Below are 55058 nucleotides of genomic sequence, written 5' to 3'. Positions count from 1 at the left end.
GAGCGGGTTGACCAGGCCCGCGGCGTCGCCGACGAGCATCACCCGCCCCGTCGGGGGACGCCAGCGCGCGCCCGACAGCGGCAGGTGGTGGCCGACCCAGTCATGGCCGCCGCGGGTGGCGCCGGGCAGCAGCTCCTCGAGGTGCTCGAGCAGGTCGGCCCGGTGGGGCGCCGGCCGGTGGCCCAGCACCTCGCCGTAGCCGACGTTGGCCAGGCCGTCGCCGCGGTCGAAGGACCAGGCGTACGCCGGCTGCCGGGTCGTGCCGAACACGATGACCTGCGCGTCGGTGCGCTCGGGCGCGACCGGGGCGTAGCCGCGCAGCGCGAGCGCCATCGGGCCGGGGGCGTGGCCCAGGCCGCGGCGCACCACCGACCGTGCGCCGTCGGCGCCCACCACCAGCGCGGCCCGGAGGTCGCCGTCGAGGCACACCCCGTCGGGTCCCACGTCGACGGTGCGCACCCGGCGGCGCAGCAGCACGGCGCCGGCCGCGCAGGCGGCGTCGACCAGCCGGGCGTCGAGCACCCGGCGCGGCACGACGTACGACGGGCGGGCGGTGACCCGGTCGACCTCGTGGCCGTCGCGCAGCAGTCGCAGCCGCGACACCGGCACGCGGTCGTCGAGCAGGCCGGTGACGCCCACCTCGGCGAGGCGGTCGAGCACCTGGGGGGCGACGCCGTCGCCGCAGGCCTTGTCGCGGGGGAAGTCGGCGCGGTCGATCAGCGCGACGCGCAGCGTGGGGTCGGCGTGCAGCGCGCCGAGGGCCGCCGCCGCGCCGGCGGGACCGGCCCCGACCACGGCGAGGTCGACGTCGACGCCGTCGCCGCTCACGAGCCGCCGGCCACGAGCAGCACGACGTCGAGCAGGGCCACGGCGACAGCCGCGCGGAACGGCACCGCGCCCCGACCGCGCAGCGCCACCACTGCCAGCGCGAGCACCACGACGAGCGCGGCCAGCACCCACACCTGCGCCCGGCCGGCCGGGCCGAGCGCGGCGAGCAGCGAGGCCACCACGAGCAGGAGGGCGGCCAGCGCGCGGGCCCGCGCCTCACCGAGGCGGTGCGGCAGCCCGCGCACGCCGGTGCTCAGGTCGTCGGCGAGGTCGGGCAGCGCGTTGAGCAGGTGGGCGCCCACGCCGAGGGTCGCCCCGGCGGCGAGCAGCCACCAGGCCGGCCACCCGGCGTCGGAGGCACCTCCGGGGCCGGCCAGGCTCGCCACGGCCGGCAGCGTGCCGAACGTGACGGCGTACGGCAGCCACGACCAGGCCGTGGCCTTCAGGCCGAGGTTGTAGGCGTGGGCCGAAGCGATCCCGAGACCGAGGTGCACCAGTCCGCTGCGCCACCCCAGCGCGAGCGACAGCACCACGCAGGCCGCGCCCGCCAGCGCGGTGGCCGTGGCGACCACCTTGCCACCGACCTCGCCGGTGGCCAGGGGCTTGTCGGTGCGGCCCACCGCGCGGTCGCGCGGGGCGTCGACGAGGTCGTTGACCCACCCCACGGTCAGGTGGCCCGCGGCCACGGCGAGGGCCACGACCGCCACCGTCGTCGCCGGCAGGCCGGCGTCGACGGCCAGCAGCCCCGCGAGCGCCGTCACGGCGACCGCGGGACCGGGGTGGGAGGTGCGCACGAGCCCGGCGACCTGTGCCGCCGCGCCCCCGCCGCCTCCCGTGGTCGCCCCGCCGCCCGGCGAGGCCGTGGTGGTCACGGACGCGGCCGTCGGTGCACCGGGCCGTTCCGCAGGGCGGAGCCGACGGCCCCGACGACGGTGCGCGGGCGCAGCACCGCGGTGGGGCCCGAGGCCCGCGAGCGCATGCCGTCGACGACCTCGCGCAGCACCGAGACGGCGTCGTGCGACGGCGTCCAGCCCAGCTCGGTGCGGGCCTTCGTGGTGTCGAGCAGCGGCAGGGCGAAGGCCATGTCGAACCAGCCGGTGTCGAGCTGCTGCAGGCGCAGGTGCCAGCCCGCGGAGACCGCCGGCCGCATCAGCTGGGAGGGCACGTGCACGAGGCGCGCACCCAGCACGTGGGCGATGTCGGCGGCCGTCAGCGGGGCCTCGGCGGCGAGGTTGAACGCCCCGCCGGCCTCCTGGTCGAGCACCCGCGCGATGGCGTCGGCGACGTCGTCGGTGTGCACCACCGGGATGGCCAGACGACGGTCGAGCGGCAGCACCGGCAGCCAGTCGATCGCGCGCGAGGGCACCAGGCCGGGCAGGCCGTAGCGCAGCAGGGCGCTGCCGGCGGAGCGTTGGCCGACGATGCCGGGACGCAGCCGGGTGACGGTGGGCGCACCGGGGGCGGCCTCGAGCTCGTCGAGGATCCGCTCGCCGGCCGACTTGTGGCGGCTGTAGCGGGCGCTCGGCACGCCGTCGGTGGGCCACGACTCGTCGACGGGGCGGTCGTCGCTGCGCGGGGAGTAGGCCCCCACCGACGACATGTGCACGAGGTGCGGCACCCCGGCGGCCACGACCGCCTCGGTGACCCGGCGGGTGCCGCCCACCCCGAGCTCGGCGAGGTAGTCGAGGTCGTGGGAGGGCTGGAACCCCCAGGCGAGGTGGACGACCGCGTCGGCCCCCGCGAAGAGGCGGGCCAGCTCGTCGGGCGCCACCTGCGTCAGGTCGACCGAGTGCCACTCGGGCCGCTCGCCGACGACGGGTCCGTCCGGCACCCGCCGGGCGAGCCCGACCACGTCGTGGCCGTCGGTGGAGAGACGGCGCAGCAGCGCCGTCCCGATGTTGCCCGTGGCGCCGGTGACGACGACCTTCATGCTGCCTCCCAAGGCTGTGGTGCGTGCTGGTCGAGCGTGGCACGGTTGCCGCCGCGGCGCCTCACCCCGACGGCAGCCGGGCGGCGCCGCGGGTCAACGGTGGAGCAGGGCGAACGTCGCGACGGCGTGCACCAGGGCCTTGCCGTCCTGCGCGACCTCGGCCTCGCAGACCGTGATGTCGTCGCCGCGCTTGCGCACCTCGGCGGTGGCCACCAGGGTGCCCGGCTTCCCGGGGCGCAGGTAGGTGACGGTGAGCTGGCTGGTGGCCGGCACGTCGTCGTCGCCGGTGCTGCTGCGCACGGCCTGCCCCATCGCGGTGTCGACCATCGTGGCCAGCACGCCGCCGTGCACCGTGCCGGCCGGGTTGAGGTGGCGCGCGCCGGCGTCGAGCTCGAGGCGGGCGTGCCCGTCGTCCGCGGTGCGCGCGTGCACGCCGATCACGTCGGTGAAGGTCTGCCCGTCAGGGCTCTCGGGGTCGGTCATGCCTGCCGGGTACCCGCCCGGCGCCGGGTCAACGGCCGGGCCGCGACCCGGCGGGGTCGAGCACCACGAGCCGCTGGGTGGCGCGGGTCATCGCGACGTAGCGGTCGACCGCCCCCGCCACGCCGACGCCGAACCCGTCGGGGTCGACCAGCACGACCAGGTCGAACTCCAGGCCCTTGGCCAGCTGCGGGGTGAGCCACCGCACCCGCGACGACCGCCCCACGAGCCGTGCGGTCGGCGGGTCCGGCTCACCGGTCGCGATGACGCAGGCAGTGCCCTCGGCGTGCGCGGCCAGCCACGCGTCGACGACCTGGGGCAGGTCGTCGACGTGGCCATGCCCCACCGGCACCCCGGTACGTCGTACCGCCGTCGGCACCTGCGCGTCGGGCAGGAGGGCCCGCACCAGCGGTGCGGCGTGGTCCATCACCTCCTGCGGCGTGCGGTAGTTCACGCCGAGGGTGGCGACCCGCGCCGCGCCGAGGCCGACCCGGTCGAGGCGCTGCTCCCACGACTCCGCGAACTCCCGGCGCGACTGGGCGCGGTCGCCGACGACGGTCAGGCTGCGCGACGGGCACCGGCGCACGACCATCGCCCACTCCGCGTCGGTGAGCTCCTGGGCCTCGTCGACGACGACGTGGGCGAACGGCCCCAGCAGCAGGTCGGCCGCCTCGCCGGGCACCACCTCGTCGTCGACCAGCCCGTCACGCAGGTCGTCGCCGCGCAGCATCGACATCACCTGCATGTCGGAGTCGTCGGTGGCCACCAGGTCGTCGACGACCTGGTCCATCCGGGCCCGCTCCGCGGCGTCCGCGGCCGCCCTGCGCCGACGCCGTCGTGCCGCCCCGGGGTCACCCAGCCGGTGGCGTGCCGCGTCGAGCAGCGGCAGGTCGGCGGTGGTCCACGCCGCCGGGTCGGCGCGCTGCAGCAGGCGGACCTCCTCGGGCGACAGGCCCGGGGCGCACCGGCGCAGGTACGCCGGCACCGTCCACAGGTCGCCCACCACGTCGGTGGCCTCCAGCAGCGGCCAGGCCCGGTCGAACGCCTCGACCAGCTCGGCGTTCGTGCCCAGTGCCCGACGCACCAGGTCGGGGGTGACCGCGGCGCCGGCGCCCTCCGACCACGGGTCCTCGTCGGGGTCCCGGCCAGCGTCGAGGTCGTCCGGGCCGTCGTCGAGGTCGTGCTGGTCGACCAGCAGCGTGACCAGCGCCTCCCACACCTGCTCGCGCGCCTCGTTGTGGGGGGTGCCGGGGTCGGGGGCGGTGACCACCTCGGCCCACTCCCGCGGGCTGACCCGCACCTGCGCCCACGGGGTCTCCACCACCAGCGGCTCGGTCGGCGGCTCCTCGTAGAGCGCCACGGCGGGCTCGATCGCCGCCACGAGGTCGAGGCCGGCCTTCAGCGCGGCGACCCGCGGGTCGGCCTCGGGGCCGGCCGAGGCCCCCTCCGGCACCAGGTCGCGCACCGTGCAGGTCTGCACGCCCTCCTCGCCGAGGCGGGGCAGCACGTCGGCGACGTAGGACAGGTAGGGCCGGCTCGGACCCACGACCAGCACCCCGCCCCGGCGGTGACCCAGCCGCGGGTCGGCGTACAGCAGGTAGGCCGTGCGGTGCAGCGCCACCACGGTCTTGCCCGTGCCGGGGCCACCGTCGACGACCAGCACGCCGCGCGAGCCCGCGCGGATGATCGCGTCCTGGTCGGCCTGGATGGTGGCGAGCACGTCGCGCATCCGCGGCGTGCGGCTCGCGCCCAGGCTGGCCACGAACGCCGACTGGTCGTCGAGCGCGGCGTGCCCCTCGAGCCCGTCGGCGGTGAACACCTCGTCCCAGTAGTCGGTGACACGCGCCCCGGTCCACCGGTAGCGCCGACGGCTCGCCAGGCCCATCGGGTCGGCGTGGGTGGCGCCGAAGAACGGCGCCGCCGCCGGCGAGCGCCAGTCGACGAGCAGCCGCTGCCCGTCGTGGTCGGCGAGACCGGTGCGACCGACGTACGTCGGCTGCCCGGCGTCCTGGTCCTCGCCCGGGCTGGTGGCGGCCACCATGCGCCCCAGGCACGCGGCGACGTCGAGGCGACGCAGCCCGCGCAGGCGTGCGGTGAGCCGGTGCACCTCCTGGTCGCGGTCGAGCGCCCGCTGCCCGCTGCCCCCAGCGCCGCGGCGCGCGACCGCCAGCCGCTCGGACACCTCGGCGACGGCGTCCGCCAGGGCGGTGCCCACGGCGCCCAGGTGTCGCTCGTCGTCGCCCACCAGCCGCGGGTCGGCCTTCGCGGCCAGCCGGTCGGGCAGGGCGAAGACCGCCGCCCGCTCGTCCTTCGTCCTGCTCCCCATCACGTGCTCCCCCGTCGCTCCCCGGCCGCCTCGTCGCGGCCACGGCCGGCGATTCTGGGACGCGACAGGGGTCTTGCCGCAAGACCCCTGGTGCGCTATACGTTGAGAACGGAGGGAGACGTCGTCCCTCCCGCACCTCCCGGCGTGAGCCCGCCGCCGGTCGAGGAGCGACCTCGGCACGCACTCCCCGGTCGCGGAACCGACGTCCGGCCGTTGCCGCCCGGGCACGATGCGTCGTCAGTGTTCGCGTGCCCGCCAGACCAGTGCCGCCACCAGCGCGGTGGACGCACAGGCCGCCGCGCCGACGAACCCCCACGTCTGCGCCTGCCCGGAGTCGCCGGCCGCTGCCGTCGTGACGGCCACGACGGCTGCGAACAGCAGGCCCGCGGCGACCACGAACACCGGCCAGGGCGAGTGGCGGTGCCGTCCGCCGTTCGCGGCACGGCCTCCCGCGATCGTCAGCCGGGCGGCAGCGACGGCCAGCAGCACGGCCGCGACGACCACGAGGAGGTACCCCAGCCCGCTGAAGGCGCTGCCCGGGGCGAGGCAGCTCGGCTGGTCGTAGCGGTCCGGGCACCTCACCCCGGGGTCCGCCACCGCCGTGACGGCGAAGGCGACGGCACCTGAGACCACGGTGACGACCGCCAGCAGCTCAGCGTCGACCCGCCCCGACGCGTGCCGGGCGGTCGGCTTCGTCGTGGTCACCACCTCGCCACGTCGTGCGATCTCACGCGTCCTCCACATCGCAGGTGCAGACCTGTGCCGAACGTAGCGAACCCCTGCGGCGAGCCGCCCGGCCGTCGCGACGGTGGGCGGGTGTCTGGGGTCAGCCGTTCACGGCCACGTCGACGGCCACGAAGAACACGATCAGGACGAAGAGCACGCCGAAGAACAGCAGGAAGGCCAGCGCCGCGCCCGCCTCGACGTTCCACGGGGTGCCGTCGTTGTCCGACCAGTCCCGTGACGCCTCGAGCGTGTCGGGGTCGCCGGCGTCCAGACCCGCCTCGTACTCGTCCCACAGCCGCTGCCTGGCCGCGTCGTGCTGCTCCTGCTGCTCCTGACGCTGGCGCCACCAGTTCCGCATGCGCCGATGCTAGGCCCCACCTCCGGGGCGGGAGCCGACACCAGCCGCGCCGCTAGTTCGCGGGGACGACGGGCACGCGCAGCACCCTCCCGAACTCGGTGGCGAGCGCTCTGCGCGGGTGTGGCTCGACGCCACTGGTACGACGGCACTACAAGGGCACGCCGCCTCGACCACACCGCGCAGGCGGTACGCCGGGCACGATGGCAGTCATGGACCGGACCGACGCCACGAGCACGACCCGGCAGGCGCCGGCCCGCGTCGACGGCCCGGTCCTCGTGAGCAACCTCGTGGCTGGGGCCGTCCCTCTCGTGGTCGTCGCCTTCCTGAGCTGGCCGTTGTCGTCGGCAGGTGCTGCCTACGTCGTTGCCGTGAGCGTGTTCTTCGCCGCGGTGTACGCGAGGCCGGCGCTCACCAGACGCCACGAGGCGGCCGCGTGGGTCGTGCCGTGGCTGACAGCGGTCGCCCTGTGGGCCGGGGTGGGCGCGAGCATCGAAGGCGGCACGTCGACGTGGCTCCTGAACGTGTGGTTCGGCTTGGTCGTCGCGACGCCGTGCTACCTGGGGTGGCAGGCACTGGCGCTCGCCGTCCGGCAGCTGCTGTCCCTGGGCGTGCAGCCGCCCTCCGCCTGACGCGCACCGGCGGCGGCCCGTTGTCAGAGCACGCCCCGCCTCGGTGCCGCCTCGGTCGCCGTCGCCTCTTCTCGGGCCACCGTCCGCACGAGCCACGACGCGACCACCGCGGTGAGGGAGCTGACGAGTCCGAGGCCGACGACCATGAGCACCACGGCGATGAGCCGTCCGGCGGTGGTGACGGGGTACAGGTCGCCGTACCCGACGGTCGTGACGGTGGTGGTGGCCCACCACAGGGCGTCGCCGGCGGTCACGATGGTGGCCCCCTCGGCGTCCCGTTCCGCGTCGAGCACCGCGAGGGCACCGAGGCAGACCGCGGCGACGGCGGAGCCGGCGACGTAGAGCGACACCCGGCCCGCCAGGCCGTTGACCGCGGTGCGGTTCAGGATGCGGGCGAACGCCAGCAGCCGGAGCAGCCGGAGCGGACGCAGCATCGGCACGACGATGAGCGCGACGTCGTACCAGTGCCGCAGCGCGTAGGTCCCTCGATCGCCCGCCAGCGCGAGCCGGACGACGAAGTCCGCCGTGAACGCGCCCCACACCGCCCACGACACGGCGGTGAGGACGTCCGAGAGCGTGCGGTCGAGGTCCGGTTGCAGGACGGGCCAGGCGTAGGCGACCAGGAACGCGACGGCCAGCAGCAGGAGGGGGACCTCGGACCGGTCCTCCCACTGCTCGACGCGGGTGCGGGCAGCTCGGTCGTCACTCACGGGCGTGAAGGTACGGGTGCGGACGGTCCGAGGCCCATCCGGCGACGCTTCGTGAGCGCTGCGGTCGGGCCGCGGTGGTCTCGAGACGCTCGCCGGCGCTCGCTCCCGACCGCCGAGCCCGGCGCTCGCTCTCGACCACCGACGGAGCGCCAGGGACGCAGAGAGGGCCCGGCACGCGAGGTGTCTCGCGGGCCGGGCCCTCGTCTCTGCTCCCCCGGTTGGACTCGAACCAACAACCCTCCGGTTAACAGCCGAATGCTCTGCCAGTTGAGCTACAGGGGATCGGGTGCAGCGGGCACACATTAGCAAGGCGCCGGACCCCGGTGAAATCGGGCACCCCCGGCGGCGGGCGCGCCGGCCGGCGAGGTCAGCGGACGCCGACGGCGTCCTGCGCCGAGGCCAGCGCCTCGGCGGCGGCCGCCCGCACGGCGGGGTCGGTGGCGTCGACGCCCTCGTCGTACTGGAAGGACCACAGCACCGCTCCGGCGCCGCCCGGGGCCCGGCGGGCGACCACCCGCACCCCGCGGCGACCGGCCACCGGCACGTGGCGCTGCAGCAGCACCGAGGCGGTGACCCGCTCGCGCACCAGCTCGAGCAGCCGCCCCTCCTCGACGAGCACGAAGTGGTGGGTGGGGCGCGGTCCTGGGCCGTCGGAGGCCTCGGCCACGGTGAGGGTTGTGGTGTCGGCGTCCCAGTCGGCCGCCTCCACCCGCTCCCACGGCACCCGCGCGGCGCCGCGGCCGTCGACGGAGACGTAGAGGGCGTCGCGGGTGCCGCCGACCACACGCCCGTCGTCGGTGCGGCTCCAGGCCAGCAGCCGCTCGCCACGACCGACGTCGAGATCGGGGCGCTCCGACCTCGGGGAGCGCGCCCAGGGCAGCCGGCTCACGGCGTGCCGATGATGCGGTCGCGCAGGGCCCGGCGGTGCTGCTCGAGGGCGGCGAGCTCGCCGAACATGCGGTTGTAGGACTCCGCCTCCTCGACCGGGTTGGTGCGCTGCAGGCGCGACTTCACCGCGGCGATGCGGCGCAGGGTCGTGAGCTCGAGCAGGCGGAACACGTGGTGACCGACGTAGGCGGCGTCGGGGGCGCGGTCGGTGGGCAGCGGCTCCACCCCCAGCGCGGAGACCGCGGAGGCGGTCTCCGGGTCGACGGCCAGGTCGCGCAGGCGGCCCATCCAGGCGGGGTCGCCGGCCCCGGTGGCGGGCCCGCCGGCCTTCTCCACCAGCTCCCAGACCCCGCGGTAGGTGGGATGGGTGAAGTCGTTGGTGCCGATGTCGGCGGTGGTGCGCCCGATCGCCATCGGGTGCTGGACGACGAGCTTGAGCGTCTCGCGCTCGATGGTGAACCGCGGGTCACGCAGGTCGGGGACCGGACGCCGCGGGGCCGCAACGGGTGCGTCGGCCCCGTCGCCGGCCCCGGACGCGCCGGCGCCTGCGGCCCGGTCGCGGCCCTGGCCCGCGCCCCCGCCGGAGCGCCCGTCGCGGGCGTCGGGGCGCGCGGCGGGCCGGTTGGCGGCCCGGCGCACCTCGGCGCGGGCCTCGTCGGGGTCGATCCCGATCATCTGCGACAGCTCGCGGGAGAACGCGTCGACCTTCGACTTGTCGCGCACGCTGGTGACCAGCCGCGCCGCCTCGCGCAGCGCGTCGACGCGGCCGTCGGCGCGGTCGAGGTCGTACTTGCCGACGACGTTGGCCAGCACGAAGCGGTACAGCGGCACCCGGCGGGCCACCAGCTCGCGCACGGCGGCGTCGCCGGAGTCGACCCGCAGGTCGCACGGGTCCTTGCCGCTGGGCTCGACCGCGACGTAGGTCTGCGACACGAAGTTCTGGTCGCCGCCGAAGGCCCGCAGCGCCGCCTTCTGCCCGGCGGCGTCACCGTCGAAGGTGAAGATCACCTCGCCGCGGAACTCCTCGTGGTCGTTGAGGAACCGGCGCAGGATGCGGGAGTGCTCGTCGCCGAACGCCGTGCCGCAGGTGGCCACGGCCGTGCCGACGCCCGCGAGGTGGCAGGCCATCACGTCGGTGTAGCCCTCCACGATGACGGCCTGGGAGGACCGGGCGATCTCGCGGCGGGCCAGGTCGAGGCCGTAGAGCACCTGGCTCTTCTTGTAGATCGGCGTCTCGGAGGTGTTGAGGTACTTGGCGTCGATGCGGTCGTCGTCGAGCACCCGCCGGGCGCCGAAGCCGATGGTGTCGCCGCTGGCGTCGCGGATGGGCCACATCAGCCGGCCGCGGAAGCGGTCGTACGCCGAGCGGCCCACGGCCACCAACCCGCCGGTGACGAGCTCCTCCTGGCTGAACGCCTTGGCGCGCAGGTGGCGGAACAGGTCGTCGCCGCCGCGCGGGGAGAACCCGATGCCGAACTGCTCGGCCGCGGCCTGGTCGAAGCCCCGCTCCGCGAGGAACTGCCGCGCCACCAGGGCGTCGGGGGTGGCCAGCTGCTCGGCGTAGAACTCCTGGGCCTCGCGGTGGGCCTCCACCAGCCGGCTGCGCGACGGCCCGCGCGGACGGTCGTCGCGGGCGTCGCCCTCCTCGCGTCGCAGCTGCACGCCGAACTTGTCGGCCAGCCGCTCCACGGCCTCGGCGAACGACAGCCCGTCGACCTCCATCAGGAAGTTGATGACGTCGCCGCCCTTCTGGCAGCCGAAGCAGTGGTAGAAGCCGCGGCTGGGCGTCACGTGGAACGACGGCGACTTCTCGTCGTGGAACGGGCACAGGCCCTTCTGCGAGCCACCGCCGGCGTTGCGCAGCGTCACGTACTGCGAGACGACCTCGTCGATCCGGGCCTTCTCACGCACCTCGGCGATGCTGTCGTCCTTGATCAGGCCTACCACGGGGCGATCCTACGCACCGGCTCAGTAGTCGCCGGACATCACGTTGCCCAGCTCTTCGCCGGCGGCGAAGCGGGTGAGCTGCTCGCGCACGAGGCGGTGGGCGCGCGGCCACATCGCGCTGCTCGCGCCCCCGACGTGGGGCGACACCAGCAGGCCGGGCGCCGACCACAGCGGGTGGCCCGGCGGCAGCGGCTCGGGGTCGACGACGTCGACCGCGGCGCGCAGCCGGCCCGAGACCAGCTCGGCCAGCAGCGCGTCGGTGTCGACGACCGGTCCGCGGGCGAGGTTGACCAGCAGGGCGTCGTCCTTCATCGAGGCCAGCAGCGTCGCGTCGACCATCCCGCGGGTCTCGTCGGTGAGCGGCACGACGAGCACGACCACGTCGGCGCGGGGCACCAGGTCGGGCAGCTCGGCGAACCCGTGCACGCCGTCGCGGGCGGTGCGGGCCACCCGCACGACCTCGCACTCGAAGGGCAGCAGCCGCGCCTCGATCGCCTGCCCGATCGCGCCGTGGCCCACCAGCAGCACGGTCGTGTCGGCCAGCGACGGGCGCCAGGACGGCGCCCACTCCCCGCGGTCCTGGGCGCGCACGAACCCGGGCACGCCGCGCTGCGCGGCCAGCACCAGCGTGAGCGCGAGCTCGGCGGTGGAGGTGTCGTGGATGCCGCGGCCGTTGCACAGGGTGACCCCGTCGGGCACCACGGCGCGCACGTTGTCGACGCCCGCGGTGAGCAGCTGGAGCACCTCGAGGGAGGTCATCTGCTCGAGCGCGTCGGCCACCTCCGGGCCCACGGAGTAGGGGGCGACGAGGAAGCGGACGTCGCCGACGCTGCCGGGCAGGCCGCGGGCGGGGTCGACCACCTCGTAGCGCAGCCCCTCGGGCACCTCCCCCAGGTCGGCGGGGTCGAACGGCAGCCACACCAGGGGCAGGTCGGACCCGCTGCCCGGTGCGGGCTCGGTGGGGGCGGTCATCGGCGTCCTCTCAGTCGGGTGTGCCAGGCCACGGCGCTGGCGTCGGTCAGCGAGGCCACCTGGTCGACGACCACCCGCAGCCGCGCGGGGTCGTCGGGAGCCGCGGCCCAGTCGTCGGCGAAGGCCCGCTCGAGGGCCTCGGGACCGCGGTGAGACAGCAGCGCCACGAGCTCGGCGACCAGCTCGCGCTGCCGTGACATCGTGGCGAGGCGGTCGTCGGTCTGCATGACGTAGTGGGCGGCGATCCCCTTGAGCACGGCGATCTCGAGCCGGGTGTCCTCGGGCACGACGACGTCGGCGCCGTGGCGCACGAACGGGCCGTCGCCGGCGGCGAAGGTGGCCGCCTGCACGGCACCGCAGAAGCGGCCGACGAGGTCGCTGGTGAGGTTCTTCAGCGCGGCCAGGCTGCGCCGCGACGCGTCGTACGGCGCGGTCGGCCAGCTGCCCTGGGCGGCGAGGCGAGCCAGCACGTCGTCGAGGACGTCGTCGTCGGCCTCGGGCACGTACCAGGCGCGCACGGTGCTCCAGACCGCTGCGGTGTCGAGGCGGGTGAGCTCGACGTGGCCCACCACGATGCCGTCCTCGACGTCGTGCACGGAGTAGGCGACGTCGTCGGCGAGGTCCATCACCTGCGCCTCGACGCAGGCCCGCGGGCCGGTGGTGCCGGCGCGCAGCCACGAGAAGACGGGGGCGTCGTCGGCGTAGACGCCGTACTTGCCGGGCTCTCGGCCCGGCGGCTCCTGCCCGCGCGCCCACGGGTACTTGGTGCAGGCGTCGAGGGTGGCGCGGGTCAGGTTGAGGCCCACCGAGCGGCCCTCGGCGTCCACCGACTTGGCCTCGAGCCGGGTCAGCAGCCGCAGGGTCTGCGCGTTGCCCTCGAAGCCGCCGCACGACGCCGCGAGGTCGGCCAGCACCCGCTCGCCGTTGTGGCCGAACGGCGGGTGACCCAGGTCGTGGGCCAGCGCCGCGGTCTCCGCGACGTCGGGGGCGCTGCCCAGGGCCTTGGACAGGTCGCGCGCCACCTGGGCGACCTCGAGGCTGTGGGTGAGCCGGTTGCGCACGAAGTCGTCGGTGTGGGGCCCCACCACCTGCGTCTTGGCCGCCAGGCGACGCGACGCGGCGGCGTGCACGACCCGGGCGCGGTCGCGCTCGAACGGGGTGCGCTCGGGGGCGTCGACCCGCTTCGGCGGCTCGGGCACGAGTCGCTCGCGGGCGGCGGCGTCGTAGCGCTCCAGGGTGTCCATCGGGCCCGACTCTAGGCGGGAGCGCCGACGACCCCCGGGCTCGGGCCTCGGGGGTCGTCGGTGGTCGCGGGCGGCGCCGTGGGCGCCGGCGGGATCGGCCAGGGTCAGTACGTCGTGACGTGCACGTGGTCGAAGTGGTTCGCGGTGACCGACCCGCGGTCCTCCATCGCCCGCCAGCCCTCGCCGGCGCGGTCGACCGACCAGATCTGCTGGGAGTAGATGATGTAGTTCACCCCGAACTCCTGGTACCTGGACTGCACGAAGTCGCGCACCTGGTAGCCCAGGTCGCCGCTGACCATGATGTCGACCGCGATGCCCTGGGCGTGCTCACCGTCGCTGCGGAAGGTGCCGTAGGTGGTGATCGTCGGGAACGCCGCACACACCGCGGCGTGGATCGCCGCGATGTTCGGGCTGACCCCGCTCGGCACCGAGGTGCCGTTGCTGCAGGTGGCGTCGGCGACCTCCACCGACTCCGGCTCGCCGGCCGTGGCCTCCTCCGGCTCGGGCTCCGGCTCGGGCTCGACGGGCTTCTCGGTGACGAGGTAGCCGGCGCTCACCCAGCGGGCGCGCCCGTCGGTGACGAGCTCGACGCGGTCGGCGAAGGCTCGGCCGGTGACCAGCACCCGCTGGCCCTCCTCGACGAGGCCGAGCTGCTCGGCCGCGCCGGCGGGGGCCGACCACAGGTTGAGGTCGGCGGTGGTCCAGCGTCGCTCGTCGGCAGCGGCGACCGCGGCACGGACGGCGGCCGGGGCCATCAGCAGCTCGAGCCGGCTCGGCTCGCGCTCGAGGGTGAGCCCGGGGCGCACGGCGACGTCGGTGCGGTCGATGTTGCGCGAGACCGTGCTGCGCTCCGGCACGCCGGCGAGGGCGGCCAGGTCGTCGGCGGCGACACCGGCGCCGACGGCGGAGGTGAGCGAGGCCCCGGTCTGCGCCTGCGGCAGGCGGACGTCGGAGGACTCGGCGGTGACGACCCCGAGGGTCACCACGGAGGCCGTCGCGAAGAGGGCCAGGGGTCCGGCGAGGACGACGGCACGGGGCCGGGTCACCCGGTCGAGACCGAGGAGGCGGGTGGTGCGGCGGGCATTGGTGTCCCGCTTGTGGCGATGCTCTGCCACAGCGCTGATCCTTTGCTGTTGCGGGCGACTGCGCGGCTGCTGCCGGCATGAGGACGCCGCCCAGGGACCGGGCGGCGGAGTCACCGAGTGAAGCACAGTCCCGGGGTCGTCACGAACTCGGCGCGGGTAAAACTTGACGTGTCACCCGTCACCGGGGCTCACCCGCCGGTGGTGGCGTCGGCGTCCTCCGCCAGGCCGCTGCCGGTGCCGTCGGTGTCGTCGAGCCAGCCCTCGGGCAGCGCCACCCGCGCCCGCGGGGAGCCCTGGCGGCCCCGCGGCGTGCCCAGCGCGTCCACCGGGAACGGCTCGGCCGGGTCGAGCTCGCCGAGGAGCGCCTCGAGCCCGTCGAGGGTCTCGACGAGCCCGAGGCTGCGCCGCAGGTCGCCACCGACGGCGAAGCCCTTGAGGTACCAGGACACGTGCTTGCGGAACTCCTTGCAGCCCCGCTCCTCCCCCATGTGGCGGCACAGCAGCTCGGCGTGGCGGCGCATCACGTCGACGACCTCGCCGAGGACGGGCAGCGTGGCGACCTCCTCGCCCGCGAACGCCGCGGCGAGGTCGCGGAACAGCCACGGCCGACCGAGGCAGCCCCGGCCGACCACCACGCCGGCCGCGCCGGTCTGCTCCACCATCCGCAGCGCGTCGGCGGCCTCCCAGACGTCGCCGTTGCCGAGCACCGGGATGTCGACGTGGTCGACCAGGGCGGCGATGGCGTCCCAGTCGGCCGCACCCGAGTAGGCCTGGGCCACGGTGCGCCCGTGCAGCGCGATCGCGGCGCAGCCGCTCTCCTGGGCGATGCGCCCGGCGTCGAGGTAGGTGAGGTGGTCGTCGTCGATGCCCTTGCGGGTCTTCATCGTCACCGGCACGCCGTACGGCGCGGCCGCGGCCACCGCCTGCTCCAGGATCTCGCCGAGCAGCCCGCGCTTCCAGGGCAGCGCGCCGCCGCCGCCCTTGCGGGTCACCTTCGGCACCGGACAGCCGAAGTTGAGGTCGATGTGGGCGACGCCGTGGTCGGCGCAGAGGATCTCCGCGGCACGGGCGACGTAGCCGGGGTCGGTGCCGTAGAGCTGCACGGAGCGCGTGGTCTCGAGCTCGTCGAAGACCAGCATGTCGAGGGTGTGCCGGTCGCCCTCGACGAGCCCACGGCTGGTGATCATCTCGCACACGTAGAGCCCGGCGCCCTGCTCGGCGCACAGGCGGCGGTAGGCGGCGTTGGTGATGCCGGCCATCGGGGCCAGCACCACCGGGGTGGCGACGTGCAGCGACCCCAGCGTCAGCCCCGGGTGGGGCCGCGCCGCCCGGGTCGGCAGGTCGGTGGTCGCAGCGGTCACCGCGACATCCTCCGCCGACCGCCCACGGCCGCCCAAATCAGGCCGCGGGGCTCAGCCCTGGCGACCGGTGCGGTCCTGCGGGCGGCCGTCGCCGTCGGCGGCAGCGCCGCCGTTCCCGCCATCGCCGCCGTTCGCGCCGCGCGGGCGATCGTCGCCGAGCCGCTCGACCGGCCCGGTCCAGGTGATGGGGTCGAAGTCGGGGGTGGGCCGGAAGCTCACCTGCTCGAGGCTCCCGCCGTCGGGCACGAGGTAGACCAGGCACACCTGTGTGGTGTCCCCGGGTCGGAACGCCCGGGGGAAGGGCGTGGAGGCGCACGGCCGGAAGGTGCTGACGAACGACGTCGACTCGACCAGCACGTCCTCGTCGTCGACGGCGTAGAGCGGGACGCGACGTCCCCCGAGGTCGCTGCCGCCGACGTTCTCGACGCGTGCACGCACGAAGTAGGGCGACGAGCGGCGCACCGCCTTGGTCAGCTCCCAGCCCTCGAACGACTCCGCGAACGACGTCTCGACGAGCCCCGTGACCCGCACCGACAGTGCGCCGACACGGGCCTGGTCGGGGCGGTAGGCCACGACCGCCTGCTGACCCACGTCCAGCGCGGAGCCCTGGTCGGTCAGCTCGACGCCGTCGGGGACGGGCAGGTACGGCTCCTCGTCAGCGGCCGAGGAGCTGCCCGACGGGTCGTCGGACGCGCTGCCCGACGCGCCCGCGCTGCTGCTGGAGGCGTCCCCCGACGGCTCGGCCCCACCGCCCCCGCTGCAGGCCGCGAGGGCGGTGGCGAGGCTCGTGGTGGCGAGCAGGGCCCCGAGACGGGCTCGGCGGGACGTCATCGGGCCATTGTGCACAGCGCGCGGCTCAGCAACCGACGAATCGCTGCGCGAAGTAGGACGTGATGCCCTCCAGGCTGATCCGCTCCTGGCGCATGCTGTCGCGCTCGCGCACGGTGACGGCGCCGTCCTCGAGGGTGTCGAAGTCGACGGTCACGCAGTACGGCGTGCCGATCTCGTCCTGGCGCCGGTAGCGGCGCCCGATGGCCCCGGAGTCGTCGAAGTCGACGTTCCAGCTGCGGCGCAGCTCGGCAGCCAGCGCCTTGGCCTTCGGCGACAGGTCGGCGTTGCGGCTCAGTGGCAGCACCGCCACCTTGACCGGCGCCAGGCGCGGGTCGAGGCGCAGCACGGTGCGCTTGTCGACGCCGCCCTTGGTGTTGGGCGCCTCGTCCTCGACGTAGGCGTCGACCAGGAACGTCATCAGGCTGCGCGAGAGCCCGGCCGCGGGCTCGATCACGTACGGCATGTAGCGCTCGCCACCGGCCTGGTCGAAGTACGACAGGTCCTGGCCGGAGTGCTCGGAGTGGGTGGTGAGGTCGAAGTCGGTGCGGTTGGCGATGCCCTCGAGCTCGCCCCACTCCGACCCGGCGAAGCCGAAGCGGTACTCGATGTCGACCGTGCGCTTGGAGTAGTGGCTCAGCTTCTCCGGCGCGTGCTCGTAGTGGCGCAGGTTGTCGGGGTCGATGCCGAGGTCGACGTACCACTTGGTGCGCTCGTCGATCCAGTGCTGGTGCCACTCCTCGTCCTCGCCGGGCTTGACGAAGAACTCCATCTCCATCTGCTCGAACTCGCGGGTGCGGAAGATGAAGTTCCCGGGCGTGATCTCGTTGCGGAAGCTCTTGCCGATCTGCGCGATGCCGAACGGCGGCTTCATCCGCTGGCTGGTGACGACGTTGGCGAAGTTCAGGAAGATGCCCTGGGCGGTCTCGGGGCGCAGGTAGTGCAGCCCCGACTCGTCCTCGACCACGCCGAGGTAGGTCTTGAGGAGCCCGGAGAACTGGCGCGGCTCGGTCCAGGCGCCGCGGGTGCCGCAGTTGGGGCAGGCCAGCGTGGCCAGGTCGATCGTGTCGGGGTCGACCTCGGCGCCGCTCTTCTTCGCCGCCTTCTCGGCCGCCTCCTCCTGGAGGTGGTCGGCGCGGAAGCGCTTGTGGCACGACTGGCACTCGGTGAGCGGGTCGGAGAAGGTCGCGACGTGGCCGCTGGCCTCCCACGTGCGCCGCGGCAGGATCACGCTGGAGTCGAGGCCGACGACGTCGTCGCGCATCCGCACCATCGAGGCCCACCACTGGCGCTTGATGTTGTCCTTGAGCTCGACGCCGAGCGGGCCGTAGTCCCACGCCGACCGGGTGCCGCCGTAGATCTCGCCGCACGGGTAGACGAACCCCCGGCGCTTGGCGAGCGAGACGACGTTGTCGACGACGGACGGGGGCGGCTTGGCCACTTCAGCTCCTGCTGTCGGCGGACCGGCTGGCTGTCGGTCCCTGCGAAGCGCTCACCCTAACGAGCGCGGGGCCACCACGTTCAGGTCGGTCCCCGGCTCCACGACCTCGTAGGCGCTGGGCTCGTCGACCGCCCGGTAGAGCACCGGCACGGCGCGCATCTTCACGTCGTGCGCCGACAGCGCGCGGCGGTAGGCGCCGACGTGCTCCCAGCGCGTGGTGAGCACCCACAGGGTCGGGTCGTCCACGTTGCGCCCGATGGTGGAGGCGAGGTGACCGGGGCGGGCGGCGAGCGCGTCGCGGGCGTCCTCCAGGGCGAGGCGGAAGGCCGGCTGGTCGCCGGGCTCGACGCGGAAGCGGTTGACCACGATCACGGCCCGAGCCTAGGGCCCCCGGGCGCCCCACCGAATTGACAACCGTTCTCAGCGCGACCGAGAATCGTTCTCATGCAGATCTCGCCCCGTCCCCGTGCCGCCGCCCTGGCCGCCACCGCTGTCGCCGCCTCCCTGGTCCTCAGCTCCTGCGGCGCCCTGTCCAACGACGCCGCAGCCGGCGACGACGGCGAGCTCGTGGTCACCGCGGCGTTCTACCCGCTGCAGTTCGTCACGCAGCGCGTCGTCGGCGACCGCGCCGAGGTCGGCAACCTGACCAAGCCCGGCGGCGAGCCGCACGACCTCGAGCTGTCGGTGGGCCAGACCGCGGAGGTCAGCGCAGCCGACCTCGTGGTCTACGAGGCCGACTTCCAGCCTGCCGTCGACGCGGCGGTCGCCGAGGCGGGCGGCACCACGCTCGACGCCGCCGAGGTCGTCGACCTGGTGGCCTTCGACGAGCACGAGGCGCACGCCGAGGACGAGCACGAGCACGCGGGCGAGACCGAGGAGGAGCACGCCGAGCACGCCGAGGGCGAGGACGAGCACGCGGGCGAGACCGAGGAGGAGCACGCCGCGCACGAGGGCGAGGAGGAGCACGACCACGGCGAGCACGACCCGCACTTCTGGCTCGACCCCGAGCGCCTGGCCGTGCTCGGCGACGAGGTGGCCGAGCAGCTGGCCGAGGTCGACCCCGACGGCGCCGACACCTACGCCGCCAACGCCGCCGCCCTGCGCGACGACCTGGAGACCCTCGACGGCGAGCTCGCCGACGGCCTCGCCGACTGCGAGCGCTCGACCATCGTGGTCTCCCACGACGCCTTCGGCTACCTCGACAAGTACGGCGTGGAGATCGAGCCGATCGCCGGGCTCTCCCCCGACGCCGAGCCCACGCCGGCCGACCTCGCGCGCCTGCAGGAGGTCATCGACGCCGACGGCATCACGACGGTGTTCTCGGAGCGGCTGGTCTCCCCCGCGCTGAGCGAGTCGCTGGCCAGCGACATGGGCATCGAGACCGCCGTGCTCGACCCGATCGAGGGCCTCAGTGACGACACCGCCGACCAGGACTACCTTTCCCTGATGCGCGACAACCTCACGGCCCTGCAGGCCGCCAACGGGTGCCGGTGACCGGCACACCCCCCGCACCCGGCCCAGGGCCCGGCACCGACCACGAGGTCGGCGCCGGGCCCGAGGTCGTGGTGCGCCTGCGCGACGGCGCCGTGGCCATCGGCGGACGCCCCGTGCTGCGCGGCATCGACCTCACCGTGCACCGCGGTGACTTCGTCGCGCTGATGGGTGCCAACGGCTCCGGCAAGTCGACACTGGTGCGCGCCCTCACCGGCCTGCGACCCCTCACCACGGGGCGCCTCGAGCTCTTCGGCACCCCCATCGGCGAGGTGGGCGACTGGCGGCGCGTGGGCTACGTGCCGCAGCGCACCGGCGCGTCGTCGGGCGTGCCGGCCTCGGTGTGGGAGGTCGTCGCCTCCGGCCGGCTCACCCACCGCCGGCTGCTGCGTCCGCTCGGGCGCGCCGACCGCCGCGCGATCGCCGACGCACTGGACGTCGTGGGCCTGGCCGACCGGGCCCGCGACGGCGTCTCGCAGCTCTCGGGCGGCCAGCAGCAGCGGGTGCTGATCGCCCGGGCGCTGGCCGGGCAGCCCGAGCTGTTCTTCCTCGACGAGCCCACCGCCGGCGTCGACCTGCCCCACCAGCAGGCGCTCGCCGACTCGCTGCAGCGGCTCGCGGAGCGGGGGGCCACCATCGTGCTGGTCGCCCACGAGCTGGGCCCCCTCGCCCCGCTGGTCGACCGCGCCGTGGTGATGCGCGACGGCCGGGTCGTCCACGACGGCCGCCCGCTGGCCGACCACGAGGTGCACCAGCCGTGGTGGGGCGAGACGCACTCCCACCACCACGCCGCCCACCGTGACCGCGCCCGCCACGACCACGTGCCCCACGTCGCCTCCCCGCTCGAGGCCCGACCCGACGGAGACCACCCGTGAGCTTCCTCGAGCTCTTCTCGCTGGACTTCATGCAGCGCGCGCTGATCGCGGCGGTGTTCGTCGGCCTGGCCGCCCCCGCCGTCGGCACCTACCTCGTGCAGCGCCGCCTGGCCCTGATGGGCGACGGCATCGGCCACGTCGCGGTCACCGGCGTGGCCCTCGGCCTGCTGACCGGCACCTCGCCGACCTGGACCGCGGTGGTGGTGGCCGTGCTCGGCGCGGTGTTGATCGAGGTGATCCGCGAGCGCGGGCACACCAACGGCGACGTCGCCCTGGCGCTGCTGTTCTACGGCGGCCTGGCCGGCGGCGTGCTGCTCACCGGCCTGGGCGGGCAGAGCGCGGCCCGGTTGCAGACCTACCTCTTCGGCTCGATCCTCACCATCTCCGTGGCCGACGTGCTCACCACGATGGTGCTGGCCGCGGTGGTGGTGGTGCTCGGCGTCGGCCTGGCGCCCCAGCTGTTCGCCGTGGCCCAGGACCAGGAGTTCGCCCGGGTGGCCGGGCTCAACGTGCGCGCCTACAACCTGCTGGTCGCGGTGATGGCGGCGGTCAGCGTGACCGTGGCGATGCGCACCGTCGGCCTGCTGCTGGTCTCGGCGCTGATGGTGGTGCCGGTGGCGACCTCGCAGCAGCTCACCCGGTCGTTCCGCACGACCCTGGTGGCGGCGATGGCGCTCGGCACGGTGTCGTCGCTGGGCGGCCTGGTGATCGCGGCGCTGGTGCCGGCCGGGGTGTCGGTGTCGTCGGGGCCGACCATCGTGCTGCTGTCGCTGGCGTTCTTCCTCCTGACCTGGCCGGTGGGGGTGTGGCTGCGGCACCGCCAGGCGCTGCGGGCGCCGTTCCCCACCGACCCCGACGCCTCCGGCCCGCCCGACGTCGCCGGGGCCGGCACCGCCGGCGCCGCGTCGTGCTCCGCCGACGACCCGGAGCACCGCGACCACGCCCACGGCCCGGCCTGCGGTCACGTCGCCGTGCCCCACGGCGACCACGTCGACTACGTTCACGACGGACACCGCCACGCCCCGCACGGGAGGCACTATGACGAGCACTGAGCCCACCGCCGGGCCCGGCACCGAACCCGCCGACGACCGCGGCACCGGCGCGAGCGCCGAGGTCCCGGCCGCCGACGGCCCCGCGCCGCTGCGCCCCACCCGGCAGCGGCGCGCGGTGGGCGAGGTGTTGACGTCGTTCCGCGACTTCCGCTCCGCGCAGGACATCCACGAGCTGCTGCGCTCCCGCGGCGAGGCCGTGGGCCTGGCCACGGTCTACCGCACCCTGCAGCGTCTCGCCGACGCCGGCGAGATCGACATGCTGCGCAGCGAGGACGGCGAGGCCATCTACCGCGCCTGCTCGACCACGCACCACCACCACCTGGTGTGCCGCTCCTGCGGGCGCACCGTGGAGGTGGAGGGTCCCGCCGTGGAGCGGTGGACGAGCGCCATCGCCGACGAGCACGGCTACGGCGACGTCAGCCACACCCTCGAGATCTTCGGCACCTGCCCCGCCTGCCGCGGCGCGTAGGCTGGGCGCACGTCGACCGGAGGTGCCCATGACCGAGCCGCAGAGCCAGCCCGTGCCGCAGCATGACGCCCACCCGGACGCCCGCGCGCGCTACCGCCACCTGCCCGACCCGGTGCGGCTCGCCGACACCCTGCCCGCGCACGACGTGCGCCGTCACCCCGAGGACGGCGACGACGCCGCCCGCGAGACCACCCGGTCGCTGCACACGGCCGCCGGGTGAGCCCGGTGGCGGCGACGCCCCTGCAGGTCGTGGTGATGGGGGTCTCCGCGACCGGCAAGACGTCGGTGGCCGTGCGGCTCGCCGCCGCGCTGGGGTGGGAGATGGTGGAGGGTGACGACCTGCACCCCGCGGCCAACGTCGCCAGGATGGCGGCCGGCACCCCGTTGACCGACGACGACCGACGCCCGTGGCTCGACCGGGTGGCCGCCGAGATGGCCGCCGACGCCGCCGCCGGGCGTCCCGGCGTGGTCACCTGCTCCGCGCTGCGCCGCACCTACCGCGACCGCCTGCGGGTGGGCGGCGCGGCGGTGTTCTTCCTCCACCTCGCCGCCGACTACGACGTGCTCGAGGCGCGGATGGCCCGCCGCGAGCGGCACTTCATGCCGACCTCGCTGCTGCGCAGCCAGTTCGCCACCCTCGAGCCGCTGGAGCCCGACGAGGACGGCGCGGTCGTCGACGTCGGCCCGCCGCTCGACGACGTGGTCGCCGCGGCCACCCGGGTCGTGCGCGAGCGCCTGGCGCGCTAGCCCGGGTCGGGCCGTGCGCCGCCGTAGCGGCGGTCGCGGCTGGCGTAGGTCTCGATCGCCGACCACAGCGCACGCCGGTCGACGTCGGGCCACAGCACGTCGGTGAACACCATCTCGGCGTACGCCGCCTGCCACAGCATGAAGTTCGACAGCCGCTGCTCCCCCGAGGTGCGCCAGACCAGGTCGGCGTCGGCCAGGTCGGGCAGGTAGAGGTGGCGCGCGAAGGTCCTCTCGGTGATCCGCTCCGGGTCGAGCCTGCCGGCGGCGACCTCCCGGGCGATCGAGCGCGCGGTGTCGGCGAGCTCGGCGCGCCCGCCGTAGTTGACGCACATCGTCAGCGTCAGCACGTCGTTGTCGCGGGTGAGCTCCTCGGCGACCTGCAGCTCCCGGATCACCGAGCGCCACAGCCGCGGGGTGCGTCCGGCCCAGCGCACCCGCACCCCCAGCTCGTGCATCTCGTCGCGGCGGCGGCGGATGACGTCGCGGTTGAAGCCCATCAGGAACTTGACCTCGTCGGGCGAGCGCGACCAGTTCTCGGTGGAGAAGGCGTACGCCGAGATGGCCTTGACCCCGATCTCGATGGCGCCCTCGACGACGTCGAACAGCGACGACTCCCCCGCCTCGTGCCCACGGGTGCGGGGCAGCCCGCGGTCCTTGGCCCAGCGACCGTTGCCGTCCATCACGATCGCGACGTGGCCCGGCACGAGCTCGTGGGGCAGCTGGGGCGGGCGGGCACCGGAGGGGTGCGGCGTGGGGGGACGGACGGCGCGCTTCACCGGGCCGACTCTAGTGGCGCGGCTCAGCGCTCGACGTGCTCCATCGAGCGCAGCCCGCGCTCGAGGTGCCAGTGCAGGTACGCCGCCACCAGGCCGCTGGCCTCCTTGCGGGTGCGGGCGTCGGCGGCGGCCACCGCGGGCCAGTCACCGGCCAGCAGCGAGCCGAGCAGCTCGAGGGTGACCGCGGCCGGGCTGGCCGAGCCGGGCACCCGGCAGGTCGCGCAGAGCACCCCGCCCATCGAGTGGTTGAACCAGCGGTGGGGGCCCTCCACGCCGCAGCGGGCGCAGTGGTCGAACGACGGGGCGTACCCGGCCACCGCCAGCGAGCGCAGCAGGTAGGAGTCGAGGACCTGGCTGGGCCCCTTGTCGCCGGCCACCATCGCGCGCAGGCCGCCCACGAGCAGCAGGAACTGCTGCAGCGACGGCTCGCGCTCCTCGGTGACCAGCCGCTCGGCGGTCTCCAGCATCACGGTGCCGGCGGTGTAGCGCTCGTAGTCGAGCCCCACCCCGGCCGCGAACGGGTCGAGGGTCACGGCCTGGGTGACCACGTCGAGGTTGCGGCCCTCGGCGAGCTGGAGGTCGACGTGGGTGAACGGCTCGAGCCGGGAGCCGAACTTCGAGGTGGTGCGACGCACCCCCTTGGCGACCGCGCGCACCCGGCCGTGGTGGCGGGTGAGGAGGGTGATGATGCGGTCGGCCTCCCCCAGCTTGTGGGTGCGCAGCACGATCGCCTCGTCGCGGTAGAGAGGCACCCGGCCATTCTGCCTGCCCGCCGGTCGGGTCAGCCGCTCGAGCGGGACCCGGCGCGCCGGGAGCGGCGCGGGGTGCGCCAGCAGGCGGTGCAGAAGTCGGCCGCGGCGCGGTCGAGCCGCGCCGGGGAGACGCGCCACTCCAGGATGCTGCGGGCGCGCACGAACGTGGCGTTCGGCATCTCCTCGGCCAGCATCGCGGCGTCGGCGGCCGGGTGCACCGGGTCGGCGGGGTGGCCCACCACCAGCGCGGGCGCCGTGATGGCCCGGCGCTGCCGCGACGACGGCGCGAGGCGCCCGAAGAACATCCCGTGCACCACGGCGGCGACGCTGTCGGCGCGCTGGTCGAGGGTGTCGAGCAGGATCCCGGCCCAGAACGGCACCAGCCCGCGCGGCACCGGCCGGGTGAGCCGGCGCACGACGGTGACGCTCAGCGGCAGGAAGCGCGCGGCGAGCAGCAGCGGGGCGTAGGTGACGATCCCGGCCTCGACGGCGTTGTCGAGCACCGGCATCTCCAGCAGCAGCCCGCGCACCCGCTCGGGGGCCAGCACCGCCACCTCGAGCGAGACGTTGGCGCCCATCGAGGTGCCCCCGATCACGGCCTGCGCCGCACCGAGGTGGTCGAGCAGCGCCACGACCTGCTCGGCGAACGCCGTCGTCGAGTACGACATCGGGTCGGCCGGGCGGTCGGAGCGGCCGTGCCCGAGCAGGTCGACGGTGACCACGTGCAGCCCGTCGGCGGCCAGGGCACGCGCCAGCGGCTGGTGCATGCGCCGCGGCATCAGCTGGCCGTGCACCAGCACCACCCAGGCGTCGCCGCCGCCGTACTCGGTGAACTCGACGCGGTCGCGCCCCGCCTCGCTCTCCAGGAAGAACTGGCCGATGCGCTCGGAGACCAACATGCGGCGAATGTATGCGGGCCGGGCCCGCGCCCGCCGATGATGACCACATGTCGACGCAGGGCCGCCCCCACCTGAGCCGGCCGGTCGTCGCCGCCCTGCTGCTCGCGACGTACGGCGCCGGTGTCGTGGCGGTGCGCCTGGCCTCCGGCGACCGGCCGGTCGCGGCCTGGTGGCCCGCGGCGGGCCTCGCGGTGGTGCTGGTGGCGATGGCGCCGCGGGGACGGGCCGTGCTGGGGGGCCTGGGCGCCGCGCTGGCCACGGTGACCGCCCTGGCCAACTGGACCGCCGGGCGCGACCTCGACCTCGCGGTGGCCTTCGGCGTCGCCAACGCCGCCGAGGCGGTGGTGGCCGGGCTGGTGCTGCGCGGGGGCGTGCGCAGCGGCGCGCCCGTGCTCGCCGGGATCGAGGACTTCCTGCGCCTGGTGGTGGCCGCCGCCCTCGGCGGGCTGGTGGCCTCGACGGGGGTGGCCCTCAGCGTCGTCGCGCTGGTGCCGGGAGCCGACCCGCTGCGCACGGCCGTGCCGGTCCTGGCCGCCCACGCCGCGGCCGTGCTGGTGATCGCCCCGGTCGCCCTCGCCCGGCCCGTGGCCCGGGCGCCCGGCGGCCTCGGCGAGCGGGTGCTGCAGGCCGCCGCGCTGGCGGTGGGCCTGCTCCTGGTCTTCGGACCCGGGCAGACCCTGCCGCTGACGTTCGCCCCGTTCCTGCTGCTGGTGTGGGCGGCGCTGCGCTTCGACCTGCGGTTCGTGGCGCTGGAGCTGGCCGGCTTCGCCGTCGTCACCACCTACCTCACCCACCGCGGCTGGGGGCCGCTGGGCGGCGCGACGGAGACCCGCGACCTCGGCGGCCTGGCGGCGGCCACCCTCACCCAGGGCTACCTCGTCAGCGCCGTGCTGATCACCGTGCCGCTCGCGGTGGTGGTGGGCCAGCGCGCCGGCCTGCTGGAGCACATCCGCTCCGACGCGCTGCTCTTCCGGCGCAACTTCTCCGAGTCGCTGGTGGGCCAGGCGCTGGTGCACCTCGAGGGCGACCGGCTGCGGGTCGACGACATCAACGCCGCGGCCGCGGAGGCGCTCGACCGCCCCCGCGGGTCGCTGCTGGGCGCCGACCTGGCCACGCTGGTCGTCCTCGACCCGCCGCTCGTGCAGCTCGCCGCCGACCAGCGCGACGGTCGCCGTGGCAGCTGGCGCGGCACCGCCGGTCTCACCGGGCGCGACGACGCGCGGGTGGCCGTCGCGCTGGGGCTCATCGACGAGACGCCCGAGGGGACCCCGGTGTTCTCGGTGCAGCTGCTCGACATGACCCGGGAGCACACCGCCCGGCGCGCGCTCGAGGCGGCGCAGCAGCTCACCGACGCCACCCTCGACACCACCGACGCGCTGATCCTGGTCACCGACCTCGACGGCCGCGTCCTGCGCGCCAACGCCGCGACCACCCGCACCACCGGCTACCCCGAGGAGGAGCTGCTCGGCCGCCCGGTCGCCGAGACGTCCTTCGCGCCCGACCCGGCCGACGGCGACGGCCCCGACGGCAGCAGCGCCGGCAACAGCGCCGGCGGCGGCGGGTCGACCGTGGCCCGCCCGGAGCACGCCGGCGCCCCGGTGGTGCACGAGCGGGAGGCCCGCACCCGCGACGGCGGCCTGCGCCGCATCGTGTGGACCAGCAACCTCGTGCCCGACGAGCACGGCCGGCCCGCCTTCCGGGTGATGACCGGCATCGACGTCACCCGCGAGCGCGCCAGCACCGGGCTGGTCACCCACCTCATGCAGGCCGCGATCACCACCGCGCTCGTCGGCATGGACACCACCGGGGTGGTCACGGTGTTCAGCTCGGGCGCCCAGCGGATGCTCGGCCTCCAGGAGCAGGACGTCGTGGGGCGTCGCTTCGTCGACCTGCTCGACCCCGCCCAGCTGCGCGCCCGCACCGGGGCCGCCGACCCCGACGCCGCGTTCGCCCGGCTGGTCGCCGACCTGGGCGAGAAGGGCGAGAGCCGGGCCCGCGACTGGCTCTTCGTCGGCGCCGACGGCGCCCGCCACGTCGTCGCGGTGACGCTGAGCGCCACCGACCCGCTGCTCTCGGCACAGGTGGGCTTCCTCTGCGTGGGGCGTGACGTGACCGAGCAGCGCCGCAGCCAGGACCTGGTGGCCGCGGCGCTGGAGAAGGAGCGCACCGCGGTCGAGCGGCTGCGCGCCCTCGACGAGGCCAAGACCGAGTTCGTCTCGACGGTCTCCCACGAGCTGCGCACCCCGGTCACCAGCATCATCGGCTACACCGAGATGCTCCAGGACGGCACGGTGGTGGAGGCCCGACCCGAGCAGCACCGGCTGCTCGACACCATCGCACGCAACGGCAGGCGCCTGGTGTCGCTGTGCGACGACCTGCTCCAGCTCAGCGGCCTCGACGCCGGCGACGTGACCTGGCGCCGCGACGAGGTCGACCTCGTGGAGTGCCTGCGCCTGGTCGAGGACTCGGTGCAGCCGCTGCTGCTGGGTCGCGACCTGGTCGTCGGCTTCGAGGCCGCCACCGAGCCGCTGCCGGTGGTCGGCGACCGGACCCAGCTGGAGCGGGTCATCACCAACCTGGTGACCAACGCGGTCAAGTTCACCGAGGACGGCGGGGTCGTGCGGGTGCGGCTCGAGGCCGACGGCGGGCAGGCGGTGCTCACCGTGACCGACACCGGCCTCGGCATCCCGCTGGAGGAGCAGGGCGGGGTGTTCACCCGCTTCTTCCGCAGCACCACCGCCCACAGCGAGGCGATCCAGGGCACCGGGCTCGGCCTGTCCATCGTGGCGGCCGTGGTGGAGGCGCACGGCGGGAGCGTGCGGCTGCGCTCCGCGCACCTCGAGGGCGCCACGTTCGAGGTGCGCCTGCCGCTGTCGACGGCGGGTGTCGTCCCGGCACCGGCACCGGCACCGGCCCCGGCCGCCGCGGTCGACGCCCCGGCGACCGGCCGCTGAGGGCCGGTCGCCGGGCCGGCTGGCCCGGGCTCAGGCGCCGCGGTTGACGGCGCTGGTGACCGCCTTGAGCGAGGCGGTGACGATGTTGGCGTCCACCCCGACGCCCCAGAAGATGCGGTCGCGCACCGAGCACTCCACGTAGGCCGCCGCGAGCGAGTCGCCGCCCGCGGTGAGGGCGTGCTCGGCGTAGTCGAGGATCCGCACGTCGAGGTCGTGCGGCAGCTCGTTGATCGCGGCGCAGAAGGCCGACAGCGGGCCGTTGCCGGTGCCGGTCAGCGACCGCAGCTCGCCGTCGACGTGCACGCCGACGGTGAGGGCGTCCTTCTCCCCGGCCGCCGAGCTGGTGTGCACCGAGTCGAGCTGCAGCGGGGTGGTGCGGTCGAGGTACTCGGCGCGGAAGACCGACCAGATCTGGTCGGGGGTGATCTCGCCGCCGACGGCGTCGGTGTGCTGCTGGACGACCCGGCTGAACTCGATCTGGGCACGACGCGGCAGGTCGAGCTTGTGCTCGGCCTTGAGCACGTAGGCCACCCCGCCCTTGCCCGACTGGCTGTTGACCCGGATGACCGCCTCGTAGGTGCGTCCGACGTCCTTGGGGTCGATCGGCAGGTATGGCGCCTCCCAGCGCACCTCGCCCACCGGCACGCCCTGCTCCGCGGCGACGCGGTCGAGGTCCTCGAGGCCCTTCTTGATGGCGTCCTGGTGGGAGCCGGAGAAGGCGGTGTAGACGAGGTCGCCGGCGTAGGGGTGGCGCGGGTGCACCGGCAGCTGCGTGCAGTACTCGACGGTGCGTCGGACGTCGTCGATGTCGGAGAAGTCGACCTGCGGGTCGATGCCCTGGCTGAAGAGGTTCATCCCCAGCGTCACCAGGCAGACGTTGCCGGTGCGCTCGCCGTGGCCGAACAGACAGCCCTCCACGCGGTCGGCCCCGGCCATCAGGCCGAGCTCGGTGGCGGCCACGGCGGTGCCGCGGTCGTTGTGGGGGTGCAGCGAGATCGCGCTGACGTCGCGGCGGGTCAGGCCGCGGCTGAAGTACTCGATCTGGTCGGCGTAGGTGTTGGGCGTCGACATCTCGACGGTGGCCGGCAGGTTCAGCACGATCTCGCGGCCCGGCTCGGGCTGCCACACGTCGGAGACGGCCTCGCAGACCGAGAGCGCGAAGTCGGTCTCGGTCTGGGTGAAGATCTCCGGGGAGTACTGGTAGCCGAACGTCTCGATCGCCGCGCCCAGCTCCTGCTCGGCGTACTTCATCACCAGCTCGGTGCCGCGCACCGCGATGTTGGTGCACTCCTGCGGGGTGACGCCGAAGACGACGCGGCGGAAGAGCGGCGCGGTGGCGTTGTAGAGGTGCACGGTGGCGTTGTCGGCACCCACCAGCGACTGCACGGTGCGCTCGATGAGGTCCTCGCGGGCCTGGGTCAGCACCGAGATGCGGACGTCGTCGGGCACCAGGTCGCGCTCGACCAGCGCCCGCACGAAGTCGAAGTCGGTCTGGCTGGCCGAGGGGAAGCCGACCTCGATCTCCTTGTAGCCCATCCGCACCAGCAGGTCGAACATCTCCAGCTTGCGGGCCGGGGACATCGGGTCGATCAGGGCCTGGTTGCCGTCGCGCAGGTCGGTCGACAGCCACCGTGGCGCGCGGGTGAGCCGGCGCGTGGGCCAGGTGCGGTCGGGGAGGTCGACGGGCACGAACGGCTGGTAGCGCCCGATCGGCATGCCGCTGGGCTGCTGGGCGTTCGTGGTGGTGCTGGTCTCGATGCTCATGTCGCTGTCCTCGGGGGATCGGAGGTGGCTGGAGGCCGTGGGAGGCCGTGGGGCGGCCGGCGCGCACGATCACTCCGCAGCGAGGGGGTCCGGCTCTGGCTCAGACCTCGCTGCGGCAGCGAAGGAGCAGCTGTCGCGTCATGAGGTCTGCAGCCTAGCCCAGGCGGCCCGGGCGGGTCGCCGCCGGCGTACGCCGTCTCAGGGGCCGGGCGCGACGGGCGGGTCGTCGCCACGACGTCGCCACCGCCGCGTCGGCGGGTTAGGTTCCGCCTCGTGAGCCCGTCCCCACCCCTGCTGTCGTCCCGGGGCGGGCGTCCCGTGCGGGTGGCCGTGGTGGGAGAGCCCGAGCTGGTCACCACCGGCCTGCGCGGCATGCTCGCGCCCCACCGCCACCGGGTGGCGCTGCACGTCGTGGCCGACCCCGCGCTCACCCTGGGTGCCCACCTCGCGCCCCGCCTCGACGTCGTGCTGTGCGACCCCTTCTCGGGCGGCGCCCCCACCCACGAGGAGTCGGTGCTGACCTGGCTGGGGCGCGTCGAGCCGGCCCGCGCGCTGCTGCTCACCTGGCAGACCCAGCCGACCGTCCTGCGGCGCGCGCTGGACGCCGGAGCGCACGGGTGGGTCTCGAAGAGCGCCGGCACCCAGGAGCTGCTCGCCGCCATCGAGGCCGCTCACCGCGGCGAGCCGGTGCCGTCGTCGGCGGAGCCGACGCACCGACCGGTCTTCCCCGGTCTGAGCGGGCGCGAGGGCGACGTGCTGGTGCTGGTCTGCGAGGGCCTGTCGAACACCGAGATCGCCGAGCGGCTCCTGATCAGCGTCAACTCCGTCAAGACCTACCTGCGCCAGGTCTTCGTCAAGGCCGGCGTCGCCCGCCGCACCCAGGCCGTGGCCTGGGCGCACCAGCACGGCTTCCGCGACTGAGGGCGTCGTCGGTGCCCGGGCCACCCGGGCACGGTCCTACGCGGTCGTGGCCTGGGCGCTGGCGATGGCCAGCAGGTCGCGCACCGGCCCGGCGGGAGGGCGGGGACCGCCCAGCCACACCGCGCGCAGCACCCGGCGCAGGTCGAGGCCCTCCGTGGCGACCTCCACCACCTCGCCGGCCGCGACGTCACGGCGTACGGCCCACCGGCTCAGGAACGCCGGCGGGCTGCCGGCGCGCACGGCGGCCAGCACGGCCGCGGTGGTGGTGAGCTCCACCTCGGGCGCCGCCGCGGCGTGCCCGGCGCCGGCCAGTGCGTCCTCGAGCACCCGCCGGGTGCCGGAGCCCGACTCGCGGGTGGTGAGGGGGCGGGCCGCCACAGTGCCGGCCGGCACCGCCGTCCGGGCGCGGGCCCAGGTGTCGTCGGGAGCGGCGACCAGCACGAGCTCGTCGGTGCCGACCGCGCGCGAGGCGAGGCCGGTGAGGTCGACCGGGCCCTCCACGAACCCGAGCCCCGCGGTGCCTGCGCGCACCGCCTCGACGACCGCCTCGGAGTTGGTCGCGTGCAGGCTCACCGCCACCGGCCCGGTGGCCGAGCGCTGCTGGCGCAGCCGCACCAGCCAGCCGGGCAGCAGGAACTCCGCGGTGGTCATGCTGGCGTAGACGTGGAGCTCGCGGTGGCCCTCGCCGCGCAGCGTGCGCAGCGCCAGCTCCACCTCGTCGGCGCGCTCGAGCAGGCCCTGGCACCACTCCACGAGCAGGCGTCCCTGCGGGGTGAGGGTCGACCCGCTGGTGGAGCGCTGCACCAGCGCCAGGCCGGTCTGCGCCTCCACCGCGCGCAGCCGCTCCGACGCGCTCTGCTGGGAGATGCCGGCCTCGCGGCCCGCCGCACCGATGCTGCCGAGCCGGGCGACGTCGACCAGCAGCCGCAGCGCGGGCAGGTCGGGCAGCAGGCTCACGGGCCCCACGCTAGTGGCTGCCGGCAGGGCGGGCGGCGGCTAGCCTCGGCCCGTGACCCGGCTGCTGCTCGTGCACCACTCCCCCACGCCCACCGCGCAGCGGCTCACCGACGCGGTGCTCGCCGGCGCCGGCGACGACGCCGTGACCGGCGTCGAGGTCGTGGCGCGCCCGGCGCTGCAGGCCACCGCCGCCGACGTGCTGGCCGCCGACGGCGTCCTGCTCGGCACCACCGCCAACTTCGGCTACATGTCGGGGGCGCTCAAGCACTTCTTCGACACCACGTTCCTCGAGGTCGGCGGGGCGCTGTCGGCCGACGGCTCCGCCGGGGGTCCCGGGCGGGCGGGGCGCACGCCGTTCGGGCTCTACGTGCACGGTCGCCACGACACCACCGGGGCGGTGCGCTCGGTGCTGACGATCGCCGGGGCGCTGCCCTGGACGCAGGCCGCCGCCACCCTCGAGGTGGTCGGCGACGTCGGCACGGCCGAGGAGGAGGCCGCCCACGAGCTCGGGGCCACCCTGGCGGCGCTGGTGAGCCCCGGCTGACGGCGTACGCGGGGTAGCATCCGCCTGTTCGACCGTCCGCCGCACGCCCCGCTGGGAGGAGCGCGTTGCCCCACGCACCGCTCAGCGCCGCGCCCGCCCGTGGCCGCCGCGCTCGCCGGCCCGCCCGGCTCGCCGCCGTGGCCTCGGCGACGGCACTGGCCGCCCTGCTGCTCGGCGCCTGCGGCGCGGCCGAGCCCGCCGTCGACGCCGACACCGACCCGGCCCAGGTCGACGCCGTGGAAGTACCCGAGCTCGGGGCGTGCCGCGTGCTGACGCCCGAGGACGTCGCCCGCGCCTCCGACGCCACCCGCACCGTCGACTGCACCGAGCCGCACACCGCGCAGACCTTCGCGGTGGGTCCGCTGCCGGCCGCCTTCGACGACGCCGAGCACGACGACCCGAGGCTGGGGGCGTTCGCCTACGACACCTGCTCGAAGAAGCAGATGGCGTTCCTCGGCGCCGACGAGAGCCTGGTGATGCGCACCATCGTCAGCTGGGCCTGGTTCCGCCCCTCGGAGGCCGCCTGGGCCGACGGCGCGCGCTGGTACCGCTGCGACCTGGTCGGCGGCAGCGACGACAGCGCCGGCTACGTCGAGCTGCCCGACACCGCGCAGGGCCTGCTGTCGGGCGTGCCCTCGGACGACTGGATGGTGTGCGCCGACGGCCCGACGGTCACCGACTCCCCCAAGGTGCCGTGCAGCGAGGACCACGTCTGGCGGGCGGTCACCACGATCAAGGTGGGCGAGCCCGGCGACGACTACCCCGGCGACCGCGTCGTCGAGGTCCGCAGCCGCGACTTCTGCTCCGAGTCGGTCGGCGCCTGGCTCAGCTACCCCGCCACCTACGACTACGGCTACACCTTCTTCCACGAGGCGGAGTGGGAGGGCGGCAACCGGCGCTCGGTGTGCTGGGCGAGGACCGACAAGTGACCCGGCGGCGCGCCGCCGCCGCCGTCCTGCTCGCGCTCGTGGCCGGTGGCTGCAGCGGCTCCGACGTACCCGGTGACACCGGTGACACCGGTGACGCGCCCTCGCCGTCGGCCTCCGCCACTCCGTCGACGTCCCCCGCGCCCACACCCCCGCCGACCGCAGCGCCCGTGGAGCGCCCGGCGGTCGGCGCCTGCTACGACCTGTCGTACGCCGAGGCGCTCGCCCCGACCGTCGACGCCGAGCCGGTGCGCTGCGGCGGCGACACCGCGCGCACCTTCGCCGTCGGCACCCTCGACGCGTTCGTCGGCGGCCACCTGCTGGCCGTCGACTCCCGGCGGGTGCAGGACGCCGTGGCCACGACGTGCCCCGAGCGGCTCGGCGGGTTCCTCGGCGGCACCGAGGAGCAGCGGCGCCTGAGCATGCTGCGCGCGGTCTGGTTCACCCCGACCGTGGAGGAGTCCGACGCCGGCGCCGACTGGTACCGCTGCGACGTCATCGCCGTGGCCGGCGACGAGCGGCTCGCCCCCCTCGACGGCACGGTGCAGGGGGTGCTCGACCGGCCCGCCGGCGCGGCGTACGCCACCTGCGGCACCGCCGAGCCCGGCACCGCCGGCTTCGCGCGGGTGATCTGCGCCCGGCCGCACGCCTGGCGCGCCGTCTCCGTCGTCGACCTCGGCGGCGGCGCCTACCCCGGCGCCGACTCCGCCCGGGAGAGCGGCCAGGCCCCCTGCGAGGACGCCGGGCGCGCCGCGGCGGCCGACCCGCTCGACTTCAGCTGGGGCTACGAGTGGCCCACCGCCGAGCAGTGGCGCGCCGGGCAGACCTACGGCCTGTGCTGGGTGCCGGACTGACCGGGATGCTCGTTCCGCTGCGCAGGTCGTCGCCTCGGGCACCCGTCCGAGACGTGCACGCGCCCGGTGACGCCCGTCCGACCGGAGGACCGAGCCGTGCCCTCACGACCTGAGATCGTCTGCCTCTGCGGCTCGACCCGCTTCGCGGAGGAGATGAGCGCGGCGAACCGTGAGCTGAGCCTCGCCGGTGCCATCGTCGTCGCGCCGGCCGTCTTCCCGCGCGCCGGTGACCCCGGAGCGGACGAGCCGATCGGCGACGAGCAGAAGGCCGCGCTGGGCGACCTCCACCTGCGCAAGATCGACCTGGCCGACCGGGTCCTGGTCGTCGACCCGGGCGGGTACGTCGGCGAGTCCACGCGCAGGGAGATCGCCTACGCCCGCGCCACCGGCACCCCGGTCTCGTTCACGGCCGGCGACCCGGCCTAGAAGCCGAGGCGGCGCAGCTGGCGGGGGTCGCGCTGCCAGTCCTTGGCGATCTTGACGCGCAGGTCGAGGTAGACCGGGATGCCCAGCAGCGCCTCGATCTGGGTGCGGGCCTCGGTGCCGACCGTGCGCAGGCGGGCGCCCTTGTGGCCGATCATGATGCCCTTCTGCGAGTCGCGCTCCACGAACACGTTGGCGTGGATGTCGAGCAGGGGCCGGTCGGCGGGGCGGTCCTCGCGCAGGCCCATCTCCTCCACGACCACGGCGATGGAGTGGGGCAGCTCGTCGCGCACGCCCTCGAGCGCGGCCTCGCGGATCAGCTCGGCGACGATCGCCTCCTCGGGGGCGTCCGACAGCTCGCCGTCGGGGTAGAGCTGCGGGCCGGTGGGCAGCAGGCCGACCAGCAGGTCCTGCAGCAGCTGCACCTGGTCACCGGCCTGCGCCGAGACCGGCACGATCTCGGCCCACTCGATGCCGGCGGCGGCACCGAGCTCGGCGATGTCGAGGAGGTGCTGCCCGATCTGCTCGGGGGTGGCCAGGTCGGTCTTGGTGGCGATCGCGACCTTCGTCGTGCGGCGCACCTTGGCCATCTCGCCCACGATGAACCGGTCGCCGGGGCCGACCTTCTCGTTGGCCGGCAGGCACACCGCCACCACGTCGACCTCGGCCAGGGTGGTCTTCACCAGGTCGTTGAGCCGCTCGCCGAGCAGGGTGCGCGGGCGGTGCAGCCCGGGGGTGTCGACCAGCACGAGCTGGGCGTCGTCGCGGTGCACGATGCCACGCACCACGGTGCGGGTGGTCTGCGGCTTCGAGCTGGTGATCACCACCTTCGAGCCGACCAGCGCGTTGGTCAGCGTCGACTTGCCGGCGTTGGGCCGGCCCACGAAGGAGGCGAAGCCGCTGCGGAAGTCGGCGGGTCGTCCGCCGGGGTGCATGCCGCCGTCGGTGCGGGGTCCGTCAGTGCGGGGATCAGTCATGTCGCGCCTCGTCGTAGTCGGCCCAGATCTGCTCGTCGGTCCTGCCCGCCGCCTTGCCCGCCCGCCAGATCGGGCCGGGGTCGACGCTGCGGGGCTGCCGGGTGGCCCCACCGCGCCAGTACCCCATGACGTCGTACGCCGTGCTCGGGAGGCGTCGCTCGCGCATCAGGTGCTTGCGGATGGCCCGCATCTGCCCCGACTCCCCCGCCATCCAGAAGTATCCCTCGCCGGCGGGCCAGTCGAGGCCCTCCACCACCTCGGCGAGGCGGCTGTGGCCGTCGCCGGGCTGCGGGAGCCAGCTCACGGCGGCGTCGTCGGGGAGGTAGCCCGCGGGCACCTCGGGCACCTCGGCCCACACGGTCGTCGGCACGCCTGACCACTCCAGGACCCGCGCCATCGCCGGGAGCGCGGTGAGGTCGCCCACCAGCAGCAGCCAGGCAGCACCCTCGGGCATCGCGAACGAGCCCTTGGGGTCGGTGACCGTGACCTGCTCGCCCACGACGTCGCGTGCTGCCCACTCGGTGACCAGGCCGGTGTCGTGCACGACGACGTCGAGCACCAGCTCGGCGCCCGTCCACGACCGCACCGTGTAGTAGCGGCTCTGGAACTGCCCGGGCACCACGAGGCCGACCCACTCGTCGGGCACGCCGGTGGAGGCGAACCCCGCCAAGCCGGGCCCGCCGAGGGTCAGCCGCACCAGGTGGGGGCTCACCTGCTCGCGCCGCAGCACCTCGGCGGTGTGCTGCTGGGCCCGGGTGCTCACCGGAGGAGGTTAGTCACCCGCGCGGCCGCAGCGGGAATCGCACCCGCTCAGGCGGCGTGGTGGGGGCAGCGGGTCACGTCGAGCTCGTCGAGGTGCTCGCAGATGTCGTGCTCGTGGGCCAGCGACTCCGCGGGGTCCTCGCACGCGACGGCCACGAACGACGGCAGGATCGCGGTCTCGGCACCGCGGGGCAGCGGCGGCACCTCGTCGAGGGCGTCCGCACCACGCGGGGCGGTGGTCTCCGGGCGGGTCAGCTGGGCGGTCATGCCTCAGGGTACCTCTGGACGACGCGCAGGTAAACGCAACGTGAACGAGGTGTGGCGCGCCGGGTGGTCGGGTCAGGTCGAGCGCGTCTGCACGAGGGTGCCGCGCACGTCGGTGCGGTGCACCACGACGCCGGCGCCCCCGAGGTCGCGCACGGCGTCGAGGTCTCCCCCGGCGACGGTGTCGGCGCCGGTCAGCACCACCACCGCCTCGAGGCCGCGCGAGCCCGAGGCCACGGCCATCGCGACGCACACCCCGACCGCGGAGACCGCGAGCGACGGGAGGTCGACGGTGGCCGCGGCGTACGTGCGTCCGTCGGTGTCGCGCACCGCGGCGCCCTCGGTCGCACCGGTGCGGGCGCGGGTGGCACGGGCCAGCGTCACCAGCTTGCGGTCCTCCGCGGACAGCTCGGGGACGGGGTCGGTCACGGGGTCGCTCACGGGGTCGGTCACGGGCTCACTCACGGGGTCGGTCCTCTGGCTCGTCCTCGGGGTCGCGGACGGCGGAGCGGGCGGGGGCACGCGCGATCAGCACCGTGCCGATCTTGTTGCGTCGCCCGGTGGTCTGCTCGGCGGTGAAGCGCAGGCCGTGGGCCTCCACGTGGGAGCCGGGGATCGGGACCAGGCCGAGGTGCTTGGCCATCAGCCCACCCACGGAGTCGACGTCGTCCTCCTCGAAGCGGCCGCCGAAGAGCTCGCCGAGGTCGTCGACCGGGAAGCGCGACGACACCCGGACCGAGCCGTCCTCGCGGGTCTCGACCTCCACCTCCTCCTCGTCGTACTCGTCGGTGATCTCCCCGACGATCTCCTCGAGGATGTCCTCGATGGTGACGAGACCGGCGGTGCCGCCGTACTCGTCGACGACGACCGCGATGTGCTGGCGCCGGGCCTGCATCTCGGCGAGCAGGGCGTTGGCCGGCTTCGACTCCGGCACCCAGTGCACCGGGCGCACGATCTCGTCGATGCGTTGGGTGAGCTCGACGTCGGGCGCCTCGAAGTCACGGCGCACGATGTCCTTGAGGTAGGCCATGCCGACGACGTCGTCGAGGTTGTCACCCACCACCGGCACCCGGGAGTAGCCGCTGCGCAGGAACAGCGACAGGGCCTGGCGCAGGTTCTTGTGGCGCTCGAGGTAGACCACGTCGTTGCGCGGCACCATCACCTCGCGCGCGGAGGTGTCGCCGAGCTCGAAGACGGAGTGGATCATCTTGCGCTCGCTGGTCTCGATCACCGACGACGCCTCGGCGAGGTCGACGAGCTCGCGCAGCTCGGTCTCGGTGGAGAACGGGCCCTCGCGGAACCCCTTGCCGGGGGTGATCGCGTTGCCGACCAGGATGAGCAGCCGCGGCAGCGGCCCCAGCACCCGGGTGACGACGGTGAGCGGACCGGCGGTGAGCACCGCGACGGTCTCGGAGTGCTGGCGCCCCAGGGTGCGGGGCGCGACGCCGATGACGACGAACGAGACCACCAGCATGACCAGGATCGTGGTGACCACGCTCTCCCACCACGCGCCGTCGAAGGCCTCGTCGATCTGCAGCGCCACCAGCACGATCGCGGAGATCTCGAAGAGCAGGCGCAGGAACAGCGCGGTGTTGAGGTAGCGCGGGGCGTCGTCGAGCAGGGTCAGCAGCCGCCCGGCGCCGGTGCGGCCCTCGGCGTGCAGCTCCTCGGCGCGGGCCCGGGAGAACGACGCCAGCGCGGCCTCGGCCGCGGAGAAGACCCCGGCGAGCAGGACGAGAGCGGCCGCTGTCACCAGCAGCCAGAGATCGCCCGAGCTCACCGCGCGCGCCAGTCGGCGAGCAGCCGGTCCTGGAGGCCGAACATCTCGGCGTGCTCCTCGGGCTCGGCGTGGTCGTAGCCCAGCAGGTGGAGGATGCCGTGGGTGGTGAGCAGCTCCAGCTCGGCGACGGTGCCGTGACCGGCGCCCTCGCCCTGGCGCTCGGCGACCGACGGGCACAGCACCAGGTCGCCCAGCACGCCCTCCTCGGGCTCGGTGTCGACCAGCCCGGGGCGCAGCTCGTCCATCGGGAAGGCCAGCACGTCGGTGGGGCCCTCCTTGTCCATCCACTGCGCGTTGAGCGCGGCGATGGTGTCCTCGTCGACGGCCTTGATGCAGAGCTCGGCCAGCGGGTGCACGCGCATGGCGTCCATGACGAAGCGGCTGAGCGTGGCCAGGTGGGCCACGTCGAGCCCGCGGCCGGACTCGTCGAGCACCTCGATGCTCATCGCTGGCCCTGCTGGGCGCCGCGGGCGCGCTCGGCGCGCGCCTCGTGCTCGTCGTAGGCCGCCACGATCTTGCCCACCAGCTTGTGGCGCACGACGTCGTGGCTGGTGAGGCGGTTGAACGAGATGTCGTCGACGCCGTCGAGGATGCCCTCGATGATGCGCAGCCCCGACTTCGTGCCGCCGGGCAGGTCGGTCTGGGTGATGTCGCCGGTGACCACGATCTTCGAGCCGAAGCCCAGGCGGGTCAGGAACATCTTCATCTGCTCCGGCGTGGTGTTCTGCGCCTCGTCGAGGATGATGAACGAGGAGTTCAGGGTGCGTCCGCGCATGTAGGCCAGCGGGGCCACCTCGATGGTGCCGGCGGCCAGCAGCTTCGGGATCGTCTCGGGGTCCATCATGTCGTGCAGCGCGTCGTAGAGCGGACGCAGGTAGGGGTCGATCTTTTCGCTCAGCGTGCCGGGCAGGTAGCCGAGGTGCTCGCCGGCCTCGACCGCCGGGCGGGTGAGGATGATCCGGGTGACGTCCTTCGAGACCAGCGCCTGCACGGCCTTCGCCATCGCCAGGTAGGTCTTGCCCGTACCGGCGGGACCGATGCCGAACGTGATGGTGTGGGCGTCGATCGCGTCGACGTAGCGCTTCTGGTTCAGCGTCTTGGGCCGGATCGAGCGGCCGCGGTTGCTGAGGATGTTGGTGCTCAGCACGTCGGCGGGGCGCTCGGTGGTCTCGGCGCGCAGCATCGCCAGCACGCGGTCGACGGTCTCGCCGGTCACGCCCTGGCCGGTGCGGATGAGGCTGACCAGCTCGTCGAGCAGGCGCTCGACCAGCGCCACCTCACCGGCCTCGCCGAGCAGCGTGATGCGGTTGCCGCGCACGTGGACGTCGGTGTCGAAGGCCCGCTCGATGAGGCCGAGGTGCTCGTCGCCTGCTCCGAGGAGGCTGACCATGTTGATGCTGTGGGGGACGACCACCGTGTGCCGGGTCTGGTGGGCCGGCTCGGGGACGGCCGGCGCGGCGCTCGCGCGGGGGGTGCTCTCGGTCATGGATGCCCGGAGGGGCGCCTCTCGTGGTGGGTGGTACGGCTCCCCCATCGTACGGCGCCGCCCGCGAGCAGCCCAACGGGTTCGCGCAGCGGCGACCCCGCCCGGGCCGGGCCGCGGCGACGTACGGTGGTGGCATGGCCGGTCAGCAGGACGACGTCGCGCAGTGGCCCGACGACGACCCTGACGACCACGACGACGACACGCCCCCGGTGTGGTTCCCCGGCGGCCACCTGCCCGAGCACGCGCGGGACATGGGGCTGACCCACCACACGCAGGAGGGCGCGCTGCTCGACTTCGCGGGGTCCCTCGACCCCAGCAAGCCGCTGCACAAGATCACCGCCTGGGTGATGCTCGCGGTGTTCGGCATGCCGGTCGTCTTCTACGTGCTGCGCCTGGTGCTCGAGGTGCTGCCGGGCTGAGCACGACCACCCGGCTCGTGCCGACCTCGCTCGCCCGACCGGCGCCGAGCCGGCGCTCAGCCGGGAGGCCAGGTCATCGACCGCCCGGCCAGCACGTGCAGGTGGGCGTGGAACACGCTCTGGCCGACGCCGGCGCCGGTGTTGAACACCGTGCGGTAGTCGTCGTGGCCCTCGGCCGCCGCCACCGCGGCCGCGGTGGTGAGCAGCTCGGCCGCCGCGGCGGGGTCGGCAGCGGCCAGCGCCGCCGCGTCGGCGTGGTGGGCGCGCGGCACCACCAGCACGTGCGTCGGCGCCTGGGCGGCGATGTCGCGGAACGCGACGGTGCGGGCGGTCGTGTGCACCACGTCGGCCGGCACCTCGCCGGCCACGATGCCGCAGAACAGGCAGTCGGCCACGGGGTCCTCCTGGTCTCGTCGTCCCGCGGTCGTCGACGGGGTCGTCGACCGGACGGGCCGGCCGTCGGGACGCAACCGTGCGGGGGGACACGAGCGTCCCACCCCGCGGCCACCACGGCCACCCGGCCCCGCACCCGGCCCGCACCCGGCCCGCACCCACCCCGCCCCCACCCGGGCCGGGGCGACACGCGAGCCGGCGCCCGCCTGCGGCGTCGGGCCCGCCGACCCCGCGAGGATGGACCCCATGACCGCTTCCCCCTGGACCCGACTCGCCGCCCTCACGGGCACCGCCGCGCTGGGCGCGGCCGTCCTCGCCGGCTGCGGCGGCAGTGACGGCGGTGACGGCTCCGCCGACGACACCGCCAGTGCCTCGCCCTCGGCCCCCGCCACGTCCGACGGCGCCTCCCCCAGCGCCTCCCCCAGCGCCTCCCCCAGCGCCTCGGCCTCCGCGTCGGAGTCGACGTCGGAGTCGGCGTCGGCGTCGGCGAGCGCAGAGCCCAGCACCACGAGCGAGCCCGGAGGGGCGAGCGTGCCGACGTACTTCGCCGGTGACACCCCGCGCGGCCCCCGCCTGTTCCGCGAGTTCCAGCGCGTCTCCGGCGATCCCCTGCAGAGCGCCGTCGACCTGCTCACCCAGGGCGCTCCGACCGACCCCGACTACCGCACGCTGCTGCCCGACGGCGACCTGCTGGCCGCCTTCGAGGGCGGCCGGTTCGTGGTCGACCTGCCCGACGACTCGTGGACGACGCGGGGCGACCTGACCCGACGCGAGGCCCGGCTGGCGGTGCAGCAGCTGGTCTACACGCTGCAGGGCGCGCAGCAGACCCGGGCGCCGCTCGAGGCGCGCCTCGACGGCGAGCCGGCCGACCTGCTCGGCGTCGACACCGCCGGCGGGGTGCGCCAGGCCCGCCAGCTGTCGGTGCTCGCGCTGGTCAACGTCACCGAGCCCGTGGAGGGCGCCGCGGTGTCGGGCACCGTCACGGTGTCAGGCGTGGCGAGCTCGTTCGAGGCCACCGTGCCGTGGGAGGTGCGTGACGCCTCCGGGAAGGTGGTGCTCGACGGCGTGGCCACCGCGGAGGGGTGGATGGGCCGGCTCTACCCGTGGACCGCCGAGGTCGACGTCTCCTCGCTCGCGCCCGGTGACTACACGTTCGTGGCGATGACCGACGACCCCTCCGGCGGGGAGGGCGGCGGCCCCACCGAGGACAGCAAGGCGATCGCCGTCGGCTGACGCCCGGACCCCCGACCGCAACCGGTCCCGCCCCGGACCCATCCGCTCCGGTGGGCGCACCGAACCACTGGTGCAGGCGCCGCGGCGCCCGGTGGCGTGGGGCTGATTTCCCGGGCCGCCGCGAACCTGCTGGCCTCGACCCCGTCCTCCCGCCCGAGGGCGGGGTCGAGCCGTGTCCGGAGGTCCCCGGACCCGGGACCGGCGCTCAGGACCAGCGGGGGGTGCGCGACAGCAGCGCCGCCGCGGCGACGACGCCGGCGGTGGAGGTGCGCAGCACCTCCGCACCCAGGCGCACCGACGTGGCGCCGGCCGCGACCAGCACCTCGATCTCGTGGTCGCTGAGCCCGCCCTCGGGGCCCACGACCACCACCACCGTGCCGTCGGCCGGTACGGCGAGGCCGGCCAGCGGCGTGGTGGCCGCCTCGTGGAGCACCACGCAGAGGTCGGCGCCCGCCACCAGGGCGACGACGTCGGCGGTGCTCGCCAGCGGCGCGACCTCGGGGTGCCACGCACGCCGGGACTGCTTGGCCGCCTCCCGGGCCGTGGCGCACCAGCGCGCCCACGACTTCTCCGCCCGCTCGCCCTTCCACACCGCCACCGACCGCTCCGCCGCCCACGGCACGACGCGGGCCACGCCCACCTCGGTCAGCACCTCCACGGCCAGCTCGCCGCGGTCGCCCTTGGGCAGCGCCTGCACCACGGTGAGGGCGGGTCGCGGCTCGGCCACGGCCTCGACGTCCTCGGCCGCGACGCTCAGCCGCCGCTTCGCCGTCGCGACCACGGCCCCGGTCACCCGCAGGCCGCGCCCGTCGGTGAGCACGAGCCGCTCCCCCTCTCGCACCCGGCGCACCGCCACGGCGTGGTGGGCCTCGTCGCCCTCGACGACGACGACGTCACCGGCCGCGACCCCGGTGAGGTCGGGCACGAGGTGCACGGGCAGCGACACGGAGCGGCGCCCGTCAGTGCGGGTTGAAGGCGTCGCGCAGGCGCCCGAACACCGACGACTTGCTGCTGGGGCGCACGGTGCCGGACGGCGTCTCCTCGCCACGCAGGGCGGCGAGCTCGCGCAGCAGCTCCTCCTGGCGGGCGTCGAGGCGCCCGGGGGTCTCCACCGCGATCGTGACCACGAGGTCGCCGCGGCCCCCGCGCAGGGCCGGCACCCCGCGCCCGCGCAGCACCTGCTCGGCACCCGACTGGGTGCCGGGGCGCACCTCGATGTCGAACTGGGTCTCCAGCTCGCTGGGCTCCTGCGACTCGTCGCGGTCGGCGACCACGTCGGCCTCGAGCGTGGGCAGGGTGATGGTGGTGCCGAGCGCCGCCGCGGTCATCGGCACCGTCACCGTGCAGTGCAGGTCGTTGCCGTGGCGCTTGAACACCTCGTGGTCGGCGACGTGGATCTCGACGTACAGGTCGCCGGCCGGTCCACCGCCCGGGCCCACCTCGCCCTGCTCGCTGAGCTGCACGCGGGTGCCGGTGTCGACGCCGGCGGGGATCTTCACGCTGAGCGCACGGCGCGAGCGCACCCGCCCGTCGCCGGAGCACTCACGGCAGGGGTCGGGGATGATCGAGCCGAAGCCGCGGCACGCCGCGCACGGGCGCAGCGTGCGGATCTCGCCGAGGAACGAGCGCTGCACGTGGGCCACCTCGCCCTGGCCGCGGCACGTCTCGCACGGCACCGGGTGGCTGCCCGGCGCGGCGCCGTCGCCGTGGCAGGTGGAGCACAGCACGGCGGTGTCGACCTTGAGCTCGCGCGTCACGCCGAACGCGGCGTCGGCCAGGTCGACCTCGATGCGGATCAGCGCGTCCTGTCCCCGACGTACGCGCGGACGCGGACCACGGCCCTGGCCAGCGCCCTGGCCGCCGCCTCCGAAGAACGCGTCCATGATGTCGGTGAAGGAAAACCCGGCACCCTGCCCGAAGCCGGCCGCCCCGGCGCCGCCGAAGGGGTCGCCGCCACGGTCGTAGGCCGAGCGCTTCTGCGGGTCGGACAGCACCTCGTAGGCCATCGAGACCTGCTTGAACTTCTCCTGCGACTCCGGGTCGGGGTTGACGTCGGGGTGGAGCTGGCGGGCGAGACGACGGTAGGCCTTCTTGATGGCGTCGCCGTCGGCGTCGCGCTCGACTCCGAGGAGGTCGTACAGGTCCTGGCTCACGGTGGTCCTTCTGATCGGGGTGCGTGCTCGTGCGTACGGGGGTGCGTGCGGGTGGGGGCGGGCGGCGGCACGGCGCGGGCCTCGGGGCCCGCCTCCGGGTCGGGGCTAGGCCTCGTCGAGGATGCGGGAGACGTAGCGGGCGACGGCGCGCACCGCCGCCATCGTGCCGGGGTAGTCCATGCGGGTCGGGCCCACGATGCCGAGCGCGGCCAGCGACTCCTCGCGGGGGCCGTAGCCGGTGGAGACCACGCTGGTCGAGGCGAGCTCCTCGTAGGGGCCCTCCGCCCCGATGCGCACGGTCACCAGGCCGCCGGTGCCGGTCTCGCCGAGCAGCTTGAGCAGCACGACGTGCTCCTCGAGCGCCTCGAGCAGCGGGCGCACCGCGGAGTCGAAGCTGTCGCCGTAGCGGGCGAGGTTGGCGGCGCCGCCCACCGCGACCCGGGCGTCGCTGCGGTGGTCGCTCATCGCCTCGGCCAGCACGTCGACCACCAGCGCGGTGGCCTCGGCGACGGGGTCGCGCGGGCGGGCGCCCTCCGCGGGACGGTCGCCGCCGCTGCCGCTGCCGCTGCCGTCGCCCGGGCGCAGCGCGGTGAGGGCGGTGAGCGCCTCGGCGATGGTCAGGCCGGTGACGGTGCGCAGCACCAGCGAGCGCAGCTCGGCCAGCGCGGCCTCGTCGAGCCCGGCGGTGAGCTCGACGACGCGCTGCTCGACCCGGCCGGTGCTGAGGATGAGCACGGCCAGCAGCCGCTGGGGCGTCAGCGCCACCAGCTCGACGTGGCGCACGGTGGAGCGCGACAGCGTGGGGTACTGCACGACCGCGACCTGGCGGGTGAGCTGTGAGAGCAGGCGCACCGAGCGCTGCACGACGTCGTCGAGGTCGACGGCGCCGTCGAGGAAGGTGGAGATGGCGCGCCGCTCGGCGGTCGACATCGGCTTCACGGTGGTGAGGCGGTCGACGAAGAGCCGGTAGCCCTTGTCGGTCGGCACCCGCCCGGCGCTGGTGTGGGGCTGGGTGATGTAGCCCTCGTCCTCCAGCACCGCCATGTCGTTGCGCACGGTGGCCGAGGAGACCCCGAGGCCGTGTCGCTCGACGAGCGCCTTGGAGCCGACCGGCTCGTCGGTGGCGACGTAGTCCTCCACGATCGCCCGGAGCACGGCGAGCCTGCGGTCCTCCTGCACGTGTCGCCTCTTCCTGGTGGCGCGGCCCGCGGGGCCGCTGGCACTCGATTCCGTGGAGTGCCAACTCTACTAGGTCGGCGTCGGTGCGCCGATCCACCGCGGTCGTGCCCGCCCAGGCGCCGGCGGCCGTCACGGGACTGGCCCGGCCGGGCAGCGTAGGTTAGGCTCACCTAACACCCGCTCGCCGTACGCCGCCCGGAGGCCCGCATGACCGCCGACAGCACCACCCGGCCGCTGCACGACCCGTTCCAGCTCGCCGCCGAGGCGCGCAGCCTGCTGGCCGCGGCCACCGAGGCGGCGCTCGTGGTGGAGGGCACCAGCGGTGCGCTCGACGACGACGGCCTCGGCATGACCGACCACGAGGGTGTCCCGACGTTCCTGGCCCTGCCCGGCACCGAGCTCGCCCTCGCCGCGGCCCGCGGCGCCGGGGTCGTGCTCACCGTAGAGGGCACCGACGAGCGCGGCCGACCGGGTCCGGGCCTGACCCTCTCGGGCCACCTGCTCGTGGCCGGCACCCAGGCCTGCGACTGCTGCGACGAGGTGCGCGAGATCGTGCAGCTGGTCCCCGAGCACGTCGTCGTGCGGCTCGGGCCCGGTGCCCTGCTGCCGGTGCCGGTCACCGACTTCCTGGCGCGCGCCCACCTGCTCAACCGCGGCTACCTGCGCCGCTGCGCCGAGCACGCCGGCCGCTGCCACCAGGACGAGCTGCGCCGCGCGGTGTCGGCGGCCACCGGGCTCGGCCCCGACCGCCTGCTCGGCGTCTCGCTCGGCACCCTGACCACCGGCGGCGTCGACGTGCACTGGATCGACGAGCGCGGCGCCCACGCGACCCGGCTGGTCTTCCCCCGCGAGGCCCGCACGCCCGCCGAGCTGGCCCACATGCTGCGCCGCGAGCTCGACGCCGGCGTCTGCTGAGCGCTGTCCCCCGCGCGACGGCTCGGCGGCTCGCCGGCGGGGCTAGGTTGGCCCGATGGGCTTCCTGGAGATCGCCGACCGCGTCTGGGTCTCGCGGCGCGCGTGGTGCGACGTCAACGTCGTGCTGGTGGGGGGTGAGCGGGGGCTGGTGGCCGTCGACACCCACGGCTCGCTGCGGGCCGGCCGCGAGGTCGTCGACGACGTGCGCCGCCTCGGGGCCGGTGACGTGGTGGCCGTCGTGGCCACCCACGACCACCACGACCACGCCTGGGGCACGAGCGCGTTCGTCGAGGCCTGGGGCCCGCTGCCCGTGCACGCCCACGAGGCGGCCGCCGCGGTGCTGGCCGAGGTCGCGCAGCGCGGCACCGGCTCCTACCGCGGCGAGCACGCCGCCGACGTGCACGCCACCTCCGTGGTGGTGCCCGACCACGTGTTCTCCTCCGCCACGGTGGTCGACCTGGGCGACCGCGTGCTCGAGCTGGTGCACCCCGGACGGGGACACACCGCCGGCGACCTGGTGGTGCGGGTGCCGGACGTCGACGTGCTGGTGGCCGGCGACGCCGTGGAGGAGGCGCCGCCCGCCGATGGGTCGTGGCCCGGCGGCGTGCCGGCGTACGGGCCCGACTCGTTCCCGCTGGAGTGGCCCTGGAGCCTCGACGTCGTGCTCGGGCTGACCACCGCCCGGTCCGTGGTGGTGCCGGGTCACGGCTCCCCCGTCGACCGCGACTTCGTGGAGGTGCAGCGCAACGAGGTCGGCCTCGTGGCCACCACCCTGCGCGAGCTGGTGGCGCAGGGCGTGCCGGAGTCCGACGCGCTGGCCACCGGCCCCTGGCCCTACCCGCCGGCGAGCCTGGCCGACGCGGTGTCGCGGGCCTACGCCCAGCTGCCGCGCACCCCGCGCCGGCTCCCGCTGGTCTGACCGCCCCCGACCCTCGACGCGGCCGCGGCGCGGCACTAGCGTCGGGCCATGACCCAGACCCCCGACGAGTCCACCGCCGGCATCCCCGACGAGCAGCTGCCCGCCGACCTGGTGCCCGGCGACGACAACCCGCTGGCCGAGGGCCTGCCCGCCGGCGACGACGCCGGTGACCTGCTCACCGACGGCAAGCCCGCCGAGCAGTCCGAGGGTGAGGACGACCACACCGAGGCCTGAGCGGCGCGGCGCCGCCTGCTGTCGGCGGCGCCGCCTAGCCTGCAGCGGTGAGCGATCGGTACGGCGGCGACGTCCTCTCTGGTGACTGGCGTGCCCCCAAGCGCGGCCGGGCCGTGGAGGCCCCCGCCGAGCTGGGCGCGGTCGTGGAGGAGGTCACCACCGACTGGGTCGGCGAGATCGTCGCCGTCGACCGCGACCTGCACACCCTGACCCTCGAGGACCGGCGCAGCCGGCGCCGCACGTTCCCCCTCGGGCCCGGCTTCCTGCTGGAGGGCCGCCCGGTGGTGCTCGTCGCCCCGCGTCGGGCGGCCGCGCCGGCCGCCCCCACCCGCACCGCGTCGGGGTCGGTGGCCGTGCCCGGCGCGCCGGCACGGGTCGCCCGGGCCAGCCGCATCTTCGTGGAGGGCCGCCACGACGCCGAGCTGGTCGAGAAGGTGTGGGGCGACGACCTGCGCATCGAGGGCGTGGTCGTGGAGTACCTCGGCGGCGTGGACGACCTCGCCGACCACCTCGTCGACTTCAAGCCCGGCCCCCGCCGCCGGGTGGGGGTGCTGGTCGACCACCTCGTGCCGGGCTCCAAGGAGAGCCGCATCGCGCAGGGCATCGCCCGCTCGCCCGTCGGCAAGCACGTCCTCGTCGTGGGCCACCCGTTCGTCGACGTCTGGCAGGCGGTCAAGCCCGACCGCCTCGGCCTGAGCGCCTGGCCCACGATCCCGCGCTCGATCGAGTGGAAGAAGGGGGTCTGCCAGCACCTCGGCTGGCCCCACCGCGACCAGGCCGACATCGCCCGCGCCTGGAAGCACATCCTGTCGCGCGTCGCGTCGTACGACGACCTGGAGCCGGCGCTGCTCGGTAGGGTCGAGGAGCTGATCGACTTCGTCACCGTCGAGTGACCCGCCCCGCCACGGAGGACCCATGAGCGACCCCACCCCGCCCCCGTCCCCCGACGACGAGGCGGGCGACGCCTGGCGCTCCGGCCAGCCGCCCCGGTACGGGCAGCCCGGCCCGTACGGACAGCCGGACCAGTACGGACAGCCGGACCAGCACGGACAGCCCGGGTACGGGCAGGTCCCCCACGGCCAGCCCTGGGGCCCGCCCGGCTACGGGCAGGCGTGGGGGCCCGGCCAGGTCCGCGGCCCCGACGGGCTCACCGCCGACGAGCGCACCTGGGGCTGCGCGGCCCACTGGTCGGCGCTGGCGAGCGCCGCAGTGGCGCTGTCGTTCCTGGGCCCGCTGCTGGTCATGGTGCTCAAGGGCCCGACGTCGCCGGCGGTGCGGGCGCAGGCGGTGGAGTCGTTGAACTTCCAGCTGTCGGTGCTGGTCTACGGCCTCGTGGCGTTCGCGCTGTGCTTCGTGCTGATCGGCTTCGTGCTGCTGCCGGTGGTCGGCCTGGTGTGGCTGGTCTTCACCATCATCGGCACGGTGCGCTCCTCGCGCGGCGAGCTGTACCGCTACCCGCTGACCATCCGGATGGTCAGCTGAGCAGCTCGCGCACGACGCCGTCGGCCACCAGGCGGGCGTCGTCCTCGAGGGCGACCCGGTCGCCCTCGACCCGCACCAGCCCGCGCGCCACCAGGCCCGGCAGCGCGGCGCGGCCGGCGTCGTCGAGCACCCCGAGCGGCATGCCCTCGCGCAGGCGCAGCTCGAGCAGCACCCGCTCCACGCGCTGGTCCTCGGCGCTCAGCACCTCACGGGCGTGGGCCGGGCTGACGCCGGCGGCCAGCCGGTCGGCGTACGCCGCCGGGTGCTTCACGTTCCACCACCGCACCCCGCCGACGTGGGAGTGGGCTCCGGGACCGACGCCCCACCAGTCGGCGCCGGTCCAGTAGAGCAGGTTGTGGCGACACCGCGACGAGGCGTCGTCGGGCATGCCGCGCGCCCAGTTGCTCACCTCGTACCACCCGAGGCCGGCGGCCACCAGGCGCCGGTCGACCAGCGCGTGCTTGTCGGCGAGGTCGTCCTCGTCGGGCATCGGCAGCTCGCCGCGACGCACCCGGCGCGCCAGCGCGGTGCCGTCCTCCACGATGAGCGAGTACGCCGAGACGTGGTCGGGCCCGCACGCCACGGCGGCGTCCACCGAGACCGCCCAGTCGTCGAGCGACTCCCCCGGCGTGCCGTAGATCAGGTCGAGGCTGACCTGGTCGAAACCGGCCTCGCGCGCCCACTGCACCACCTGCGGCACCCGCAGCGGGTCGTGGGTGCGGTCGAGCACGCGCAGCACGTGGGACACCTGCGACTGCATGCCGAACGACACCCGGGTGAAGCCGCGCTCGCGCAGCCGGGCCAGGTCGGCCGCCGTGACGCTGTCGGGGTTGGACTCGGTGGTCACCTCCACGTCGGGGGCGAGCCCGAACTCCTGGGCCGCCGCCTCGACGACCGCACCGAGGTCGTCGGGGCTCAACAGGGTCGGGGTGCCGCCGCCGACGAAGATCGTGGACACCGGCAGGTCGACGTCGCCCAGCGTGCGTCGCGCCCGCCGCACCTCGGCCACCGCCGCGGCGGCGTACGTGGCGCGCGAGGCGCCCGGCGCGCCGCCGGCGGGGCCGAGCTCCTCGGCGGTGTAGGTGTTGAAGTCGCAGTAGCCGCAGCGCACGGCGCAGAACGGCACGTGCACGTAGAGCCCGAACGGTCGCTGTCCCAGGCGCGCCAGCGCCTCGGGCGGCAGGGAGCCGTCGGCCGGCGCGGCGTCGCCGTCGGGCAGGGAGGAGGGCATCGCCCGATCCTCCCACCCGCACCGCCCTCGCCGCCGTCCGGGCGGGCCGGCGCCCGGGACGGCCGAGGGGGGGACGGCCCGGGGGCGGCGCCCGCCCCCGGCCGCTCCGGTCAGGAGTAGAACGCGGAGATGCGCTCGGAGTTGTTGCCCTCGACGACGTTGCGCTTGACCTTCATCGACGGCGTGAGCTCACCCGACTCGATGGTCAGGTCGTGGTCGAGGAGGTCCCACTTCTTGATGGTCTCCCAGCGGTTCAGCTTGTCGTTGAGCTGGTCGACGTAGCCGCCGACCATGGCGTGGACCTTCTCCGAGCGGACGATCTCGGTGTAGGAGGCGCCGGACATGCCGTTCTCCTCGGCCCAGCCGACCATCGCGTCGGGGTCGAGGGTGACCAGGGCGACGCAGAAGTTGCGGTCGTTGCCGAAGACCATGAACTGGCTGCTGTAGGGGCACAGCGCCTTGAACTTGGCCTCGATCGCCGAGGGCGCGATGTACTTGCCGCCGGAGGTCTTGAACAGGTCCTTGATGCGACCGGTGATGGTGAGGAACCCGTCGGCGTCGAGGCTGCCCTTGTCGCCGGTGCGCAGCCAGCCGTCCTCGGTGAACGCCTTCGCGGTCTCCTCGGGCAGGTTGTGGTAGCCGGCCATCACGTGCGGGCCCTTGATCTGGATCTCGTCGCCCTCGCCGATGCGGATCTCGCTGCCGGGCATCGCGGTGCCGACGGTTCCGATCTTGTAGTCCTCGGGGTGGTTCACGGCCGCGCCCGCGGAGTTCTCGGTGAGGCCGTAGCCCTCGAGGATGAGGATGCCGGCGGCGTGGAAGAACTCCGCGATCTCGGAGTTCAGCGCCGCCGAGCCCGAGATGAAGAACTTCACCCGGCCGCCGAAGCGGTCGCGGACCTTGCTGAAGACGAGCTTGTCGAAGACGCGGTGCTGGGCCTTCAGGGGCAGCGGCACGGGCTTGCCGTCGCGCTTGAGCGCGTCGACCTTGCGGCCGACCGCGAAGGCCTTGGTGAAGATCCTCTCCTTGGCGCCGCCCTCGGCGGCCGTCATGGTGACGATGCGACCGTGCGCCTTCTCGAAGATGCGCGGCGCGGCGCCCATGAAGGTGGGCTTCACCACGCCCAGGTTCTCCACGATGCGCTCGACACGGCCGTCGATGGCGGTCGCGAAGCCGCACGCCAGCTGCGACGACAGCAGCACCTTGCCGAAGGAGTGGGCCATCGGCAGCCACAGGAACTGCAGGTCGGTCTCGTCGAGAATGCCCTGCTCCTTGATCAGCGCGCCCTCGTAGACCCAGCCGCGGTGCAGCAGCCGCACGCCCTTGGGCCGGCCCGTCGTGCCGGAGGTGTAGATCAGGGTGGCGAGCTGGTCGGCCGGGATCGACTTGGCGGTCTGCTCGATCACGTCGGGGTGCTCGGCGAGGTAGGCGTCGCCCCGGGCGGCGAGCTGGTCCATCGACAGGACGCCGTCGCCGTCGGCCGCGCCGTCGAAGGTCACGACCGTGAGCAGGTGGGGCAGCTCGGCGCGGTGCGCGGCGATCTTGGCGAGCTGCTCGTCGTCCTCGGCGAACACCACGCGGCACTCCGCGTCACCGAGGATGTAGGCGGTGTCCTCGGGGTTGGTGGTCGGGTAGACCGTCGTCGTGGCGCCCGCCGCGCACATGATCGCGAGGTCGGCCAGCACCCACTCGTAGCGGGTGCCGGCCACGATGCCCACCCGCTGCTCGGGCTCGAGGCCCAGCGACAGCAGCCCTGCGGCCAGGCGAGAGACGCGGGTGCCGGTCTGCGCCCAGGTCACCGACTCCCAGGCGTCGCCGACGGGGTAGCGGTAGGCCTCGGCGTCGGGCGAGGCGGCCACCCGGTCGAGGAAGAGGACGGCGACGTTCTGCGTCAGGTGGTCGACGAAGCTGGTGTCGGTGTTGGCGGGCATGACGTGGCGCTCCTGCGGTTCGGGGGTGGCGACGGTGCCCGTAACCTACGTCACGTCCCACCGGGCCGGCCGCAGGATCGCTCAGGTGGTCACGGGCCCGGCGGAGTTTTGCCCCGCGACGTACGCCTCGGCCCGCAGCCGGGCCTGCACCACCAGGTCCGGCACCGCGAGCAGCTGCGGCAGCAGGGCCGGCTCGCCGTGCAACGCCCGGAACATCGTCGAGACCGTCACGCCGTGACCCGGGCGGTGGACCACCCGCACGTCGTCGCCGGCGCGCACCGGTCCCTCGGCCAGCACCCGCAGGTAGGGCCCCGGCCTGGCGGTCTCGGCGAAGCGCCGCACCCACGCCCGGTCGTCGTGGCCGCAGCGGCCCATCCACGCCTTGAAGTCCTGGCACGGCGTGCGGACCGAGCGCACCTCGAGCAGGGCCTCCCCCACCTCCCAGCGCTCGCCGACCTCGCTGGCGTTGACGTCGAGGCCCTCGGTGGTCAGGTTCTCGCCGAACCGTCCGTCGGGCAGCTCGTGGCCCAGCCGCTCGGCCCAGGCGTCGAGGTCCTCCCGGGCGAAGGCGTAGACCGCCTTGTCGGGCCCGCCGTGGTGGCGGGTGTCGGAGACCTGGTCGCCGACGAGACCGGTGGCGGTGACCATCACCGCCCCGCGCGCCGGCGTCTTGTCGATGGAGGTGCGCCCGATCACCGCCCACGCCGCCTCCCGGGGGCGGCCGACGTTGACCGATCGCACGTGGGGCACGTCCCGATGGTGCCACCGCAGGCTGCCGGACCGCGCCGACGGCGCTCGGCAGGTCCACACCCCGGTGAGTCCCGACCCACGTCGCGGCCACGCGCGATCCACAGGAGATCCACAGTCCGCAGCGAGGTCGACACGACGTCAGCGATCGTGTGACGCGTCACCCACAGCGGTTGGTTTGCGGGGGGCCGATCGGGTTACATAGAAGTAGTCATACCGGGGGGTATCAGAACAAATGCGTCTTCGTCTTGCTGACGCTGTGCCAGGACTGGCCAGCGTCACACCGCTTCTCGTCGCGGCGGACCTGCTGGCCGTCATGGGTGCCAGCGCCGTCCACGACTCCGTCTCGACCACCAGCGTGGTCCTCACCGCCATCGGCACCGCCGCCGTGAGCCGCGGCCTGCACCTGCAGCGCTCGCGCCTGGTGCTGTCGGTCCTCGAGGACCTGCCGGCGATGGCCCTCACCGCGCTGGTCGCGGCCGTGGTGCTGCTCGGCACCAGTGGCGCCGACCTCGGCATGGGCCTGGCCGGCTTCACCTCCGCCGTGGCGTTCGGCGCGACCGTGCTGCTGCTGCTGACCGTGCTGCGCGGAGCGGCGTACGCCGCCGTGCGCGCCGGCCGGCGCCGGGGCGTGCTCGCCCACCCGGTCATCATCGTCGGCGCCGACGGCATCGGACGGCGCCTGGCCACCTCGCTGCAGGCCGACCCGAGCCTGGGGCTGCGCCCGGTCGGCATCATCGACGACGACGTCGCGCCCGGCACCCAGCTGCCGGTGCCGCTGCTCGGACAGCTCTCCGACACCCCGCACGCGATGCAGGCCCTCGACGTCAACGACGTCATCTTCGCCTTCGGCACCCAGACCGACGACCGCACCATCTCGCTGGTGCGCTGGTGCCAGAGCCAGGACAAGCAGGTCTTCGTCGTCCCCCGCTTCTACGAGATGCTGGGCGTCGACCGGCCGGGCCGCACCGAGGTCGTCCGCGACGTCGCCGTGCTGCGCCTGCGCCGCTGGCGGGTGCGTCCCCACGCGCTGCTCGTGAAGCGGGCCATGGACGCCACCCTGTCGGCGCTCGCACTGGCCGCACTGGCGCCGCTGCTGCTGGCCATCGCCGTCGCCGTGCGCGTCGAGACCGGCCCCGGCGTGATCTTCCGCCAGGTGCGGGTGGGCCGCGGCGGACACCGCTTCGAGCTGCTGAAGTTCCGCTCGATGAAGCCGGCCGACCCCAACGAGGCCGCCACCGCCTGGAACATCGACAACGACCACCGCATCGGCCGCGTCGGCCGGTTCCTGCGCCGCACCGGCCTCGACGAGCTCCCGCAGCTGGTCAACATCCTGCGCGGCGACATGAGCATCGTGGGTCCCCGCCCGGAGCGGCCCTTCTTCGTCGAGCAGTTCTCCCGCGACACCAAGGGCTACGGCCAGCGCCACCGCGTGCCGATGGGCCTCACCGGCTGGGCCCAGGTCAACGACCTGCGTGGCGACACCTCGATCCACGACCGCGTGCGCGCCGACAACTACTACATCGAGAACTGGTCGCTCTGGGGCGACATCAAGATCGTGGTGCGCACGGTGCGGACGCTGACCCGCCCGCAGCCCACCGCCTCCGTCCCCGAGCCGGTCACGGTCACCGCCTCACCGGCGCGCCGCCCGGTGCAGCTCGTGGCACCGCCCTCGACGGGGCGCCCCGCCGCCGCCGGCGCCCGGCCCCACGCGCGCTCCTCGGCCCGGCCGAGCGCCCACGAGGTGGCCCAGGACCTTGCCCGCGAGCTCGCCGCCCAGCGCCGCACCGAGCGGGAGCACGCCGCCGGCTGACACCGGCCGCCGCCTCCTCGGCGGTCGGGCGCGACGCGCACGCCTGCCCTCGGTGGCCAGGCGTGACGCGCACGCCTGCCTTCGCCGAGGAGCGCCAGCGACGAGGTGTATCGAGACCGCCCGGCGCCTCCTCGGTGGCCGGGCGCGACGCGAACGCCTGCCCTCGGTGGTCGAGTGCCGAGGAGCGCCAGCGACGAGGTGTATCGAGACCGCCCGGCGCCTCCTCGGTGGCCGGGCGCGACGCGAACGCCTGCCCTTGGTGGTCGAGTGCCGAGGAGCGCCAGCGACGAGGTGTATCGAGACCACCCAGGACACGACAGGGGTCTCGATACGCTCGCTGGCGCTCGCTACTCGACCAACGAAACAGGGCCACCCGCACGACATACAGGCCGCCGCCTCCTCGGTGGCCGGGCGCGACGCGCACGCCTGCACTCGGTGGTCGAGTGCCGAGGAGCGCCAGCGACGAGGTGTATCGAGACCGCCCGGCGCCTCCTCGGTGGTCGAGTGGCGAGGAGCGCCAGCGACGAGGTGTATCGAGACCCGCTGGCACCGAGGGTCTCGAGACGGCCGCCGTACGGCGTCAGCGGCGGGCGCGGGCGGCCATCAGGGCCACCGACAGCTGGGTGACCCGGCGGGCGGCCTCGCCGGCGTCACGGTGGGCGCTGACGTGGTCGTAGCCGGCCCAGCCCTCCCCGTCGGCCAGGTCGGGGTCGGCGAGCCGCTCGGCGAGGGCGGCAGCGAGCGCGGCGGCGTCGCCGGGCGGCACCAGGGCGCCCGTGCCGTCGGGCACGCTCTCGGCGATGCCCGGCACGTCGCTGGCGACGATGCTGCGGGCGCAGGCCATCGCCTCCAGCGGGGCCAGCGCCATGCCCTCGTAGCGGGAGGGCACGGTGACGACGTCGGCCGCGCTCAACCAGGCCGGCACGTCGACGCGGGCGCCCACCAGCTCGACGCCGTCGAGGCGCGCGGCCTGCGCCTGCAGG

General features: G+C 74.9%; 58 protein-coding genes and 1 tRNA gene (2 of these 59 running past the window's edge). 21 read left to right on the top strand and 38 right to left on the bottom strand.

The annotated features are described in order from the left end of the window. The 7 genes from AC4OR8_RS18710 to AC4OR8_RS18680 all read right to left on the bottom strand — a co-directional run. A protein-coding gene (locus tag AC4OR8_RS18710; RefSeq protein ID WP_492167118.1) for an NAD(P)/FAD-dependent oxidoreductase crosses the window boundary here: on the bottom strand, window positions 1-828 show its 5' portion. The gene continues 414 nt to the left of window position 1, outside the view; 828 of the gene's 1242 nt are visible here — the first part of the coding sequence; the start codon lies at window positions 826-828; its stop codon lies beyond the left edge, outside the window. Beyond that, window positions 825-1700: a UbiA family prenyltransferase gene (locus tag AC4OR8_RS18705; protein WP_492167117.1), complete on the bottom strand. Its 876-nt coding sequence runs from the start codon at window positions 1698-1700 to the stop codon at window positions 825-827. The genes AC4OR8_RS18710 and AC4OR8_RS18705 overlap by 4 nt, the downstream gene beginning before the upstream one ends. Continuing rightward, complete coding sequence (locus AC4OR8_RS18700; protein ID WP_492167116.1) at window positions 1697-2758, bottom strand: NAD-dependent epimerase/dehydratase family protein; 1062 nt, start codon at window positions 2756-2758, stop codon at window positions 1697-1699. Before AC4OR8_RS18700 ends, AC4OR8_RS18705 begins: the two co-directional genes overlap by 4 nt. Window positions 2759-2851: 93 nt before the next feature. Beyond that, entirely contained in the window at window positions 2852-3241 is a 390-nt protein-coding gene (locus AC4OR8_RS18695; RefSeq protein ID WP_492167115.1) for a PaaI family thioesterase, read from the bottom strand. 28 nt (window positions 3242-3269) lie between these two features. Next, the gene (gene helR, locus AC4OR8_RS18690; protein ID WP_492167114.1) at window positions 3270-5564 is read right to left on the bottom strand and encodes an RNA polymerase recycling motor ATPase HelR; all 2295 of its coding nucleotides are present in this window, start codon (window positions 5562-5564) and stop codon (window positions 3270-3272) included. A 237-nt stretch (window positions 5565-5801) separates the two neighbouring features. Beyond that, window positions 5802-6269 (bottom strand): hypothetical protein, encoded by a 468-nt coding sequence (locus tag AC4OR8_RS18685; RefSeq protein WP_492167113.1) that lies wholly within the window; start codon window positions 6267-6269, stop codon window positions 5802-5804. A gap of 121 nt (window positions 6270-6390) precedes the next feature. Further along, window positions 6391-6648, bottom strand: a complete 258-nt coding sequence (locus tag AC4OR8_RS18680) for a hypothetical protein (RefSeq protein WP_492167112.1) — start codon at window positions 6646-6648, stop codon at window positions 6391-6393. Window positions 6649-6857: 209 nt separating this feature from the next. On the opposite strand from AC4OR8_RS18680, the gene AC4OR8_RS18675 reads away from it, so the two are divergent. After that, window positions 6858-7277 (top strand): hypothetical protein, encoded by a 420-nt coding sequence (locus AC4OR8_RS18675; protein WP_492167111.1) that lies wholly within the window; start codon window positions 6858-6860, stop codon window positions 7275-7277. Window positions 7278-7300: 23 nt separating this feature from the next. Here the strand turns inward: AC4OR8_RS18675 and AC4OR8_RS18670 are convergent, their stop codons facing one another. The 11 genes from AC4OR8_RS18670 to AC4OR8_RS18620 form a co-directional block, all read right to left on the bottom strand. Then, entirely contained in the window at window positions 7301-7987 is a 687-nt protein-coding gene (locus AC4OR8_RS18670) for a potassium channel family protein (protein ID WP_492167110.1), read from the bottom strand. 209 nt (window positions 7988-8196) lie between these two features. Beyond that, window positions 8197-8269: transfer RNA gene (locus AC4OR8_RS18665), tRNA-Asn, on the bottom strand. An 85-nt stretch (window positions 8270-8354) separates the two neighbouring features. Beyond that, a complete protein-coding gene (locus AC4OR8_RS18660; RefSeq protein WP_492167109.1) occupies window positions 8355-8876 on the bottom strand; it encodes a hypothetical protein in 522 nt (173 codons plus the stop codon). After that, window positions 8873-10822, bottom strand: coding sequence for a DNA primase (gene dnaG / locus AC4OR8_RS18655; RefSeq protein ID WP_492167108.1), 1950 nt, complete (start codon window positions 10820-10822; stop codon window positions 8873-8875). Before dnaG ends, AC4OR8_RS18660 begins: the two co-directional genes overlap by 4 nt. Before the next feature lie 21 nt (window positions 10823-10843). Further along, window positions 10844-11794 carry a 2-hydroxyacid dehydrogenase gene (locus AC4OR8_RS18650; protein ID WP_492167107.1) on the bottom strand — a complete coding sequence of 317 codons (951 nt, stop codon included), beginning with the start codon at window positions 11792-11794 and terminating at the stop codon, window positions 10844-10846. Further along, a complete protein-coding gene (locus AC4OR8_RS18645; RefSeq protein ID WP_492167106.1) occupies window positions 11791-13038 on the bottom strand; it encodes a deoxyguanosinetriphosphate triphosphohydrolase in 1248 nt (415 codons plus the stop codon). The genes AC4OR8_RS18650 and AC4OR8_RS18645 overlap by 4 nt, the downstream gene beginning before the upstream one ends. Before the next feature lie 104 nt (window positions 13039-13142). Beyond that, window positions 13143-14153, bottom strand: a complete 1011-nt coding sequence (locus AC4OR8_RS18640; protein ID WP_492167105.1) for a VldE C-terminal domain-containing protein — start codon at window positions 14151-14153, stop codon at window positions 13143-13145. A gap of 158 nt (window positions 14154-14311) precedes the next feature. Next, on the bottom strand, window positions 14312-15484 hold the full coding sequence (gene dusB, locus AC4OR8_RS18635; RefSeq protein ID WP_492167104.1) for a tRNA dihydrouridine synthase DusB: 1173 nt from the start codon (window positions 15482-15484) through the stop codon (window positions 14312-14314). A 51-nt stretch (window positions 15485-15535) separates the two neighbouring features. Further along, window positions 15536-16315 (bottom strand): hypothetical protein, encoded by a 780-nt coding sequence (locus tag AC4OR8_RS18630; protein WP_492167103.1) that lies wholly within the window; start codon window positions 16313-16315, stop codon window positions 15536-15538. 25 nt (window positions 16316-16340) lie between these two features. Next, on the bottom strand, window positions 16341-17753 hold the full coding sequence (locus AC4OR8_RS18625) for a glycine--tRNA ligase (RefSeq protein WP_492167102.1): 1413 nt from the start codon (window positions 17751-17753) through the stop codon (window positions 16341-16343). 51 nt (window positions 17754-17804) lie between these two features. Further along, window positions 17805-18125, bottom strand: coding sequence for an antibiotic biosynthesis monooxygenase family protein (locus tag AC4OR8_RS18620; protein WP_492167101.1), 321 nt, complete (start codon window positions 18123-18125; stop codon window positions 17805-17807). Between the two features lie 72 nt (window positions 18126-18197). On the opposite strand from AC4OR8_RS18620, the gene AC4OR8_RS18615 reads away from it, so the two are divergent. The 6 genes from AC4OR8_RS18615 to AC4OR8_RS18590 are packed head-to-tail and all read left to right on the top strand — an operon-like array spanning window position 18198 to window position 22387. Then, window positions 18198-19247 (top strand): metal ABC transporter substrate-binding protein, encoded by a 1050-nt coding sequence (locus tag AC4OR8_RS18615; protein WP_492167100.1) that lies wholly within the window; start codon window positions 18198-18200, stop codon window positions 19245-19247. Then, window positions 19244-20119, top strand: coding sequence for a metal ABC transporter ATP-binding protein (locus AC4OR8_RS18610; protein ID WP_492167099.1), 876 nt, complete (start codon window positions 19244-19246; stop codon window positions 20117-20119). The genes AC4OR8_RS18615 and AC4OR8_RS18610 overlap by 4 nt, the downstream gene beginning before the upstream one ends. Next, a complete protein-coding gene (locus AC4OR8_RS18605; RefSeq protein ID WP_492167098.1) occupies window positions 20116-21171 on the top strand; it encodes a metal ABC transporter permease in 1056 nt (351 codons plus the stop codon). Before AC4OR8_RS18610 ends, AC4OR8_RS18605 begins: the two co-directional genes overlap by 4 nt. After that, window positions 21158-21640 carry a Fur family transcriptional regulator gene (locus AC4OR8_RS18600; protein ID WP_492167097.1) on the top strand — a complete coding sequence of 161 codons (483 nt, stop codon included), beginning with the start codon at window positions 21158-21160 and terminating at the stop codon, window positions 21638-21640. Before AC4OR8_RS18605 ends, AC4OR8_RS18600 begins: the two co-directional genes overlap by 14 nt. A gap of 28 nt (window positions 21641-21668) precedes the next feature. After that, complete coding sequence (locus tag AC4OR8_RS18595) at window positions 21669-21860, top strand: hypothetical protein (protein ID WP_492167096.1); 192 nt, start codon at window positions 21669-21671, stop codon at window positions 21858-21860. Then, window positions 21857-22387: a gluconokinase gene (locus AC4OR8_RS18590; RefSeq protein WP_492167095.1), complete on the top strand. Its 531-nt coding sequence runs from the start codon at window positions 21857-21859 to the stop codon at window positions 22385-22387. Before AC4OR8_RS18595 ends, AC4OR8_RS18590 begins: the two co-directional genes overlap by 4 nt. On the opposite strand, the gene AC4OR8_RS18585 is transcribed toward AC4OR8_RS18590, so the two are convergent. Genes AC4OR8_RS18585 through AC4OR8_RS18575 form a run of 3 tightly spaced genes read right to left on the bottom strand, consistent with a single transcriptional unit; the run spans window position 22384 to window position 24814 of the window. Further along, window positions 22384-23163 carry an isoprenyl transferase gene (locus AC4OR8_RS18585; RefSeq protein ID WP_492167094.1) on the bottom strand — a complete coding sequence of 260 codons (780 nt, stop codon included), beginning with the start codon at window positions 23161-23163 and terminating at the stop codon, window positions 22384-22386. The two genes, AC4OR8_RS18590 and AC4OR8_RS18585, sit on opposite strands and share 4 nt — an antisense overlap. Before the next feature lie 23 nt (window positions 23164-23186). Beyond that, a complete protein-coding gene (recO, locus tag AC4OR8_RS18580; protein ID WP_492167093.1) occupies window positions 23187-23915 on the bottom strand; it encodes a DNA repair protein RecO in 729 nt (242 codons plus the stop codon). 29 nt (window positions 23916-23944) lie between these two features. After that, on the bottom strand, window positions 23945-24814 hold the full coding sequence (locus tag AC4OR8_RS18575; protein ID WP_492167092.1) for an alpha/beta fold hydrolase: 870 nt from the start codon (window positions 24812-24814) through the stop codon (window positions 23945-23947). Between the two features lie 47 nt (window positions 24815-24861). Here AC4OR8_RS18575 and AC4OR8_RS18570 point away from each other — a divergent pair, with 47 nt between their 5' ends. After that, the gene (locus tag AC4OR8_RS18570; protein ID WP_492167091.1) at window positions 24862-27768 is read left to right on the top strand and encodes an ATP-binding protein; all 2907 of its coding nucleotides are present in this window, start codon (window positions 24862-24864) and stop codon (window positions 27766-27768) included. 30 nt (window positions 27769-27798) lie between these two features. Here the strand turns inward: AC4OR8_RS18570 and leuA are convergent, their stop codons facing one another. Next, window positions 27799-29532, bottom strand: coding sequence for a 2-isopropylmalate synthase (gene leuA, locus AC4OR8_RS18565; RefSeq protein ID WP_492167090.1), 1734 nt, complete (start codon window positions 29530-29532; stop codon window positions 27799-27801). Between the two features lie 273 nt (window positions 29533-29805). Here leuA and AC4OR8_RS18560 point away from each other — a divergent pair, with 273 nt between their 5' ends. Next, window positions 29806-30453: a response regulator transcription factor gene (locus AC4OR8_RS18560; RefSeq protein WP_492167089.1), complete on the top strand. Its 648-nt coding sequence runs from the start codon at window positions 29806-29808 to the stop codon at window positions 30451-30453. Window positions 30454-30489: 36 nt separating this feature from the next. Here the strand turns inward: AC4OR8_RS18560 and AC4OR8_RS18555 are convergent, their stop codons facing one another. Continuing rightward, window positions 30490-31410 (bottom strand): LysR family transcriptional regulator, encoded by a 921-nt coding sequence (locus AC4OR8_RS18555; RefSeq protein ID WP_492167088.1) that lies wholly within the window; start codon window positions 31408-31410, stop codon window positions 30490-30492. 52 nt (window positions 31411-31462) lie between these two features. Here AC4OR8_RS18555 and AC4OR8_RS18550 point away from each other — a divergent pair, with 52 nt between their 5' ends. The 4 genes from AC4OR8_RS18550 to AC4OR8_RS18535 all read left to right on the top strand — a co-directional run bounded on the left by AC4OR8_RS18550 (window position 31463) and on the right by AC4OR8_RS18535 (window position 34160). Continuing rightward, complete coding sequence (locus AC4OR8_RS18550) at window positions 31463-31954, top strand: flavodoxin family protein (protein ID WP_492167087.1); 492 nt, start codon at window positions 31463-31465, stop codon at window positions 31952-31954. 65 nt (window positions 31955-32019) lie between these two features. Continuing rightward, window positions 32020-32883 carry a septum formation family protein gene (locus AC4OR8_RS18545; RefSeq protein ID WP_492167086.1) on the top strand — a complete coding sequence of 288 codons (864 nt, stop codon included), beginning with the start codon at window positions 32020-32022 and terminating at the stop codon, window positions 32881-32883. Next, window positions 32880-33734, top strand: a complete 855-nt coding sequence (locus tag AC4OR8_RS18540) for a septum formation family protein (protein WP_492167085.1) — start codon at window positions 32880-32882, stop codon at window positions 33732-33734. The genes AC4OR8_RS18545 and AC4OR8_RS18540 overlap by 4 nt, the downstream gene beginning before the upstream one ends. A gap of 96 nt (window positions 33735-33830) precedes the next feature. After that, window positions 33831-34160 (top strand): hypothetical protein, encoded by a 330-nt coding sequence (locus AC4OR8_RS18535; protein WP_492167084.1) that lies wholly within the window; start codon window positions 33831-33833, stop codon window positions 34158-34160. On the opposite strand, the gene era is transcribed toward AC4OR8_RS18535, so the two are convergent. The 7 genes from era to AC4OR8_RS18500 all read right to left on the bottom strand — a co-directional run bounded on the left by era (window position 34157) and on the right by AC4OR8_RS18500 (window position 39330). After that, window positions 34157-35092 carry a GTPase Era gene (era, locus tag AC4OR8_RS18530; RefSeq protein WP_492167139.1) on the bottom strand — a complete coding sequence of 312 codons (936 nt, stop codon included), beginning with the start codon at window positions 35090-35092 and terminating at the stop codon, window positions 34157-34159. The two genes, AC4OR8_RS18535 and era, sit on opposite strands and share 4 nt — an antisense overlap. Window positions 35093-35126: 34 nt before the next feature. After that, the gene (locus AC4OR8_RS18525) at window positions 35127-35897 is read right to left on the bottom strand and encodes a siderophore-interacting protein (protein ID WP_492167083.1); all 771 of its coding nucleotides are present in this window, start codon (window positions 35895-35897) and stop codon (window positions 35127-35129) included. A 47-nt stretch (window positions 35898-35944) separates the two neighbouring features. Continuing rightward, complete coding sequence (locus AC4OR8_RS18520) at window positions 35945-36163, bottom strand: hypothetical protein (RefSeq protein WP_492167082.1); 219 nt, start codon at window positions 36161-36163, stop codon at window positions 35945-35947. A gap of 72 nt (window positions 36164-36235) precedes the next feature. Beyond that, a complete protein-coding gene (locus AC4OR8_RS18515) occupies window positions 36236-36625 on the bottom strand; it encodes a cytidine deaminase (protein WP_492167081.1) in 390 nt (129 codons plus the stop codon). After that, complete coding sequence (locus AC4OR8_RS18510) at window positions 36618-37940, bottom strand: hemolysin family protein (protein ID WP_492167080.1); 1323 nt, start codon at window positions 37938-37940, stop codon at window positions 36618-36620. Before AC4OR8_RS18510 ends, AC4OR8_RS18515 begins: the two co-directional genes overlap by 8 nt. Next, window positions 37937-38386, bottom strand: a complete 450-nt coding sequence (gene ybeY / locus AC4OR8_RS18505) for an rRNA maturation RNase YbeY (protein WP_492167079.1) — start codon at window positions 38384-38386, stop codon at window positions 37937-37939. Before ybeY ends, AC4OR8_RS18510 begins: the two co-directional genes overlap by 4 nt. Continuing rightward, complete coding sequence (locus AC4OR8_RS18500) at window positions 38383-39330, bottom strand: PhoH family protein (RefSeq protein ID WP_492167138.1); 948 nt, start codon at window positions 39328-39330, stop codon at window positions 38383-38385. The genes ybeY and AC4OR8_RS18500 overlap by 4 nt, the downstream gene beginning before the upstream one ends. 230 nt (window positions 39331-39560) lie before the next feature. Here AC4OR8_RS18500 and AC4OR8_RS18495 point away from each other — a divergent pair, with 230 nt between their 5' ends. Then, the gene (locus AC4OR8_RS18495; RefSeq protein ID WP_492167078.1) at window positions 39561-39845 is read left to right on the top strand and encodes a hypothetical protein; all 285 of its coding nucleotides are present in this window, start codon (window positions 39561-39563) and stop codon (window positions 39843-39845) included. A 56-nt stretch (window positions 39846-39901) separates the two neighbouring features. Here AC4OR8_RS18495 and AC4OR8_RS18490 read toward each other — a convergent pair whose 3' ends face one another. Next, entirely contained in the window at window positions 39902-40240 is a 339-nt protein-coding gene (locus AC4OR8_RS18490) for an HIT domain-containing protein (RefSeq protein WP_492167077.1), read from the bottom strand. 244 nt (window positions 40241-40484) lie between these two features. Here AC4OR8_RS18490 and AC4OR8_RS18485 point away from each other — a divergent pair, with 244 nt between their 5' ends. Then, on the top strand, window positions 40485-41471 hold the full coding sequence (locus AC4OR8_RS18485; RefSeq protein WP_492167076.1) for a Gmad2 immunoglobulin-like domain-containing protein: 987 nt from the start codon (window positions 40485-40487) through the stop codon (window positions 41469-41471). 205 nt (window positions 41472-41676) lie between these two features. Here the strand turns inward: AC4OR8_RS18485 and AC4OR8_RS18480 are convergent, their stop codons facing one another. The 3 genes from AC4OR8_RS18480 to hrcA all read right to left on the bottom strand — a co-directional run bounded on the left by AC4OR8_RS18480 (window position 41677) and on the right by hrcA (window position 44803). Then, window positions 41677-42417, bottom strand: a complete 741-nt coding sequence (locus AC4OR8_RS18480; protein WP_492167075.1) for a 16S rRNA (uracil(1498)-N(3))-methyltransferase — start codon at window positions 42415-42417, stop codon at window positions 41677-41679. Between the two features lie 13 nt (window positions 42418-42430). Beyond that, window positions 42431-43624 carry a molecular chaperone DnaJ gene (gene dnaJ, locus AC4OR8_RS18475; RefSeq protein WP_492167074.1) on the bottom strand — a complete coding sequence of 398 codons (1194 nt, stop codon included), beginning with the start codon at window positions 43622-43624 and terminating at the stop codon, window positions 42431-42433. Between the two features lie 105 nt (window positions 43625-43729). Further along, window positions 43730-44803, bottom strand: a complete 1074-nt coding sequence (gene hrcA, locus AC4OR8_RS18470) for a heat-inducible transcriptional repressor HrcA (protein ID WP_492167073.1) — start codon at window positions 44801-44803, stop codon at window positions 43730-43732. 207 nt (window positions 44804-45010) lie between these two features. Between hrcA and AC4OR8_RS18465 the strand changes: the two genes are divergently transcribed. The 5 genes from AC4OR8_RS18465 to AC4OR8_RS18445 are packed head-to-tail and all read left to right on the top strand — an operon-like array spanning window position 45011 to window position 48353. Continuing rightward, on the top strand, window positions 45011-45718 hold the full coding sequence (locus AC4OR8_RS18465; protein WP_492167072.1) for a hypothetical protein: 708 nt from the start codon (window positions 45011-45013) through the stop codon (window positions 45716-45718). A 55-nt stretch (window positions 45719-45773) separates the two neighbouring features. Continuing rightward, window positions 45774-46637: an MBL fold metallo-hydrolase gene (locus AC4OR8_RS18460; RefSeq protein WP_492167071.1), complete on the top strand. Its 864-nt coding sequence runs from the start codon at window positions 45774-45776 to the stop codon at window positions 46635-46637. A 48-nt stretch (window positions 46638-46685) separates the two neighbouring features. After that, the gene (locus tag AC4OR8_RS18455) at window positions 46686-46871 is read left to right on the top strand and encodes a hypothetical protein (RefSeq protein WP_492167070.1); all 186 of its coding nucleotides are present in this window, start codon (window positions 46686-46688) and stop codon (window positions 46869-46871) included. A 47-nt stretch (window positions 46872-46918) separates the two neighbouring features. Further along, entirely contained in the window at window positions 46919-47764 is an 846-nt protein-coding gene (locus tag AC4OR8_RS18450; protein WP_492167069.1) for a DUF3097 domain-containing protein, read from the top strand. A 22-nt stretch (window positions 47765-47786) separates the two neighbouring features. Beyond that, the gene (locus AC4OR8_RS18445) at window positions 47787-48353 is read left to right on the top strand and encodes a DUF4870 domain-containing protein (RefSeq protein WP_492167068.1); all 567 of its coding nucleotides are present in this window, start codon (window positions 47787-47789) and stop codon (window positions 48351-48353) included. Here AC4OR8_RS18445 and hemW read toward each other — a convergent pair. From hemW to AC4OR8_RS18430, 3 genes are all read right to left on the bottom strand, one after another. Continuing rightward, window positions 48346-49584, bottom strand: coding sequence for a radical SAM family heme chaperone HemW (hemW, locus tag AC4OR8_RS18440; RefSeq protein ID WP_492167067.1), 1239 nt, complete (start codon window positions 49582-49584; stop codon window positions 48346-48348). The genes AC4OR8_RS18445 and hemW overlap by 8 nt on opposite strands. Window positions 49585-49694: 110 nt before the next feature. Continuing rightward, window positions 49695-51515: an AMP-dependent synthetase/ligase gene (locus AC4OR8_RS18435; RefSeq protein ID WP_492167066.1), complete on the bottom strand. Its 1821-nt coding sequence runs from the start codon at window positions 51513-51515 to the stop codon at window positions 49695-49697. 81 nt (window positions 51516-51596) lie between these two features. Further along, complete coding sequence (locus AC4OR8_RS18430) at window positions 51597-52265, bottom strand: MOSC domain-containing protein (protein ID WP_492167065.1); 669 nt, start codon at window positions 52263-52265, stop codon at window positions 51597-51599. A gap of 313 nt (window positions 52266-52578) precedes the next feature. Between AC4OR8_RS18430 and AC4OR8_RS18425 the strand changes: the two genes are divergently transcribed. After that, complete coding sequence (locus AC4OR8_RS18425; RefSeq protein ID WP_492167064.1) at window positions 52579-54075, top strand: exopolysaccharide biosynthesis polyprenyl glycosylphosphotransferase; 1497 nt, start codon at window positions 52579-52581, stop codon at window positions 54073-54075. A gap of 580 nt (window positions 54076-54655) precedes the next feature. Here AC4OR8_RS18425 and AC4OR8_RS18420 read toward each other — a convergent pair. Further along, window positions 54656-55058 carry the 3' end of a glycosyltransferase gene (locus AC4OR8_RS18420; protein ID WP_492167063.1) on the bottom strand. 770 nt of this gene lie beyond the right edge of the window, so the window shows 403 of its 1173 coding nt (coding positions 771-1173); its start codon lies beyond the right edge, outside the window — the gene reads right to left on this strand; it ends in the stop codon at window positions 54656-54658.

This window comes from Nocardioides sp. FY1077 (assembly GCF_058681775.1).
This window is presented reverse-complemented; position numbering and strand designations above follow the sequence as displayed.

Excerpts from the sequence above, each read along its gene's own strand:
- AC4OR8_RS18645 (WP_492167106.1), bottom strand. The coding sequence starts at position 13,038 with ATGGACACCCTGGAGCGCTACGACGCCGCCGCCCGCGAGCGACTCGTG.
- AC4OR8_RS18520 (WP_492167082.1), bottom strand. The coding sequence starts at position 36,163 with ATGACCGCCCAGCTGACCCGCCCGGAGACCACCGCCCCGCGTGGTGCG.
- AC4OR8_RS18455 (WP_492167070.1), top strand. The coding sequence starts at position 46,686 with ATGACCCAGACCCCCGACGAGTCCACCGCCGGCATCCCCGACGAGCAG.
- AC4OR8_RS18465 (WP_492167072.1), top strand. The coding sequence starts at position 45,011 with ATGACCGCCGACAGCACCACCCGGCCGCTGCACGACCCGTTCCAGCTC.
- AC4OR8_RS18435 (WP_492167066.1), bottom strand. The coding sequence starts at position 51,515 with ATGCCCGCCAACACCGACACCAGCTTCGTCGACCACCTGACGCAGAAC.
- AC4OR8_RS18495 (WP_492167078.1), top strand. The coding sequence starts at position 39,561 with ATGGCCGGTCAGCAGGACGACGTCGCGCAGTGGCCCGACGACGACCCT.
- hemW (WP_492167067.1), bottom strand. The coding sequence starts at position 49,584 with ATGCCCTCCTCCCTGCCCGACGGCGACGCCGCGCCGGCCGACGGCTCC.
- AC4OR8_RS18650 (WP_492167107.1), bottom strand. The coding sequence starts at position 11,794 with ATGACCGCCCCCACCGAGCCCGCACCGGGCAGCGGGTCCGACCTGCCC.
- AC4OR8_RS18425 (WP_492167064.1), top strand. The coding sequence starts at position 52,579 with ATGGGTGCCAGCGCCGTCCACGACTCCGTCTCGACCACCAGCGTGGTC.
- AC4OR8_RS18500 (WP_492167138.1), bottom strand. The coding sequence starts at position 39,330 with ATGGTCAGCCTCCTCGGAGCAGGCGACGAGCACCTCGGCCTCATCGAG.
- leuA (WP_492167090.1), bottom strand. The coding sequence starts at position 29,532 with ATGAGCATCGAGACCAGCACCACCACGAACGCCCAGCAGCCCAGCGGC.
- AC4OR8_RS18600 (WP_492167097.1), top strand. The coding sequence starts at position 21,158 with ATGACGAGCACTGAGCCCACCGCCGGGCCCGGCACCGAACCCGCCGAC.
- AC4OR8_RS18460 (WP_492167071.1), top strand. The coding sequence starts at position 45,774 with ATGGGCTTCCTGGAGATCGCCGACCGCGTCTGGGTCTCGCGGCGCGCG.
- AC4OR8_RS18595 (WP_492167096.1), top strand. The coding sequence starts at position 21,669 with ATGACCGAGCCGCAGAGCCAGCCCGTGCCGCAGCATGACGCCCACCCG.
- AC4OR8_RS18680 (WP_492167112.1), bottom strand. The coding sequence starts at position 6,648 with ATGCGGAACTGGTGGCGCCAGCGTCAGGAGCAGCAGGAGCAGCACGAC.
- era (WP_492167139.1), bottom strand. The coding sequence starts at position 35,092 with ATGCACCCCGGCGGACGACCCGCCGACTTCCGCAGCGGCTTCGCCTCC.
- AC4OR8_RS18630 (WP_492167103.1), bottom strand. The coding sequence starts at position 16,315 with ATGACGTCCCGCCGAGCCCGTCTCGGGGCCCTGCTCGCCACCACGAGC.
- AC4OR8_RS18570 (WP_492167091.1), top strand. The coding sequence starts at position 24,862 with ATGTCGACGCAGGGCCGCCCCCACCTGAGCCGGCCGGTCGTCGCCGCC.
- AC4OR8_RS18675 (WP_492167111.1), top strand. The coding sequence starts at position 6,858 with ATGGACCGGACCGACGCCACGAGCACGACCCGGCAGGCGCCGGCCCGC.
- helR (WP_492167114.1), bottom strand. The coding sequence starts at position 5,564 with ATGGGGAGCAGGACGAAGGACGAGCGGGCGGCGGTCTTCGCCCTGCCC.
- AC4OR8_RS18615 (WP_492167100.1), top strand. The coding sequence starts at position 18,198 with ATGCAGATCTCGCCCCGTCCCCGTGCCGCCGCCCTGGCCGCCACCGCT.
- ybeY (WP_492167079.1), bottom strand. The coding sequence starts at position 38,386 with ATGAGCATCGAGGTGCTCGACGAGTCCGGCCGCGGGCTCGACGTGGCC.
- AC4OR8_RS18695 (WP_492167115.1), bottom strand. The coding sequence starts at position 3,241 with ATGACCGACCCCGAGAGCCCTGACGGGCAGACCTTCACCGACGTGATC.
- AC4OR8_RS18575 (WP_492167092.1), bottom strand. The coding sequence starts at position 24,814 with ATGTTGGTCTCCGAGCGCATCGGCCAGTTCTTCCTGGAGAGCGAGGCG.
- AC4OR8_RS18445 (WP_492167068.1), top strand. The coding sequence starts at position 47,787 with ATGAGCGACCCCACCCCGCCCCCGTCCCCCGACGACGAGGCGGGCGAC.
- AC4OR8_RS18485 (WP_492167076.1), top strand. The coding sequence starts at position 40,485 with ATGACCGCTTCCCCCTGGACCCGACTCGCCGCCCTCACGGGCACCGCC.
- AC4OR8_RS18700 (WP_492167116.1), bottom strand. The coding sequence starts at position 2,758 with ATGAAGGTCGTCGTCACCGGCGCCACGGGCAACATCGGGACGGCGCTG.